General features: G+C 61.3%; 56 protein-coding genes, 1 tRNA gene and 1 riboswitch (1 of these 58 only partly in view). Of the genes, 30 read left to right on the top strand and 27 right to left on the bottom strand.

What is annotated here, in order from left to right:
* The 3 genes from GRI69_RS13825 to GRI69_RS13815 all read right to left on the bottom strand — a co-directional run.
* Positions 1 to 411: the 5' portion of a DUF3429 domain-containing protein gene (locus tag GRI69_RS13825; RefSeq protein WP_160728862.1), read on the bottom strand. It extends 42 nt beyond the left edge of the window; only the first 411 of its 453 coding nucleotides appear in the window; the start codon lies at positions 409 to 411; its stop codon lies beyond the left edge, outside the window.
* 109 nt (positions 412 to 520) lie between these two features.
* Positions 521 to 949, bottom strand: a complete 429-nt coding sequence (locus GRI69_RS13820; RefSeq protein ID WP_160728861.1) for a COG3650 family protein — start codon at positions 947 to 949, stop codon at positions 521 to 523.
* A gap of 232 nt (positions 950 to 1,181) precedes the next feature.
* The gene (locus tag GRI69_RS13815; RefSeq protein WP_160728860.1) at positions 1,182 to 2,084 is read right to left on the bottom strand and encodes a hypothetical protein; all 903 of its coding nucleotides are present in this window, start codon (positions 2,082 to 2,084) and stop codon (positions 1,182 to 1,184) included.
* Positions 2,085 to 2,285: 201 nt separating this feature from the next.
* Between GRI69_RS13815 and GRI69_RS13810 the strand changes: the two genes are divergently transcribed.
* Positions 2,286 to 2,870, top strand: coding sequence for a hypothetical protein (locus tag GRI69_RS13810; RefSeq protein WP_160728859.1), 585 nt, complete (start codon positions 2,286 to 2,288; stop codon positions 2,868 to 2,870).
* 110 nt (positions 2,871 to 2,980) lie between these two features.
* Here GRI69_RS13810 and GRI69_RS13805 read toward each other — a convergent pair whose 3' ends face one another.
* The 3 genes from GRI69_RS13805 to GRI69_RS13795 form a co-directional block, all read right to left on the bottom strand.
* Positions 2,981 to 3,562 carry a fasciclin domain-containing protein gene (locus GRI69_RS13805; RefSeq protein WP_160728858.1) on the bottom strand — a complete coding sequence of 194 codons (582 nt, stop codon included), beginning with the start codon at positions 3,560 to 3,562 and terminating at the stop codon, positions 2,981 to 2,983.
* A 306-nt stretch (positions 3,563 to 3,868) separates the two neighbouring features.
* Entirely contained in the window at positions 3,869 to 4,213 is a 345-nt protein-coding gene (locus GRI69_RS13800) for an HPF/RaiA family ribosome-associated protein (protein WP_160728857.1), read from the bottom strand.
* 122 nt (positions 4,214 to 4,335) lie between these two features.
* The gene (locus GRI69_RS13795; protein WP_160728856.1) at positions 4,336 to 4,722 is read right to left on the bottom strand and encodes a DUF6491 family protein; all 387 of its coding nucleotides are present in this window, start codon (positions 4,720 to 4,722) and stop codon (positions 4,336 to 4,338) included.
* 86 nt (positions 4,723 to 4,808) lie between these two features.
* Between GRI69_RS13795 and GRI69_RS16300 the strand changes: the two genes are divergently transcribed.
* Together GRI69_RS16300 and GRI69_RS13790 are read left to right on the top strand one after the other, a co-directional pair.
* Positions 4,809 to 4,943 carry a hypothetical protein gene (locus GRI69_RS16300; protein WP_272916481.1) on the top strand — a complete coding sequence of 45 codons (135 nt, stop codon included), beginning with the start codon at positions 4,809 to 4,811 and terminating at the stop codon, positions 4,941 to 4,943.
* Positions 4,944 to 4,987: 44 nt separating this feature from the next.
* Positions 4,988 to 5,476, top strand: a complete 489-nt coding sequence (locus GRI69_RS13790) for a YaiI/YqxD family protein (RefSeq protein WP_160728855.1) — start codon at positions 4,988 to 4,990, stop codon at positions 5,474 to 5,476.
* A gap of 7 nt (positions 5,477 to 5,483) precedes the next feature.
* Here the strand turns inward: GRI69_RS13790 and GRI69_RS15895 are convergent, their stop codons facing one another.
* A complete protein-coding gene (locus GRI69_RS15895) occupies positions 5,484 to 5,639 on the bottom strand; it encodes a hypothetical protein (protein WP_337191076.1) in 156 nt (51 codons plus the stop codon).
* Positions 5,640 to 5,662: 23 nt separating this feature from the next.
* Positions 5,663 to 5,866 carry a dodecin family protein gene (locus GRI69_RS13785; RefSeq protein WP_160728854.1) on the bottom strand — a complete coding sequence of 68 codons (204 nt, stop codon included), beginning with the start codon at positions 5,864 to 5,866 and terminating at the stop codon, positions 5,663 to 5,665.
* Between the two features lie 152 nt (positions 5,867 to 6,018).
* Between GRI69_RS13785 and GRI69_RS13780 the strand changes: the two genes are divergently transcribed.
* Complete coding sequence (locus tag GRI69_RS13780) at positions 6,019 to 6,495, top strand: hypothetical protein (protein ID WP_160728853.1); 477 nt, start codon at positions 6,019 to 6,021, stop codon at positions 6,493 to 6,495.
* A 36-nt stretch (positions 6,496 to 6,531) separates the two neighbouring features.
* Here the strand turns inward: GRI69_RS13780 and GRI69_RS13775 are convergent, their stop codons facing one another.
* The gene (locus GRI69_RS13775) at positions 6,532 to 6,954 is read right to left on the bottom strand and encodes a YbaY family lipoprotein (RefSeq protein WP_160728852.1); all 423 of its coding nucleotides are present in this window, start codon (positions 6,952 to 6,954) and stop codon (positions 6,532 to 6,534) included.
* 109 nt (positions 6,955 to 7,063) lie between these two features.
* Between GRI69_RS13775 and GRI69_RS13770 the strand changes: the two genes are divergently transcribed.
* Positions 7,064 to 7,507, top strand: a complete 444-nt coding sequence (locus GRI69_RS13770; protein ID WP_160728851.1) for a PRC-barrel domain containing protein — start codon at positions 7,064 to 7,066, stop codon at positions 7,505 to 7,507.
* An 84-nt stretch (positions 7,508 to 7,591) separates the two neighbouring features.
* On the opposite strand, the gene GRI69_RS13765 is transcribed toward GRI69_RS13770, so the two are convergent.
* The gene (locus tag GRI69_RS13765; RefSeq protein ID WP_160728850.1) at positions 7,592 to 8,215 is read right to left on the bottom strand and encodes a cation diffusion facilitator family transporter; all 624 of its coding nucleotides are present in this window, start codon (positions 8,213 to 8,215) and stop codon (positions 7,592 to 7,594) included.
* 79 nt (positions 8,216 to 8,294) lie between these two features.
* Between GRI69_RS13765 and GRI69_RS13760 the strand changes: the two genes are divergently transcribed.
* On the top strand, positions 8,295 to 8,672 hold the full coding sequence (locus GRI69_RS13760; RefSeq protein ID WP_160728849.1) for a hypothetical protein: 378 nt from the start codon (positions 8,295 to 8,297) through the stop codon (positions 8,670 to 8,672).
* On the opposite strand, the gene GRI69_RS13755 is transcribed toward GRI69_RS13760, so the two are convergent.
* The 5 genes from GRI69_RS13755 to GRI69_RS13735 all read right to left on the bottom strand — a co-directional run bounded on the left by GRI69_RS13755 (position 8,571) and on the right by GRI69_RS13735 (position 12,376).
* Positions 8,571 to 8,963: a DUF4304 domain-containing protein gene (locus tag GRI69_RS13755; RefSeq protein WP_160728848.1), complete on the bottom strand. Its 393-nt coding sequence runs from the start codon at positions 8,961 to 8,963 to the stop codon at positions 8,571 to 8,573. The two genes, GRI69_RS13760 and GRI69_RS13755, sit on opposite strands and share 102 nt — an antisense overlap.
* Before the next feature lie 26 nt (positions 8,964 to 8,989).
* A complete protein-coding gene (locus GRI69_RS13750; RefSeq protein ID WP_160728847.1) occupies positions 8,990 to 9,199 on the bottom strand; it encodes a DUF4287 domain-containing protein in 210 nt (69 codons plus the stop codon).
* Positions 9,192 to 11,108 carry a phosphomethylpyrimidine synthase ThiC gene (gene thiC / locus GRI69_RS13745; protein WP_160728846.1) on the bottom strand — a complete coding sequence of 639 codons (1,917 nt, stop codon included), beginning with the start codon at positions 11,106 to 11,108 and terminating at the stop codon, positions 9,192 to 9,194. The genes GRI69_RS13750 and thiC overlap by 8 nt, the downstream gene beginning before the upstream one ends.
* Before the next feature lie 30 nt (positions 11,109 to 11,138).
* Positions 11,139 to 11,537 carry a hypothetical protein gene (locus tag GRI69_RS13740; RefSeq protein ID WP_160728845.1) on the bottom strand — a complete coding sequence of 133 codons (399 nt, stop codon included), beginning with the start codon at positions 11,535 to 11,537 and terminating at the stop codon, positions 11,139 to 11,141.
* Between the two features lie 35 nt (positions 11,538 to 11,572).
* A riboswitch (TPP riboswitch) is annotated at positions 11,573 to 11,677 on the bottom strand.
* Positions 11,678 to 11,758: 81 nt separating this feature from the next.
* Positions 11,759 to 12,376 (bottom strand): TetR/AcrR family transcriptional regulator, encoded by a 618-nt coding sequence (locus tag GRI69_RS13735; protein ID WP_160728844.1) that lies wholly within the window; start codon positions 12,374 to 12,376, stop codon positions 11,759 to 11,761.
* Positions 12,377 to 13,103: 727 nt separating this feature from the next.
* Here GRI69_RS13735 and GRI69_RS13730 point away from each other — a divergent pair.
* The 5 genes from GRI69_RS13730 (at position 13,104) to GRI69_RS13710 (ending at position 22,473) form a co-directional block, all read left to right on the top strand.
* The gene (locus tag GRI69_RS13730; RefSeq protein ID WP_237453126.1) at positions 13,104 to 14,072 is read left to right on the top strand and encodes a hypothetical protein; all 969 of its coding nucleotides are present in this window, start codon (positions 13,104 to 13,106) and stop codon (positions 14,070 to 14,072) included.
* A gap of 31 nt (positions 14,073 to 14,103) precedes the next feature.
* Positions 14,104 to 14,574 carry a DUF11 domain-containing protein gene (locus tag GRI69_RS13725; RefSeq protein WP_160728842.1) on the top strand — a complete coding sequence of 157 codons (471 nt, stop codon included), beginning with the start codon at positions 14,104 to 14,106 and terminating at the stop codon, positions 14,572 to 14,574.
* 71 nt (positions 14,575 to 14,645) lie between these two features.
* Entirely contained in the window at positions 14,646 to 15,683 is a 1,038-nt protein-coding gene (locus tag GRI69_RS13720; protein WP_160728841.1) for a DUF11 domain-containing protein, read from the top strand.
* Positions 15,684 to 15,745: 62 nt separating this feature from the next.
* Positions 15,746 to 20,737 (top strand): hypothetical protein, encoded by a 4,992-nt coding sequence (locus GRI69_RS13715; protein WP_337191075.1) that lies wholly within the window; start codon positions 15,746 to 15,748, stop codon positions 20,735 to 20,737.
* 5 nt (positions 20,738 to 20,742) lie between these two features.
* A complete protein-coding gene (locus GRI69_RS13710) occupies positions 20,743 to 22,473 on the top strand; it encodes a DUF11 domain-containing protein (protein WP_160728839.1) in 1,731 nt (576 codons plus the stop codon).
* A gap of 132 nt (positions 22,474 to 22,605) precedes the next feature.
* On the opposite strand, the gene GRI69_RS13705 is transcribed toward GRI69_RS13710, so the two are convergent.
* On the bottom strand, positions 22,606 to 23,016 hold the full coding sequence (locus GRI69_RS13705; RefSeq protein WP_237453125.1) for a hypothetical protein: 411 nt from the start codon (positions 23,014 to 23,016) through the stop codon (positions 22,606 to 22,608).
* A gap of 224 nt (positions 23,017 to 23,240) precedes the next feature.
* Here GRI69_RS13705 and GRI69_RS13700 point away from each other — a divergent pair, with 224 nt between their 5' ends.
* A complete protein-coding gene (locus GRI69_RS13700; protein ID WP_160728837.1) occupies positions 23,241 to 23,444 on the top strand; it encodes a hypothetical protein in 204 nt (67 codons plus the stop codon).
* A 10-nt stretch (positions 23,445 to 23,454) separates the two neighbouring features.
* Here the strand turns inward: GRI69_RS13700 and GRI69_RS13695 are convergent.
* Positions 23,455 to 23,528, bottom strand: a tRNA-Gln gene (locus GRI69_RS13695).
* Between the two features lie 178 nt (positions 23,529 to 23,706).
* Between GRI69_RS13695 and GRI69_RS13690 the strand changes: the two genes are divergently transcribed.
* A complete protein-coding gene (locus GRI69_RS13690; RefSeq protein ID WP_160728913.1) occupies positions 23,707 to 24,921 on the top strand; it encodes a Ppx/GppA phosphatase family protein in 1,215 nt (404 codons plus the stop codon).
* 1 nt (position 24,922) lies between these two features.
* Positions 24,923 to 25,585: an RlmE family RNA methyltransferase gene (locus GRI69_RS13685; RefSeq protein ID WP_160728836.1), complete on the top strand. Its 663-nt coding sequence runs from the start codon at positions 24,923 to 24,925 to the stop codon at positions 25,583 to 25,585.
* Positions 25,586 to 25,631: 46 nt separating this feature from the next.
* Here the strand turns inward: GRI69_RS13685 and GRI69_RS13680 are convergent, their stop codons facing one another.
* On the bottom strand, positions 25,632 to 26,336 hold the full coding sequence (locus tag GRI69_RS13680) for a c-type cytochrome (RefSeq protein WP_160728835.1): 705 nt from the start codon (positions 26,334 to 26,336) through the stop codon (positions 25,632 to 25,634).
* Positions 26,337 to 26,482: 146 nt separating this feature from the next.
* On the opposite strand from GRI69_RS13680, the gene GRI69_RS13675 reads away from it, so the two are divergent.
* The 3 genes from GRI69_RS13675 to GRI69_RS13665 all read left to right on the top strand — a co-directional run bounded on the left by GRI69_RS13675 (position 26,483) and on the right by GRI69_RS13665 (position 29,988).
* Complete coding sequence (locus tag GRI69_RS13675; protein ID WP_160728834.1) at positions 26,483 to 27,376, top strand: prephenate dehydratase; 894 nt, start codon at positions 26,483 to 26,485, stop codon at positions 27,374 to 27,376.
* 118 nt (positions 27,377 to 27,494) lie between these two features.
* Positions 27,495 to 28,598, top strand: coding sequence for an OmpA family protein (locus GRI69_RS13670; protein ID WP_160728833.1), 1,104 nt, complete (start codon positions 27,495 to 27,497; stop codon positions 28,596 to 28,598).
* A gap of 286 nt (positions 28,599 to 28,884) precedes the next feature.
* The gene (locus GRI69_RS13665) at positions 28,885 to 29,988 is read left to right on the top strand and encodes an OmpA family protein (RefSeq protein ID WP_160728832.1); all 1,104 of its coding nucleotides are present in this window, start codon (positions 28,885 to 28,887) and stop codon (positions 29,986 to 29,988) included.
* A gap of 144 nt (positions 29,989 to 30,132) precedes the next feature.
* Here the strand turns inward: GRI69_RS13665 and GRI69_RS13660 are convergent, their stop codons facing one another.
* A complete protein-coding gene (locus GRI69_RS13660) occupies positions 30,133 to 31,137 on the bottom strand; it encodes an isoaspartyl peptidase/L-asparaginase family protein (RefSeq protein WP_160728831.1) in 1,005 nt (334 codons plus the stop codon).
* A gap of 112 nt (positions 31,138 to 31,249) precedes the next feature.
* Between GRI69_RS13660 and GRI69_RS13655 the strand changes: the two genes are divergently transcribed.
* The 3 genes from GRI69_RS13655 to GRI69_RS13645 all read left to right on the top strand — a co-directional run bounded on the left by GRI69_RS13655 (position 31,250) and on the right by GRI69_RS13645 (position 35,461).
* Positions 31,250 to 32,500 (top strand): mechanosensitive ion channel, encoded by a 1,251-nt coding sequence (locus GRI69_RS13655; RefSeq protein ID WP_160728830.1) that lies wholly within the window; start codon positions 31,250 to 31,252, stop codon positions 32,498 to 32,500.
* 113 nt (positions 32,501 to 32,613) lie between these two features.
* A complete protein-coding gene (locus tag GRI69_RS13650; protein WP_160728829.1) occupies positions 32,614 to 33,576 on the top strand; it encodes an SDR family NAD(P)-dependent oxidoreductase in 963 nt (320 codons plus the stop codon).
* A 106-nt stretch (positions 33,577 to 33,682) separates the two neighbouring features.
* Positions 33,683 to 35,461 (top strand): DUF885 domain-containing protein, encoded by a 1,779-nt coding sequence (locus GRI69_RS13645; RefSeq protein WP_160728828.1) that lies wholly within the window; start codon positions 33,683 to 33,685, stop codon positions 35,459 to 35,461.
* Positions 35,462 to 35,464: 3 nt separating this feature from the next.
* On the opposite strand, the gene GRI69_RS13640 is transcribed toward GRI69_RS13645, so the two are convergent.
* Together GRI69_RS13640 and GRI69_RS13635 are read right to left on the bottom strand one after the other, a co-directional pair.
* Positions 35,465 to 36,478 (bottom strand): zinc transporter ZntB, encoded by a 1,014-nt coding sequence (locus tag GRI69_RS13640; protein WP_160728827.1) that lies wholly within the window; start codon positions 36,476 to 36,478, stop codon positions 35,465 to 35,467.
* A gap of 81 nt (positions 36,479 to 36,559) precedes the next feature.
* Entirely contained in the window at positions 36,560 to 37,849 is a 1,290-nt protein-coding gene (locus GRI69_RS13635) for an MFS transporter (protein WP_160728826.1), read from the bottom strand.
* Positions 37,850 to 37,997: 148 nt separating this feature from the next.
* Here GRI69_RS13635 and ispG point away from each other — a divergent pair, with 148 nt between their 5' ends.
* The 4 genes from ispG to GRI69_RS13615 all read left to right on the top strand — a co-directional run bounded on the left by ispG (position 37,998) and on the right by GRI69_RS13615 (position 41,294).
* Positions 37,998 to 39,140 carry a flavodoxin-dependent (E)-4-hydroxy-3-methylbut-2-enyl-diphosphate synthase gene (ispG, locus tag GRI69_RS13630; RefSeq protein WP_160728825.1) on the top strand — a complete coding sequence of 381 codons (1,143 nt, stop codon included), beginning with the start codon at positions 37,998 to 38,000 and terminating at the stop codon, positions 39,138 to 39,140.
* Between the two features lie 33 nt (positions 39,141 to 39,173).
* A complete protein-coding gene (locus tag GRI69_RS13625) occupies positions 39,174 to 40,085 on the top strand; it encodes a histone deacetylase family protein (RefSeq protein WP_160728824.1) in 912 nt (303 codons plus the stop codon).
* 4 nt (positions 40,086 to 40,089) lie between these two features.
* A complete protein-coding gene (locus GRI69_RS13620) occupies positions 40,090 to 40,797 on the top strand; it encodes a murein L,D-transpeptidase catalytic domain-containing protein (protein WP_160728823.1) in 708 nt (235 codons plus the stop codon).
* A gap of 152 nt (positions 40,798 to 40,949) precedes the next feature.
* A complete protein-coding gene (locus GRI69_RS13615; RefSeq protein ID WP_160728822.1) occupies positions 40,950 to 41,294 on the top strand; it encodes a hypothetical protein in 345 nt (114 codons plus the stop codon).
* On the opposite strand, the gene GRI69_RS13610 is transcribed toward GRI69_RS13615, so the two are convergent.
* Positions 41,287 to 42,693, bottom strand: a complete 1,407-nt coding sequence (locus GRI69_RS13610) for a L,D-transpeptidase family protein (RefSeq protein WP_160728821.1) — start codon at positions 42,691 to 42,693, stop codon at positions 41,287 to 41,289. The two genes, GRI69_RS13615 and GRI69_RS13610, sit on opposite strands and share 8 nt — an antisense overlap.
* Before the next feature lie 146 nt (positions 42,694 to 42,839).
* Here GRI69_RS13610 and GRI69_RS13605 point away from each other — a divergent pair, with 146 nt between their 5' ends.
* Entirely contained in the window at positions 42,840 to 43,727 is an 888-nt protein-coding gene (locus tag GRI69_RS13605; RefSeq protein WP_160728820.1) for a DMT family transporter, read from the top strand.
* On the opposite strand, the gene GRI69_RS13600 is transcribed toward GRI69_RS13605, so the two are convergent.
* Positions 43,724 to 43,894, bottom strand: coding sequence for an MFS transporter (locus GRI69_RS13600; protein WP_160728819.1), 171 nt, complete (start codon positions 43,892 to 43,894; stop codon positions 43,724 to 43,726). The two genes, GRI69_RS13605 and GRI69_RS13600, sit on opposite strands and share 4 nt — an antisense overlap.
* A gap of 229 nt (positions 43,895 to 44,123) precedes the next feature.
* Between GRI69_RS13600 and acnA the strand changes: the two genes are divergently transcribed.
* Both acnA and GRI69_RS13590 read left to right on the top strand, forming a co-directional pair.
* The gene (gene acnA / locus GRI69_RS13595; protein ID WP_160728818.1) at positions 44,124 to 46,799 is read left to right on the top strand and encodes an aconitate hydratase AcnA; all 2,676 of its coding nucleotides are present in this window, start codon (positions 44,124 to 44,126) and stop codon (positions 46,797 to 46,799) included.
* On the top strand, positions 46,799 to 47,215 hold the full coding sequence (locus tag GRI69_RS13590) for a rhodanese-like domain-containing protein (RefSeq protein WP_160728817.1): 417 nt from the start codon (positions 46,799 to 46,801) through the stop codon (positions 47,213 to 47,215). The genes acnA and GRI69_RS13590 overlap by 1 nt, the downstream gene beginning before the upstream one ends.
* On the opposite strand, the gene ruvB is transcribed toward GRI69_RS13590, so the two are convergent.
* From ruvB to ruvA, 3 genes are read right to left on the bottom strand one after another with little or no spacing between them, the layout of a single operon-like run.
* Positions 47,216 to 48,241 (bottom strand): Holliday junction branch migration DNA helicase RuvB, encoded by a 1,026-nt coding sequence (gene ruvB / locus GRI69_RS13585; protein WP_160728816.1) that lies wholly within the window; start codon positions 48,239 to 48,241, stop codon positions 47,216 to 47,218. It abuts the gene before it with no gap.
* A 30-nt stretch (positions 48,242 to 48,271) separates the two neighbouring features.
* On the bottom strand, positions 48,272 to 48,670 hold the full coding sequence (locus GRI69_RS13580) for a GFA family protein (protein ID WP_160728815.1): 399 nt from the start codon (positions 48,668 to 48,670) through the stop codon (positions 48,272 to 48,274).
* On the bottom strand, positions 48,667 to 49,269 hold the full coding sequence (gene ruvA / locus GRI69_RS13575; protein ID WP_160728814.1) for a Holliday junction branch migration protein RuvA: 603 nt from the start codon (positions 49,267 to 49,269) through the stop codon (positions 48,667 to 48,669). Before ruvA ends, GRI69_RS13580 begins: the two co-directional genes overlap by 4 nt.
* A 411-nt stretch (positions 49,270 to 49,680) precedes the next feature.
* Between ruvA and aroC the strand changes: the two genes are divergently transcribed.
* The 3 genes from aroC to GRI69_RS13560 all read left to right on the top strand — a co-directional run bounded on the left by aroC (position 49,681) and on the right by GRI69_RS13560 (position 54,428).
* Positions 49,681 to 50,748 carry a chorismate synthase gene (gene aroC, locus GRI69_RS13570; RefSeq protein ID WP_160728813.1) on the top strand — a complete coding sequence of 356 codons (1,068 nt, stop codon included), beginning with the start codon at positions 49,681 to 49,683 and terminating at the stop codon, positions 50,746 to 50,748.
* A 752-nt stretch (positions 50,749 to 51,500) separates the two neighbouring features.
* Positions 51,501 to 51,836 (top strand): immunity 53 family protein, encoded by a 336-nt coding sequence (locus GRI69_RS13565; protein WP_160728812.1) that lies wholly within the window; start codon positions 51,501 to 51,503, stop codon positions 51,834 to 51,836.
* Positions 51,837 to 52,223: 387 nt separating this feature from the next.
* Positions 52,224 to 54,428, top strand: coding sequence for a fused MFS/spermidine synthase (locus GRI69_RS13560; RefSeq protein ID WP_160728811.1), 2,205 nt, complete (start codon positions 52,224 to 52,226; stop codon positions 54,426 to 54,428).
* Positions 54,429 to 54,882: 454 nt separating this feature from the next.
* On the opposite strand, the gene GRI69_RS13555 is transcribed toward GRI69_RS13560, so the two are convergent.
* Positions 54,883 to 55,680, bottom strand: a 798-nt coding sequence (locus tag GRI69_RS13555) for an IS110 family RNA-guided transposase (RefSeq protein WP_160726291.1), incomplete at its 5' end; no start/stop codon positions are given.

The raw sequence follows: 55,680 nt of genomic DNA, 5'->3' as shown, positions 1-55,680 counted from the left end.
CGAGAGAGGCGCGCGCAATTTCATCCACCAGCGCGGACCGAGCGATCCGATCCGAGAATCGACGCCCAGCGCGATCAGGAGCCCCGAACCGAGCATTATGAGGACAGGTTCTAGTGGCAGCACGTCGCCAGCCCATGCGCCGAGACAGCCAAATGCGACCAGACTTGGAACAACTGCTGCGATCCAGAGCCACGCCAGTCCGCCGCGCCGTTCAGCCGCCGGTGCGCCCGCAGCGATCCCCCACCATGCTCCTCCCAGAAAGGTAAAGATCAATCCGGCATAGATGGCGGCAATGGCGGATGCGGTGCTCTTCCATTCATCCGGTCCGAACATAACCGCCGCCAAACAGGCGAACTGCGGCAACAGGCCTACAAATCCTAACCAGCGGGGCCAGTAGGGAATGTGACTCATTTACCGCGCACCAGCCATCAGGTGAGACTCTTATGGCGACCGGGAAATGGATCGCACGGAAATATAGTGCCACTTTGCCGGTTCGGGAACGCCACGGCCGCACCCGCCATCATGGGCTTTCCGGACCGGTGAAAGGTTGGCGGTCGGTCCAGGCGCAACCATTGCGTTGCTCTTCGCCGATCTTGAGCGTGGCCGTGAACGGATAGCTCCGGTCGCTCATCCCGTCGGAACAGTCTCCTGGCGTAACCATGAGGTCAAAATTTCCGCCGTCAATCTGCCCGGTAAAGGCCAGTCCGTTGTTTCCTGCGAACCGCTCGACCTCGAACATTGTCCCATCCTGATTTTCCGGAGTCGAGTACTGCGCTTTCGAGCCCGTGATCTCGCCGCCCCAGAACGGCTCCGTTCCGGTCAGATAGATGGTCTCTTCCGAGGCGATGCCGTCAAATGCCTGTGCAGGCGCGCCGGTGGCAGTATCCTCGCCCGGTTGGCAGGCGCCCAGCAGGAGCGCGGGCGCCAGTCGGATAATGGAGCGTTTCATCGTTTGCTTCCCAAGTGATCGCCGCGAAAAGACAGTTAGTGCCGGGCAGTTCCCGGCTTCACGGATTGATAGACGGTTCGTCTCTTGCCGCGCATGTTAGTATATCGCAGAAAGAATAATCCGTTCCGCGCCCTACTGTCTATCTTTTGCCGATCGGCAGGAAATGAACAACGGTTTCTGGCGTTCCTGCCAAGCTGATGGAGCCCCGAAGCGCCCCGATCGCCACCTCGCGTCAGCCGCGCCCGAAAATCCGTGCCAGCAGCCCTTTCTTCTTGGGCTCTTCCTCCTGCACCGTCTCCGAAATCCGGCGGCGAAGATTGGTGCCGGTGGGAGGCTCCTTGACTTCCTCGACTTCGCGGCGGGTGATCATGCTCTCCGGAAGCATTTCCGCCATCTGCGGCCCTTCGACCTGCTTCGGAGCTGCCGTACGGTCGCCGTCCACCAGTCCATGCACAGCCACTGCGTCAGGTCTCATGTCGACCATGCCAGCAATAACCGGCACATGGTTAGGCAACGGTTTATCCTTGCAGATGCGCTCCACAGCGCGGTGGAATAGAAGCGCGCGCCACCAGCAGGCGAGGACATATTCCACGTACCGCCGGGGCGCGTGATCGGGCGCATCGTCCCTGAAGAAGTGCCTTTCCTTATGATGGACGAGCGCAGTGTTGATCGCATCGAGTCCCTCGCATTCGAGGAACACTTCGATATCCTCGTCATAGCCTGCCCATGCAGGGCCTTCCTCCGCGGCGGTCTGTTCCACCAAGGCACCCCTGGTGGCGTGGCTGAAGGCGAATGGTTCGTCAGTGTAGAGGCCCAGCATCATATAGGGGTGATGCACCTGACCCTTCTCGAAGGCGCGATCCGTTTCGTTCGCGATGGCCAGCGTGACACCGGTGATCCGGTCTCCCTCGTGGAGTTCGATCGCTTCGCACAGCTCGTCCCATCCAGTGATTTTTACGCGGTCGGGCTCGTCGATCAGGCATCTCGTAGCCAGTTCGGTATCGAGCGCGGCAAGCTGCGCCGCGAGGTATTCCTGTGCTTCATCCAGTTGTCCGGCATTAAAGTGTTCATGCATCACGGCAGTCCATGCTGCCTCGCCTTCTTGCGCGGCGAACTGGCTTTGTAATTCGTGCATCTTGCCCCTGGTGCGTTAGTCCCGGTCTGGCCGGGAATTATGGCGCGCATTCCTCACCATCCCATTAACTGTTCCCTCCCTCACTTTTGTTGTGGCGATCGGCGACGGATCTGCCCGGAGGCGATGGCGGCACGCCCCCGAGGGAACTGGGCAGCCGAAATGTGCGTTGCCTTTTCAAAACGATCCTTGCGGAGACAGATGATGAAGTTCGCTCCCCAAATCCTGAGCGCAGTGGCAGTTGTGGCAATCGCAGGAGCAGTAAGCGGCGCGACCATCGGCGACAGTCCGGTCCTCAAAGAGGGACACGGTGATACCCTGCCTGAGGCACCGATCATTAACGCGTCCAACGATGCCTTGCGCCATACCACTCGCCCCCCAGACCATTACCCACTGAAAACACCGGAAGGCACTATCGAAGTGGCGGAACTCGCTTTGCACGGCCGGCTGCACGATCGTGGCGGCAATATGTGGTGGGACGATCGCAGCGACCAATCCGTGGATATGAACGCAGGCTATGATTTTTACGAGACAGCCAGCCCCGAAAGGATTGCGCGCGAAGAGGCTTTGCTGGCTTACACCGGAGGGCGCGCGGATGGGCACTCTCGCCCAGTCGAAGAGATCCACGATCCGGTCTTGCAGCGCGTTACCCGCGCTGAAGCTCCCATGGTCTTGGCCGAGCCAGCCGAACTCGAAGTCGCAGAAAGCTCCGATCGAACTGCCGCAGAACCGAGGATCGGCAATTCCAAGACGGTCAATGTAGCAGCCGCACTTGCCCGACGTAACTGAAGCCTAATCCGCCCTCTTGCCCTAGTTTGGAGCTACTGACCTCAATGCCGACGAAAACGAAAAAGGCGGCCCCGCAAAGGGCCGCCTTTTCCTGTTTTTTCCGTATTAATTCAGGACGGCATCAGGACTGTGTCGATTACGTGAATCACGCCATTCGAAGCGTCGACATCGGTCGCGGTTACGGTCGCGGTATTGCCTGCAGCATCGGTCAGGACGACATTGCCACCTTCCATGGTTGCGGTAAGTGTAGCACCGTTGACAGTGGTCAGCTCGTAGCCTTCCTCACCAGCACCTTCGATGGCCTCAGTCAGGGCCTGCGCCATCGTTTCACCTTCCACCACGTGGTAGGTCAGGATGTTGGTCAAATCTTCGCGACCTTCTTCACTCATCAGCTGCTCGAGCCTCGCCTGGTCAACCGCTTCGAAGGCGGCGTTCGTCGGCGCGAAGACGGTGTAGGGGCCTTCACCCGAGAGCGTTTCGCCCAGCTCGGCAGTAGTCACGGCGCTCACCAGCGTCGAGAAATCGGGGTTGTCCTGAGCCACTTCGACGATGGTGCCGGCTTCGGCAGTCTCATTCGCCATTTGGTCGTTCATGGCGGCAGTATCTTCTGTGGTCGGCTCTGCGGTTTCTTCTGCGCAGGCGGCGATCGCCAGCGAGGCGGCAGAGGCGAGTACAATGCTCAACTTGTTCATATCGTATCGTTCCTTGGGAATGGATAAGCCGGAATAGGCGATATCGCGAGAGTGACGCTCTCGGCAATGTTCCGATAAAGGCGAGAATGTGGCGGTTGGGGCAGACACGGCTTTTGCGCATTGATATTGCCCGACGCGCGCGCCGGTGCTTTATCTTGCCACAGCATCTTGGGCGATCCCAGGAATGACCGCCATGGTAGTGGGGTTGCTCTTCGACCGAAAAAACGGGGTCCGCGACTACGATCAGCAGGATGTCTTCGCGCTGCCCAACACTTCCGCTGAACCGCCGGGCCGGATCCCAATCCCCTAGAGAATCTTTTCGGGGCGAGGATCGTGCGCGTGGCGCTGCTCCTTGCCGAAAGTACGCTCCAGGCGCTGCGCCAATGTATTGACCGCCTTCCTCGCTGCGTCGTCCACTTTCGAGTCGTGTTCGGTCACGCTGATGGGTTTGCCTGAACGTGGGCGCGCTTCGATGGTGCAAGCCTTGTCGTCGCCTCCACCCTTGGCGCCGTTTTCGTCGCGCACATGGATCTCGACCCGTGTCAGTCGATCCTCGAAGCGCGCAAGCTTGCTGCGCACGTTCGCTTCGATACGCTCGGCAACATTTTCCGTACCCATGACGCTGCTGTCGGAATTGAACTGGACCTGCATGGCGGGCTTCTCCTTGTTTTACGCCTTTCCCTATCAACGGGGCGCTGAGAATTAGGTTTCCCCTTTCCGGCTCGGAAATCGCGTCGCCGACATTTCCAACCGGAGGAGCATCGGCCGGCGGATCAGTCGGCCACCTTGCCCAGGACCCGGGCGGTGCATCGCGTCGTCACTCCGCTGGCACTGCTGGGGACGAACACGGTTGCAGTGTCGCCCGTGCACAGATTGCCGGTGAAGCGGGAATCGATGGCGATGCGGAAAGTCCAGTCGAGATCCGGGCACGGACCCCATGTTTCGAGCAGGAAGCGTTCGCTGGCACCGGTCCTGACGTAGAGCCGGTCGCCGTCCGGCCCGTCCGGCGCCTTGGAATAGCCGTTGATCTGGCTCGAAGAGAAGCACGCACGCTCACTGGAGAGGACCGGCGCGGGTTCGGCAGGTTCGCCATCGGCCTGGACGCAGGACATGCAGGCCAGTGCGGCGGCGGGGGCGAGGAACTTGAACGGTTGGGTCATGGTGTTTCTTCCGCGAATTGATGCAGGCGTTCGCCCGAAAGGGCGTATGGACCGCGCGGGGCATTCCGCCCTTACTGGAACCTAACATGGCCAAGGGTCAACAACGCAAGAGCCGCGAAGCACGCAAGCCGAAGGCCGACAAGGGGCCCAAGCAGAACGCCTCCAACCCCAGCCTCAAGCCCGGCGCGATCCGCGGTCTGGAGAACATGAAGAACAGCTAAGTCCAAAGCTGGAGCGCGCCGCGAAGGCGCGCTAGGTGTGGGCCATGACCGATGCCCACAGCTCTGCCGCCGGCCCCGCCACGATACTGGTCGATGCCGACGCCTGCCCGGTGAAGGAAGAGATCTACCGCGTCGCCGCACGCTTCGGGGCGCAGGTGCGCGTGGTCAGCAACTCCCTCTTCCGCGTGCCGGTGAACGAGCAGGTGCAGCGGGTGGTCGTGTCCGACGGTTTCGACGCTGCGGATGACTGGATCGCCGCGGCCGCTGGGCCGCGCACCGTGGTCGTGACCGCGGACATACTGCTGGCCGAACGGTGCCTGAAAGCGGGCGCGCGGGTGCTGGCCCACAACGGCAAGCCGTTCGACGCGGCGAGCATCGGGAGCGCCGTCGCAACGCGCGCCATCATGGAAGACCTGCGCGCCGGGATGGACGGCCCGCTGGGAGCAAGCGGGGGCGGCCCGCTGCCCTTCTCCAAGACCGACAGGTCCCGCTTCCTGCAAGCGCTCGACCGGGTGCTGACTGCCTTGCGCTGAGCGCAGGTCATCCCACTTTTTTTGCCTTGTGCGCGGCAATCGCCTCGTCGATCTCGGCGATCCGGCGGCGTTCGGGCGTATCCTTGGGCAGGCCCTTAAGGCGCGCTGTCGCCCAGAGCTGGCGCCGTTCGGATTCGAGGTTCTTCAAGTAGAGATCGGCCACGGCCCGTGTTCCTTCCGCTTCGCTCAGTCGTTGACCACGAAGGTGATCTTGAGCGTGCAGCGCCATTCGGTGATCTCGCCGTTCGAGACCTGCGCCTTGGTATCCTTGACCCACACGCCTTCGATCCCGCTGATGGTCTTGGAGGCGCGCTTCACGCCCTGGCGGACGGCGTCCTCGATGCTTTCGGTCGAGGAGGAAATGACTTCGGTGACTTTGGCAACGGACATGATGCTCTCCATGGGTTGGGGTGTGCCTGTCCAACCAAGCTCCGGCGCGGGCCAATGTTCCGCCGGAGCCTCCGATCAGCTCCTTCCCGTCGCAGAGGCGGCGAAGACATGGACCGGGTGTTACACCGTCCAGGCGCAAAAGTTGTCGGCTTGTGGCGATCGGCGTCGGCTTGCGGGCGGCGCGGGTCGGTATGGCGCATGTCGGTGTCAGCTCGCGCCCCGCCAGTGCCTGTTTGCCCGCCAGAAGTGTCAGCTTGAGACGCCCCGGCGCGCAGGTAGTCGAGCGTCTCCAGCCCCGGCCCTTCCCACGGCGAACGCTGCGCTTCCAGCCGCGCCCTGCTCGCCGCCGCTCGGGCGCGCAGGCCGGTACGGCGTGCACCCTCAAACGCTTCGCGAAAGGCGGGCCCGTCCAGCCGGGCGCGCAGGGAATAGGCCGCCTGCCGGCTCATCCCCACTGCCCTCGCCGCTTCCGCCACCCGCCCGTATTGTTCGAGCGCGCGCAGGAAGGTCTGCACCTTGGGCACGGTCCAGCGATAATCGGCATTGCCCTGACGCGCTCGCCTGCGCGGGCTGGTGGGAGCGGAAGGGGCGGAAGGCTGGTCGTGTTCGTCGGTCATCCGGCAGGATGAGCCACGGCTGCACGCCTGTAGGAAAGCGTTTTCGCCTCAGCCCGGCGTGAGGACCATCACCAGCGTGCCCAGATCGATGCCGGCTTCCCCTGCTACCGGCGTCACGGGGGTATGGGTGTCGGTGATCCACATCAGGCGGCCATCTGCATCCTCTATCCGCACACGTGCGGAGGTGCTGACCGCGCCTTTCAGCGCCGCGCGGGGAACCTCCACGGCAAAGGGCAGCGGTACCTGACTCCCCTCGGCGGGATAGCTTTCCTCCGCCAGGACCGGGGCCGGGGCACCAGCGCGCGACACGTCCTCGATCCGGACGGTCATCACCGCTTCGGGCGGCAGCGCAATGCGTTCGCGGTAGGTCGCTTCCCCAGTGACGGTGACCATGTCCTGAGCGGCAGGGGTGGTGGCACAGGCGGTCAGGGCGAAGGCCAGCGTGGCGGCGAGCGGGGCAATTAGTTTCATGGCAGGTAAACTCTGCCGGGCACCACCGCGTTCCCGTCCATCCGTTCATTTCGGAACGGCGGCCTGCCGCACGCATTGAACGGATGAACGAACACGAAAAGGACCCTTCATGCACCATCCCAAGACCGCCTTTGCCAGCCTTGCTGCCGCCTGCGCCCTGATCGCCGCCTGCGGCGAAACCCCGGCCGAGCAGGAAGCCGACCGCGCGGAGGCACAGGTGGAAAGGGAAGCCGATCAGAGCGCCTATGCCGCCAGCAACGAAGTGGCCGCGCTGGGCATGACCGAGGCGAAGCTGCTCGACGCGGATCTGGTCACCGCCGACGGGACCGACCTGGGCGATATCGAGGCGGTCCGCCGCAATGCGGCTGGCATGGTGACCGGGCTGGTCATCGAACTGGAAGACACCGATCCCGATCGCTGGGTCGAAGTGCCGACGGAAGGGCTCATCGCCCGCGCCGATAGCGACGACATGGACGTGCAGACAGGCATGAGTGCAGAGGAATTGTCCGCCCTGCCCGACGCGGAAATGGGCGCGATGAACGCCCCGGTCTGATCGTCACCAGAGCACAAGCAGGCCCGCCCCGGTTATTGCCGCGGCGGGCCTTACTTTGTCGGGACAAGGACCGTTCACCTGCCCTCACGCGGCGCGAAGCTGCGGTGCGGCGTCGGCGATCACGCGCAGGGCGCTGCGCAGGAAGATGAGCGCCATCAGTACGCCGATCACGATGTCGGGCCATGGCGAGGCGAGCCACCACACCAGCCCCGCGGCCACCAGCACACCGCAATTGTTGATCACATCGTTGCGCGAACATTCGAAAGTGCTCGCCATGTTCACGTCCTGATGGCGGAAGCGGGTAAGCAGCCGCAGGCAGACGAGGTTCGCCGCCAGCGCAAGCGCACCGAACACCAGCATCAGCGTGGCGGACGGCGGCACCCCGCTCTGGATCTTGAGCACGACATTGACCGCGATCCCGATGCCGAGGCCAAGGATGACCACGCCCTTGAGCATCGCCGCCCCGGCCTTCCACCGGTCGCTGCGCGCCAGCGCGTAAAGGCTGACCGCATAGACGATGGCATCGCCCAGCATGTCTGACGCATCCGCCATCAGCGCGGCGGACCCGGCAATGATCCCCGCCCCGAATTCGAGCACGAACATCACCGCATTGATCGCCAGCACGAGCACGAGCACGCGCCGCTGATCGGCCTGGCGCGCGAGCTTTTCCAGTTCGGTGGACTTGGAGGAACAGCAGTCTGCGGACATGGGGGCTATGTGGAACGGTGGTGAAGCTGCCGCAAGGTTGATTTACGCTTTGCCAATCAGATCAGGACAGGATCCGACGATGGATCTCAACGAACATTACCGCCACTGGATGCATTTGCGCCGGCCCGATGTTCCCGCGTTCATGAGTGCAGCGGACCTGCCGATGGATGTGCAGTTCGCGCATGTCGGGCGCGACAAGGCATCGCATCGCGGGATCGGATTGCGAACCGGACTGCGAGAATTGGCAGCGGGCGCGCCGAACCAGGATTATCTCGAGGAAATCGGCTCGCTCGAAAAGCTTGAATATCTCGATCTCGGCTGGCCGGTGACCGCTGCGCTCGTTCGCGTCAAGCGCTCACCCTCCAAGCACCGCCACCGTATCCACAAACGCCCACACCTCCGCCTGGTCAAGCGCCCCACAAACCTCCCGCGCAACCTCGTCCGCATCGTGCCCTGAAAACACAAACCAGTGGTCGCCATAATTCACGCGCAGTTCGCTGCCGAGGCGGTGGCGTTCTTTCAGGTAGCGGTTTTGTGCCTTCGCGGCGGGGATGTGTTTGCCGTGGAAATCGAACCCGCCCGCAGCCACGCGGCCCAGTTCCACCACGAAGGCCCCTCCGTCAGAGCGAAACTGGAAGGAGAGCAGGTCCACCGCCTCTCCGCGCGGGCGGTGGAAGTGGGGCATGGAGCCCTTGAAGCCCATCGCGCGCAGGTGGGGCACGACGATTGTCTTGATCGCCGTGTCCATATCCTCCCGCGAGCTTTCTCCGTCGCCTATTTCGCGTCCTCCGCCAGCGTGGCTGCCACCAGCGCATTGGCGTGACCGTGGCCGATGCCGTGTTCCTCCTTGAGAAACGCGACCAGTTCCATGTGCTTCGCCGGCTGGCGTGCGCGGATCATGGCCTGCCATTCGGCAATGGGCTTCCCGTATTTCCCCTCGATCGTCGGAAAATAGGACGCCGGGCCCTTCACCTTGTCAGTCATGCTCGCGGTCCCCCTGCCCGATATAGAGTTCACGTCCGGTTTCGTTGTAGACGCGGCTCATTTCCTCCATCCCCTCGCGCGCTTCCTCGGCCTCTTCGGCACTCGTCTCGCGCTTAATGTTTTCGCTGGCGAGATAGCTGTCCGAATTCTGCTTCGCGGCGAATTCGCGCACTTCCTGCGTGATCTTCATGCTGCAGAACTTCGGTCCGCACATGGAGCAGAAGTGGGCGGTCTTGGCGCCTTCCGCAGGCAGGGTCTGGTCGTGGTATTGCTCGGCCGTATCGGGGTCGAGGCTGAGGTTGAACTGGTCGCGCCAGCGGAATTCGAAGCGCGCCTTGCTCAGCGCATCGTCGCGGACCTTGGCGGCAGGGTGGCCCTTGGCGAGGTCGGCGGCGTGGGCGGCGAGCTTGTAGGTCACCACGCCCACCTTCACATCGTCCCGATCGGGCAGGCCGAGGTGCTCCTTGGGCGTGACGTAGCAGAGCATCGCGGTGCCGTACCAGCCGATCTGCGCCGCGCCGATGCCGCTGGTGATATGGTCGTAACCCGGCGCGATATCGGTGACGAGGGGGCCGAGGGTGTAGAAGGGCGCTTCGCCGCAGGCCTCCAGCTGCTTGTCCATGTTCTCCTTGATCTTGTGCATCGGCACATGGCCGGGGCCTTCGATCATCACCTGCACGTCCTGCTCCCAGGCGCGCTTGGTCAGTTCGCCCAGCGTGTAGAGTTCGGCGAACTGGGCTTCGTCATTCGCGTCCGCGATGGAGCCGGGGCGCAGGCCGTCGCCCAGCGAATAGGCGATGTCGTAGGCCTTCATGATCTCGGTGATCTCGTCGAAACGCTCGTAGAGAAAGCTCTCCTTGTGATGGCTGAGGCACCATTTCGCCATGATCGAGCCGCCCCGGCTGACGATGCCGGTGACGCGCTTGGCGGTCATCGGGACATAGGGCAGGCGCACGCCGGCGTGGATGGTGAAATAGTCGACGCCCTGTTCGGCCTGTTCGATCAGCGTGTCGCGGAAGATTTCCCACGTCAGATCCTCGGCCACGCCGCCGACCTTTTCGAGCGCCTGGTAGATCGGCACGGTGCCGATGGGGACGGGGCTGTTGCGGATGATCCATTCGCGCGTGTCGTGGATGTTGCGGCCGGTGGATAGGTCCATGACGGTGTCCGCGCCCCAGCGGATCGACCAGACCATTTTGTCGACCTCGTTCGCCACGTCGCTGGCGACGGCGGAGTTGCCGATATTCGCGTTGATCTTGACCAGGAAATTGCGCCCGATCGCCATGGGTTCGGTTTCGGGGTGGTTGATGTTGTTGGGAATGATCGCGCGGCCGCGGGCCACCTCGTCACGAACGAATTCGGGGGTGACGTAATCGGGCAGCGATGCTCCCCAGGGCTGGCCGTCATTGCGGGCTTCGAGCCGAACAGCTTCCTCGCGCAGCATCTCGCGGCCCAGATTCTCGCGCTCGGCGACATATTCCATCTCGGGCGTGATGATGCCGCGGCGGGCGTAGTGCATCTGGCTGACATTGGCGCCCGGCTTTGCGCGCAGCACGCGTCTGTGGACGTTGGGGAAGGCCGGAACCCCGCCCGACCGGTCCGGGCCGAGCTGGCCGTTGTCTTCGGGCTTCACTTCGCGCGCGTCGTATTCCTCGACATCGCCGCGGGCGAGGATCCACTCGCGGCGCTTCTGTTCGAGGCCCTTGCGGATATCGATGACCGCGTCGGGATCGGTATAGGGGCCCGAGGTGTCGTAAACCCGCACGCTGGGCTCGCCGCCCTCGAGATCGATCTCGCGCATGGCGACGCGCACGCCGCTGCCGCTCTTCGCGCCGACCTGGACCTTGCGGCTGCCGCGGATCGGGCCGGTGGTGACGCCGATGTCGAATGTGCTGTTGATGTCGGCCATGAAACGGACCTTTCTTCGATGCAGATGAAACTAGAGACGGAACAGGGCGGTGGCGATAAGGAACGCGCCGAGGATCAGCGAGAACCAGGCCCATAGCTGGTTGGCCTTGCCCATCAAGCGGCGGGCGAAGCGCATGATGCCATCGCCGAATGCAAGGATCAGCGCGCCCTCGATCGCCATCCAGCCGCCGAGGATGGTGATAAGGATTGCGAGCCAGTCATCCGGCTGCCACGGCGATACGAGATAGATCGCACCGCCCAGCCCGATGCAGACGATGCCGGTTAGAAAGCGCAACGCGGTGTTACGTTCGTAATCCTCAAGCATTGCGGTCCACCCGCCCGGGTGGCGCAACTCCCCGATTCCGGCCGCAAGGGCGTAGAGGCCCATGAAAAGGGCGATCCATGCAGGAATGTCGATACCTTCGGCCATATGTAATCTCTCCACGAGGCGGGAGAGCGGACTTCACGCGGTGGCCGCCCACTCCCTCCGCCGATGCTAATCGGTTCAGGTTCGACGGGTCGGCGGACTTCAACCGCCCTCTCAGCCTCATGGCTCCCCGGGGATGACAAGCGTGTAGGCGTTTGGAGGAGACGCGTCCAGCGGGTCGGTAAGGACCAAGGTCGCAATGGCACCGAGCCTCGATGGAGAACCTAAGCCTCTCGCTGGCGGTCCCGCAGGCTCTTGAGGCCGGCGCTTACGAATTCTGCCAAATCATCTCCCAGTTCCTCAATGTCTCCCGCGAGTCTCCCTTGGCGGTGAGCGCGGGAAAGCAGATCGGTTGGTCCAAGCATGGCCGCCTGATAGAATGCAGGGGGGAGGCGCGGCAGGGCCCCGCTACGGAAATACTCGGCGGCCCAAGCAATCACAGGAGACTCCTCTTCCGATGCCACCGTCAGCCACAGATCGACATTGCGGCGCAACCACTCGCTGTCTGAGAATTCAGCGATAAGCCGGCCGAACGAACCGGGATTTTTCGCCTGGTAATGCAACGCCGCCCGCGTACCGGCGGCGAATGCATCGCAGGGGTCGCCATCATATTGCATGATCGCATTTCGGATAACGCCCAGATAAGCGGCGCGCTCTGCAGCGAAGAGTTCGCGAACAATACCTTCCTTCGAACCAAAATGATGAAAGATACTACCATTTGATACGCCGGAACGCTCACAAATCTCCTTCAGCGAGACTTGCTCGTGGCCATGTTCGACAATTAAGTCCCTTGCCGCCTCAAGGACTTTCTCGCGTGTCCTGCGGCTTCGTTCCTGTGCCATCGGTGCCGAATACACGTAGTGCGACTGAAATCACTCTAGAATGTGGTTCTAATTTGCAATGGCCTGTCTAGTCTTCTGGGTCAGGGATTGGAAATTGAATGGCCGCAGCTCTTCTTCGGCTGCGCCAAGGTCAGAATGGGTCGAATAGACATTTGCAGTAAGCGTGGGGACTTGGTCCACGGAGTCTAAGGTATGGTTGAAATGCGCGTGGGCCAATTGTTGCCGCTCTAAATGTGACGCCTCCCCAGATTGTTCACCAATGTAGGCAGGCTTCGCGAGCTAGAAGAAGGCTAGTGGCAGGAACATGCGTGCTCGTGTGTTTGTCTCTGAGTAGCAAGAAAAGGCGAGAGGTTCCCGTGATGCCTTGGCAAGTTTGAAACGTCAGCCTCATCTGCTAACTTGCTGCCAGACAGATCAGTCTCGTTGGAGTCTGCAAGTAGGAGGGACTATTTCTTCTACATAAGCTTTAGGTCTCTACCACCAAGAGGTGCCCTGCTTTTCTCGAACTTCTGGCTCAGGCATCAGATACGGCGCTCCGCCTCAACTAAAGTAAAAGTTAACCAATCAAACTAACGGTAACTTGGTCCCTTCGTGTCAAAGATGCCTTATGCATTAGGCGGAAACCGGCCGGAAGAGTGAACGATCCGTTAATTTCAACCCACGGAAATTTACGTATTTGCTAATCGTTTGATAACCTTTTTCGTCCACTAAGGCCCCCATGGAACACATGGGTCTCAAGTTCGCCGCCAGTCCGCTGGTCCTCGCAACCTTTCTCGTGGCATCGCCAGCGATGGCCGACGGCGTGCCTGCAGGCACGCTTATCGAGAATACCGCTACCGCTGAATTCTCTGATGCGGACGGCACGCCGCAGACGGTAGATTCAAATACTGTCACCGTGCAGGTCGACGAGCTTCTTGATGTTACTGCAGCCTGGCAGGACGGCAGCGCGGTTGCGATCGGCAACGCCTCTGCTGTGCTCACCTTCGAGATTACTAATACCGGCAATGGTCCCGAAGCCTTTAACTTAACCGCTGACGCTGCAGTGACGGGAAATGATTTCGACGTAACGGTTGATGGGCTTGCCTACGATACCAACGGCAACGGCATCTATGATGACGGTGTTGACGTGGTTCTGGGTGCGGGCGCGCCTACTCCTTCTCTCGACGCAGATGCCGCACTCACGGTGTTTGTATTGGTCAACTCGCCCGCAGGTGTCACCGATGGCGATAGCAGCGCAGTCAAGCTTGTCGCTCAGGCCGTGACCGGCGCAGGCGCGCCCGGTACAAGCTTTGCGGGCCAAGGGGTCAACGGAAGCAACGCAGTCGTTGGCACAACAAGCGCTGATGCAGACGTCGATGGCTCACTAATCGCACGCCTCGCGGCTCTGAGTCTGATCAAGACAGCAAGCGTTATCGATCCGTTCGGAGGATCCGAAGCCGTTCCCGATGCAACGATTACCTTCACTATCGTGGCCAATGTCGGCGGTAGCGGCTCAATCACTGATCTTAACGTGACGGACGCCATCCCCGCGGGCACGACGTACAAACCTGCCACGCTCACGCTCGATGGAGCGCCTCTAACAGATGCATCTGACGCGGACGCGGGGGAGGCGAATAATTCTGGTATCACGGTTGATGTCGGCTCGGCCGCGGCCGGTGCCAGCTACACCGTTACTTTCGACGTCACGATCGACTGAGATCGCACGACTGAACCTCGAGGAAAATCACATGTTCTCTAACCTCATAAAAACATCCGTGCTCTCCGTTGCCGCCCTCGTCGCAAGCGTTCCGGCAACGGCAAAGGACACCGTCGTCCTGAGCGGGATAGTGCAACTCGAACGGGTTGTGACCGAGGATGGCAAAGCGCAAAAGGTTCTCGCCGCCCCCGAAGGCGTTGTGCCAGGTGATAGACTGCTGTTCACCACGAGCTACGAGAATTCGGGCGGCGAACCCGTAGAAAACTTCGTGGTCACCAATCCGCTGCCTACGGCAATTCGACTCGCTGAGGCTGATGCAGCTTTTCAAGTTTCTGTCGATGGAGGCGCCACCTTCGGCGACCTTGGCGCCATTAAGATTGAGGATGCTGAAGCAGGAGCCCGCGCAGCTGAAGCGCGCGATGTCACTCACATTCGCTGGACGCTAGAACGCCTTGATCCAGGGGCGAAAGGCACTCTCAATTATTACGGGATCGTTCGCTGAAGAGCTGAACGTAGCCGCCTAAGGCTGCGGGCGGGGTAACGCGCAGCTGCAATAGCAGGGGATTCAATACCATGAAACGCACCAGCAAGCTGCTGGGTGCGGTGAGCGCCTTACCGCTCATTGCTCTCGGCGCTAGTCCAGCCTTTGCGGAAGGCACGAACGCCGGCCAGACAATTCAGAATAGCGTATCGGTGAGCTATTCGGTCGGCGGGGTCAGTCAAAACGACGAAACGGCAACGGATGAATTCGTTGTCGACCGCAAGGTCAACGTCACTGTGGCCGAATCCGGCGGGGAGCAGACAATTGTCTCACCTGGCGCGGTTTCGCGGATCACGACCTTTTCCGTGACCAACCTCTCGAATGATACACTAGACTTCGCACTTACCGCTGCACAGCAGGCTGGCGGCGCTGGTGGCATCACGGGAACCGATAATTTCGACACAAGCAACGTCACGATCCTCATAGATCGGAACGGGGACGGCACCTTTGTCGAGGCAACTTTCATAGACGAACTGGCCGCTGACGCCTCAGTAAGCGTCCAAATTAGGTCAGATATCCCACTCGGTAGGGCAACCGGCGACGTGGCGACCGTAGTACTCACGGCCCAGGCTCATGCTGGCGGTTCCTCAGGCTCCCAGGGAGCACTTCTAGAAAATTCGGATACCAACACTGTCAATGCTGTCGACACCGTACTTGCAGATGCGGAGGGCCTCACTGACGGAGAGTATGATGGCGCCTTCTCTGCTGCAGACGACTACGTCGTTTCGGCGGCAGCGTTAAGCGTCGCAAAAACAAGTACTGTCCTTAGCGATCCGGTAAGCGGCACTGCTAATCCCAAGGCCATTCCGGGCGCCGTAATCGAATACTGCATCGCTGTTTCGAACGCAGCGGGTAGTGCGACAGCGAGCGGTGTTACCGTCACGGACAGTCTGCCGACAGGCATCTCCTATTTCGATACCGCCACAGTAGTTCGCATGAATGGTCCGACCTGCGACCTCGATGATGCGACCACGGACGGTTTATATAACGCAGGAACGATAACGGGCTCGCTCGAGGACATTGCAGCGGGCACTACGCGTACTGTGATTTTCCAGGCGACGATCGACTAGTCGCTGAATGCGCCATGGTATTGGGCCGGAATCTCAGCGATTTATCAGCAGCATTCCTCGGGGTGCTACTGCTTTTCGTCGCGATTCCGGCCTATGCCCAAGATGCGCCTGTATCTCAGACTATTACAAACATTGCTGAAGCGCAGTGGCGAGCCAGCGGTGTAATCGAGACCGCCCGTTCGAATGAGGTCCGCATTGCGGTTGCCTCGGCTCAGGCCGCCATCGGAACTTATCTGCCAGATATAGCCGGCAGCACGACGCTCCAATTCTCGCCGTCACTGTGCGGCTCAAGTACTTTGACACCATCCACCTCTGTAGGTGCTGCAGCACCTTCGAGCTATTCGGTTTCGCCGGCGACCTCGATACGCATCGGACAGACACTTTTCTTCGATGTCTCTGCTCCTGCGGCGAACCTGTCTCCTTCCTCCCGCGACTCCATCGAAGTCGTCCTGACTACTCCCTCGGGAGATGAGGAAAGACTGACCGTTTTCGAAACTTCTGAAAATTCTGGTGAATTTGCCGGAAGTATTCAAACCGCGTCAATCCCTCCGCAGCCAATTGCGGGCGACTGCATTCTCAGTCTGCACTCGGGGGAGAACATCAGTGTAACCTATCACGATTCACGGGCCGCCCTCGTCGTCACCGCCATCGTCAACGTTTTAAACAAAACTTCCGGTTTCGTTTTCGACAGCCAGAATGGGCAGATCATCGACGGCGCGCGCCTAACCTTGGTTAATGCCGCATCAGGACTTCCTGCAGAAGTTTTTGCCGAAGATGGCGTGACCTACTGGCCCTCAAGTGTCACGAGTGGGCAGCCCGTCACGGATGGTGCCGGGCGCACTTATGAGATGCTGCCCGGAGAGTATCGCTTCCCCATAGTCGCTAGCGGGTCTTTTCTGGTCGAAGTCAGTCCGCCCTCACCATATTCCGGTCCATCGACCGTTTCAGAAAAAGAGCTGGTGGCTTTTACCCGCCCCACAGGCGGCGTTTTTGTTATTACCGAAGCCTCGTATCAGAGCCAATTCTCAGTCACTTCATCGGCTATACCCCAGTTCGATATACCGCTTGACCGGCCGCTTGTGAACGTAAGTCTCGATAAGAGCGTGTCGCGCCAGATCGCGTTACCTGGAGACGTCGTCTTCTACAGCATCACGGTCAGCAATCCCGATGTAATGGGGTCCAAGCGGAATGTGGTCATAACTGACACTCCATCCGAATGGCTCCGCCTCCGACCGGATAGCATCAGGGTCGACGGCGAGCGCGCCGAAGAGCGCGTCAGCATTGCCGAAGATGGAAAGACGCTCAAAGTACGTTTCGACGAAATTGCAGCTGGCGCAGGCCACCGCATTACCTATGCAATGGCAGTTCGCGCAGATGCTCCCGAAGGCTTTGCTGTCAATCGCGCAAGTGCAAGCGACGGTCGCGGCGCGGCGGTCGTTGCCAGTGCCAACCTTCGTATCAGCAAGGAAACTATCGGCAACAAGATGGTAGTAATGGGCCGGATCACTTCCGGCTCCTGCAACAGAGAAGGACGCCGTGGCATAGCGGGTGTCCGGGTCATGCTGGAGGACGGAAGTTTTGCGGTAACCGATGCGGAAGGTCGATACCATTTCGAAGGGATTGCTCCCGGAACGCACGTGGTGCAGGCGCAGGACCAGACCCTTCCAATATCAGGTCAGTTCGTGCTCTGCGCTCGTTCGACTGCGAACGGCGGCTCGGCAAATTCCCGCTTCGTAAGAGGCCAAGGTGGCAGCCTTGTCGTCGCAGACTTCCATGCAGAACTGCCGTATGGTTGGAATGATAGAGCCGATGATCAGGACGACGAAGTACTCGGTGATGCCGAAGCTTCAGGTGCCGAGATCGCTTGGGCAACGGTTGGCGACGGTCCAGCCGGTTTCATTTTTCCCGCCGTGGATCATAATCCTAGAGCTCCCGCAGTTCGGGTTGCCGTGCGACACGAAATCGGCGAGCAGGTAGAACTTCGCGCGAACAATGAGCTTGTCGATCCACTGAGCTTCGATGGCGTTACGAAAGCTTCCGATGGTTCCTATGCGATAAGCGTGTGGCGCGGCATTCCGCTAAAATCAGAGCGAACGCGGCTCATTGCCGACGTGTCGAACGCGAACGGTTCCTCTTCAAACCAATTTGAGCGGATCGTCCACTTTTCAGGTGCTCCATCGAACGTGAGCCTTGTTGCCGACCAGTCGCGCCTAGTGGCCGACGGAACCACAAAGTCCGTTGTTGCCGTTCGGATTACGGACCGGAAGGGACAGCCAGTGCGCAGCGGCGTATCCGGCGCGGTTGAGATCAATGCCCCCTACGAGAGTGCTGAGGCTCTTGAGGCAATGCAATTGCGCCAGCTTGGCGGTCTTTCCGGAGCAAAGCCTACTTGGACGATCCGAGGGGATGACGGCGTTGCCTTGATAGAACTTTCCCCCACTCTTGTGAGCGGCCAGCTCGATTTGGATTTCACTTTCACCGACGGCAAGATCACCCGCCGCGAAAAAATCGAAGCTTGGGTTGTACCTGGTGACACGGATTGGACCTTGGTCGGCCTCGCGGAAGCGTCGCTTGGCGCGCGCACCATCGCTGACAACATGGAGGTGAACGGGTCCTTTGACAGCGATCTCGGTCAAGAAGGACGGGTTGCATTCTATGCTAAGGGCAAGGTTCTCGGAAAATTCCTGCTCACCGCCGCATATGATAGCGCGAAACAGAAGGACGAGCAGCGTTTCCAAGGAAGCATTGATCCCGATGCTTATTACACTGTTTTCGCGGACGGATCGGCGCGTCGCTTCGACGCAGCCAGTCGTGAGAAGCTCTACCTTCGCGTAGAAACAAGCACTTTCTATGCGATCTACGGGGATTTTCGCACCGGGTTCAACCAGACAAACCTTGCGCGTTACGACCGGGCTGCGACTGGTGTGAAAGCCGAAGGACGTTTTGGTGCCTTACACGTACAGGGCTTTGCTGCGGATATCGAAACCCGTTTTCGGCGCGACGAAATCCAGGGAAATGGTCTCACTGGTCCCTATCGCCTTTCAAGCCGCGCAATCGTACCGAACTCCGAGACCGTGGCTCTCGAAATACGAGACCGTTTCCGCTCGGAAATCATCGTTGAACGCCGGGAATTGACGCGCTTTATCGATTACGATTTGGACCTCCTGTCCGGCACAATCCGCTTCAAAGAGCCCGTCCTGAGTCGAGATTTCGATCTGAATCCGCAATTCATCGTCATCGATTACGAGACACAGGATCCGCGTAGCACCGGCCAACTGAATGCTGGTGTCCGGAGTGATGTTCTGGTTGCGGACGGTGATCTACGTCTGGGCAGCACTTTCGTCACTGACGAAGGCGATGGCGCGCGGACCGAAATGCTCGCAGTGGATGTGAAGGCGCGGCTCGGTAGTTCGACCGAACTACGTTCCGAGGCGGCTGCCAGTGTTAAGAACGGCGTAGTTTCTGCGGCGTGGCAGGTCGAAGCAGAACATCACACCGGTGATCTGGACGTCATCGCCTTTGCGCGTACGGTCGAACCTGACTTCGGTGTGGGGCAACAAAACGGCGCCGAGCAGGGACGCCGAAAGATGGGAGTCGATGCACGGTATTCGATTTCCGAGACTCTCGGAGTCACTGGCAGTGCATGGCACGATAGCAGCCTGACCGATGATGCTCGCCGTAACGCCATTCAGATTCAGGCGGGCTATCGCGAGCAGTCGACGAGCCTGCGCCTGGGTCTGGCACATTTTGACGATCGTTATCGCGATGGAACGAGTGGGTCCTCCACGGTTCTCGAAGGTGGTGCCAGTCATCGGCTCCTAGACAATCGCCTGGAGATCAATGCTAGCACCAGCATCGCACTTTCAGCGACGGAATCAATTGACCTGCCTACCCGGCACCGGGTTGGTGCCAGGTACTCTGTGGCGAAAGACGTCCGCCTCATCGGCACCTACGAGGTTGCCGAAGGGAAAGCCATCGACGCCGAGACGCTGCAGGGCGGCGTTGAAGTGAGCCCTTGGGCCGGAGCTCGTGCAACAGGCATGCTCGGCCAGCAATCGATTTCGGAATTGGGAGCGCGAAGCTATGCGGCCTTTGGCCTCGCTCAAAGCTTTACCTTGTCGAGCCACCTGACACTCGACGGAACAATCGACGTAAATCGTCAGCTCGGCGGTGTCGACCAGAGCAAGGTCATCAACCCGCAGCACCCTGTTTCCAGTGGGGGGCATCTGGGTCAGGATGGGCAGCTCTTTGAGGACTTTGCCGCAATCACGCTTGGAGCTAGCTGGCGCAAAGACCGCTGGGCTGCGAACGCTCGGGGCGAACACCGGGACGGTGAACAATCGGACCGCACTGGCCTGACGTTCGGCGCTATTCGCCAGCTGGGCGAAGGCAGCGTTCTAGGTTCGGGATTCACCTGGACCCGGGCGGAGAGCAATACGGGGTCGGAATCGGAGATCTTTGACGGAAGCATCGCTGCAGCATATCGCCCTGAGAGTTCTGATTTCGGCTTTCTCGCGAAACTCGAATATCGCAGCGATAGCGTGACTGGGGCGATTGATGGGGAAACAGGACCCTCAGGTCGTAGCGCGCTCATCGTCAATGGAGAGGCCAAGTCGCGTCGTCTGATCGGGAGTGTTTCTACCAATTGGTCTCCTAGTCGCAACGATATTGAAGAAGGTCGTTCGATGAACCGCAGCGAGTTTGGTCTCTTTGTTGGTGGGCGCTACAATTTTGATGCGATTGAGAGTCTTTCGATTGAAGGTTTCTCTCTCCTTGCTGGGGTCGACGCACGGATTGGAATTGGCGAGAGATTCGAGATCGGTGGTCTTGCAACAGTCCGCAGTAACCTTACCGACGGCTACACCAGCTTCTCGTTCGGACCGGAGTTGGGTTTCTCTCCCAAAAATGATGTCCTCCTCACTGTAGGATATAACTTGCGGGGCTTTCGTGATGAGGACTTTTCTGCCGCCCGAAATACCGACGAAGGACTCTACACCAGCATCCGCATGAAGTTCGATGCTGACACCTTTTCCTTTCTTGGTATTGGAAGGTGAACGTGTTGAACTTGCCCATCTTCTTTCTGTCGGCTCTCCGCGGATTTTTGGCCCTGCTCGTGATGGGGCTTTTTGCGACAGCTGCGTCAGCCAGCCTTTCGTTCGAATTGCGCTCAGGCAACAGCAGCACCAACCTCCAGAAGCTGACTGCGGATTCCAACAATTGTCCTGCAGAAGGGCCTACAGCTGCTTACGTTGGCGGGATCGTTCGCAACACTTCTACAAGCAGAACAACGAATGCCACCGTCACGCTCGGGGGTTTGAACTCGAATGTGTACTTGGCTGGCGGGCAGCCAGCGACCCAGTATATCGGAGCATTGGATCCGGGCGAGAGTATCGCAGTTTATTGGTTTACTGGTTACGGCTGCAGCTTTGGTGCGGGTGCCAACGCAACAGTTACAATGAGCTCTAGCGCCGGAACTCAGCTCTCGAATTTTAGCCTCGTTATCGCCAACTCGATCAGTGCCAATGCTGGCGGGCAATTGATCGGGTCGTCCTTGGGGTCGGGCGCTGTGGTTGGGCAGACTGTATACTTTGACGCCAAATACGATTTTGGCGGTTCCGATCGCGGGGACGAGTTCCTTCTTCAACCCAGTGCGCTCCAATCTTTTGACGCAGAGTGCTTTCAAATGGTTGGATCGGAAGTGAGATCATCCAACGTCGCTGGCGCGCCTGCCGGTATGTCCAACAGGATCTACGTTATTCAGACAGCCAAGCAGCCCGGAAATGGCTACCATATCACCGTACGATATTACTTCACGTATCAGTGCGCAGGCAGATCTACGACGGCGAAACCATATGCGGTTCAAACTAGCGGAACTCAGCTGAAATACACCGGCACCAATGATGCAAGCGTTGTTTCGATCAGCTTTCCAGGTGCGACAAATCCCTTCCAAATATCAAAAACTATCGATCAGGAGATAGGGATCGTCGGGGCGATAGGAAATCTTACCTACACGGTCACAATCTCCAACCCGTCAGTCCACGACGCAATAGTGGATCGGATAGTCGACACCCTTCCCTCAGGGATGAGCTTTGTTGCCATAACCAGCTCCAGCGAAGTCCAAACTTCAAATTCCAGTCAAATCCCTGTTGCCGGAAGCACCGGCACGTTAGAATTCATCGGTAAAAAGGGGAGCTCATACTTCGTCCGAGCCGGCGGATCAGTCACACTCCGATATACTGTTTCACGACCTCCAAATGCTGGAAGCTTCACAAATTCTGCTCGTGGTGTGTTCGGATTAGCATCCACACCGATTGCACAAGCGACATACTCGCAAAGTCCGGTCCAGCCGATAACCGCCACAAAGGTTAGTTCCGTATTTAGCGACCCCAAGAATGGAACCACACGCCCATTCCCAATACCTGGCGCCATCGTTGAGTACACGATTGGAGTTTCCAACCCGAACGCAGTCGCTCTGGATGCGAACTCTGTGATTGTGTCAGATAGTGGTCCGCCACAAGCTGCACTTTGCTTGGTCGAAATGGGATCGACGGGTCCGATCGCCTTCGTGGACGGTTCACCGACCTCCGGACTAGCATTCTCCTATACAGGTCTGTCGTCAGCTACTGATGACCTTGAGTTCTCCTCCGATGGAGGCGTGACCTGGGACTACGTGCCAACGCTTGACGCGGCGGGCTGCGACAGTGGAATCACAAACTTCCGCTTGAAACCTTCAGGTGCATTCGCGCCCTCCTCAACTTTTACGGTGAAGGCTCGGTATCTCATAGAATAAGAACCGCTTTTCGAACTTTCGAGAAGATTGACGCTAACATTTTGGTGCAGCGGTCGCCGTCGGACTATCGTCCAAATAGATCGGCACCCCCATCCACGCTCAGCGGGGTGTGGGTGCCGATCTGGTGACGGTTCACGACCGGTTTTCGTGCCATCGGCTTAGAAAGAAGAATCCGGCTGGCGCGCCTTTACCTTCGTCGAACTTCTCCAAGGTTTGCCGCAACGACGGCGAAATGAAGGTCTTCGAGAACTGGAAGTCTCCTAGCCCGGGGTTCACCTTGGCGCCGTTGGCGAGCGTGTGCCCAATGTGAGGCACCAGCTGCCGGCGAAACTCGTCTTCGTCCCGGGCAAGACCGGCCGCGAAATAGACCGTGTGGCCCTGCCCCGTCGCGAGGTCGCTCACTTGCCCAAGGTAAATACGCCTCGGAGCGTTTGATCGAACCTCGCTGACCTCCCATGGGTAGGGAGGCAGCTCGAAGGGGTTCTCCCCCTCCCCGTATAGCTCGACCTCCCCGCTTTCCAGCATCTGGCGCGCGAGGTCCACGGAGGCTTACACCTTTTCGACTTCGTTCGGTCCTTTGCGGGCCAAATAGCTCGCCAGGAATTCAGAGGGCTTGGCGTTCTCTTCTTCGCTCATGCTGCAGCTTTCCAGTTCTTCTTGTGAACCTGCCACACAGCGACGGCGGCTTCATAGCCCCGATCGCTGCAAAGGGTCGTGCACGCCCCGCCAAATCCGTTGATGTTGAGCTTCCTCGACAGGATCGCACAGTGAACGTGGTTCCCTTGCCCCGCGAGGCCGGTCGTACCGGGGATGTGCGCAATCAGGATGACTGCAAAGCTCTGCGCAAAATGGGCACGCGCGAAGCTGCGAACCCGCTCGAAGCCTACGTGCCAGGCTTCGGAAAAATTCCGCAGAGCCTGTTGGGACTTAAAACCCGTGGTGTGTTAAGCGACAAATTCCTGATTTTCTGAGGAAAATCAGTGGATGCCCCGTGAGGATTCGAACCTCAATTGACGGAGTCAGAGTCCGTAGTCTTACCATTAGACGACGGGGCATCAGCCATACGGCAGGTACGAGAATCGTCTCGCCTCCGCAGGAGAGGCCGCGCATCTAGTTTCGCGGGGGCGCGAGGTCAACCCTTCCGCTTGCCCCAAAGGGTTCCTCCCGCTAGCATCGCTGTCAGGTCCCCGCGCGAAGCAGTTTCGTGCGGGAGGAATAATGAAAGATACCCCCATGGCGGAACACTCTCCGCCGGACATGAACAGGGGCCACGGTAAGACAAGGGGCGGCACGTCCGGCAAGGTAGCCGATTTCCGCTACAAGCGCCCCTCCCGGCCCGAAAAACGCTCCAAGCACAACGGAGCGAAAGCTCGCGATGCGACGCCACGCGATGAAAACGGCGCAGAAGCCCCCGCAGATGCCTCCGCGCAATTTCTGCGCGGTCGCAGGCAGGCCTATGCCGCGCTCGATCTGGGCACCAACAACTGCCGGCTGCTGATTGCGCGGCCTTCGGGCGAGAATTTCACCGTAATCGATGCGTTCAGCCGCGTGGTCCGGCTCGGCGAAGGTCTGGCGGCTAGCGGGCGCCTGTCAGACGATGCGATGGAGCGAACGCTCGCCGCACTTCATGTCTGTGCCGAAAAGCTGCGCCGCCGCCACGTCCATCTGGCCCGCTCCGTCGCCACCGAAGCATGCCGCCGCGCGTCCAATGGTGCGGAATTCATCGAGCGTGTGCGCGAGGAAACGGGCATTGTGCTCGATATCATTTCGGCGCAGGAAGAGGCACGGCTGGCGGTGCTCGGCTGCCATATCCTGCTCGAGGATGGCGATGGCCCGGCCGTCATCTTCGATATCGGTGGCGGATCGACCGAATTGGTACTGGTCGAGCCGAGCGGCGCCGTGCCGCGCATCATCGACTGGATGAGCGTGCCCTGGGGGGTCGTTTCGCTGACCGACACCGTAACGGGATCGGACGAGAGCGAAGACCTGCGCGTCGATCGCTACCGCCGGATGCGCCGGACCGTGCACGACAGTTTCAAGCCCTTCGCCGAACGCATCCACGAATTTACCAAGGGCCCGCACCCGATCCGCCTCCTCGGCACCAGCGGGACGGTGACGACACTGGCCAGCCTGCACCTGGAATTGCCGCAATACGATCGGCAGGCGGTCGATGGGCTGATCCTGCCTTCGCAGGCCATGCGCGACATTTCGCTCAAGCTTTCGCACATGAGCGGGCATGACCGGCGGCAGCTGCCCTGCATTGGCGACGACCGGGCCAACCTCGTGGTGGCGGGCTGCGCGATCCTCGAAAGCATTCTCGACATCTGGCCATCAGCGACTTTGGGCGTGGCCGACCGCGGCATTCGGGAGGGCATCCTGCGCAGCCTGATGGCGGCCGATGCGACAGGGGAGCAGAGCCGCGCGGCCCTCCAACGAATGAAAGAGTAGAATGTCTAGATCGGGCAAGGACAAGGATACACGCGTTCGTACAGCCAAGAAGCGCTCGGAATCTTCGACCCGCTGGCTCCAGCGTCAGCTGAACGACCCTTATGTCAAACAGGCCAAGGCCGACGGCTATCGCAGCCGCGCCGCCTACAAGCTTATCGAGATGAACGAAAAGTTCGGCCTGCTGAAGGGCGCCAGCCGCATCGTCGATCTGGGCATTGCGCCGGGCGGCTGGTCGCAGGTGGCGCGCAAGCTTGTGCCCAAGGCGCAGGTCGTCGGCATCGACCTGCTGGAGACCGAACCAATCGAAGGCGTCACGATCTTCCAGATGGATTTCATGGACGACGAGGCACCGCGCGCGCTTGAGGAAGCGCTGGGCGGGAAGTCTGACCTGGTGATGAGCGACATGGCCGCCAATACCGTCGGCCACAAGCAGACCGACCATTTGCGGACGATGGGACTGGTCGAGGCCGCCGCATGGTTCGCGATCGAGAACCTGGACAAGGGCGGCACCTTTCTCGCCAAGGTGCTGGCGGGAGGGACCGACAAGGACCTGCTCGACCTGCTAAAAAAGCACTTCAAAACGGTCAAACATGCCAAGCCGCCCGCCAGCCGCAAGGGATCGAGCGAATGGTATGTCATCGCGCAAGGTTTCAAGGGCGGCTGACAGCGCCGCACGAGGCGGGGCTTCTCATTGAATTGTCAGGTCGGGCTTAGTCGACCTTGGTAGCGCCCTCATTGTCGGTCGCTGCATTGTCGGCAGGCACCGGCTGGTCGGCACCCATGCCAGCAGCGGCTTCAGCGGGATCAGCTGCCACGCCTTCGACGGCGCCAGGACCCGCGCCAGGAGCATCGCCAGCAATGGTTTCTTCGGGCTCGGCTGCTGCCGGTTCCGGCTTGGCCGGAGCGCCGCCCATCGAGGCGAGATATTCCATGACGTTAGCGCGGTCTTCCGGCTTCGAAAGGCCGGCGAAGCTCATCTTGGTGCCGCTGGCGAAGCCGCGCGGGCTTTCCAGCCAGGCATCCATGTTTTCCCAAGTCCATTCGCCGCCCTTTTCGGACAGCGCGGAAGAGTAGGCAAAGCCTGCATGGCCTGCGATAGCCTTGCCCATCGTGCCGTAGAGGTTCGGGCCGATACCGTTGGCGCCACCCTGCTCAATGGTGTGACAGGCGCTGCACTTGGCGAAGACCTGTTCGCCAGCAGCCGCATCGGCCGACGCGAGGAGCGTGCCGAGGTCCGGGCCAGCATCTTCGCCGCCCTCTTCCTCTTCGCCCTCGACGAAATAGCCCCATTCGCCGTCTTCGAATTCTTCCTGGCTGTCGGCATGGAAATACATGCCCGAAGCGATCGATGCGCCGAGCGCGACGATGCCGGAGAAGAGAACCCAGCCGGAAGCGGTGTTAAAACGATCGTCCATTGCGTGAAAGCCTGCGAGAATCCGTGGTGGTCTGGTGGTTGCGCGCCGCTCTAGTGCCGAGCGCGCCGTCGCGCAAGTGCCTCGGCAGGCCGGCTGGCGGCAATAGCGCTTGCGGCTGGGGAAATGCACCGATAGCAGCCCTTTGCATGCGCACCTTTGCCAAGCCCGCCATCGAGATGGTCGATACCATGCGGCAGACCGCTGCGACCGATCCCGAGCGCGCCATCGCCTTCGGCGGCGCGCCTGGTTCGAACTCGCATCAGGCGGCGATGCAGTTCGATCCGGAGTGCCTGCCGCTGCCCTATCTCGGCTTCGAGGATGCGCTCGATGCGGTGAAACGGGGCCGGGCCGGATGCGCGATGATCCCGATCGAGAACAGCCAGCACGGGCGCGTTTCGGATATCCACTTCCTTCTTCCCGACAGCGGGCTGTCCATCGTGGCCGAACATTTCATGCGCATCACCCATGCGCTGATGGCCACCGGGCCGGGTCCTTTCGAGGCGGCGTACAGCCATCCGCAGGCGCTCGGCCAGTCGCGCGAATACCTCCAGAAGCGCGGAATCGTGGCCCTGGCGCATGCCGATACGGCGGGTGCAGCCGCCTATGTGGCGGAAATGCAGGACCCGAAATACTGCGCCCTCGCCCCGCCGATGGCCGCAGAACTCTACGGGCTCGACATCATCGAGGAGGCGGTCGAGGACGCGCACGACAACACGACGCGTTTCGTGGTACTTGCCAATGAAGCGCTTCATCATGCTGCTTTCGATACTGTTCAGGCGATGACGACGCTCATTTTCGAGGTGAAGAACATCCCGGCCGCCCTCTACAAGGCGCTCGGCTGTTTTGCGACCAATGGCGTCAACATGACCAAGCTGGAAAGCTACCAGAAGGGGGCGAGCTTCGCCGCCACGCGCTTCTATGCCGACATCGAGGGTGCGCCCGGCGAACCGCGTGTCGATACCGCGCTGGAGGAACTGGAATTCCAGACCAACGGCGTGCGCCTGTTGGGCAGCTATGCGCAGGCGAGGAAGCGCGGGTGAAGGAATAAGCCGCCACCCTTTCCTTGCAGTCTTGTGACAATCGGCGTCGAAGCAGCGGACAATTGTCATATGTCTCTGCAATCAATGGTTTTCCCGAACTACATAACAGGGGATCACCATGAGGAAGATTGCGATTGGTCTGGCGCTTTGCTCGACCGCTCTCGCATCGCCCGCACTAGCGCGCGATAACGCAGTTTACGTTGAAGCGGGCTTTGGCCCCTCGCTCGTCCAGGATTTCGAGATCGAGCCTGTCGATCCCGCGAGGCTCGGCGGTGCCGAGCTCGAAGAAGATCACGGTTTCGATGGCGGCGTTGCCATCGGATACGACTACGGCAGCTTCCGCATCGAGATCGAGGGGAGCTACCGCGAATTCGATCACGACCGGCTTTCCTTCGCCTCCGGCCCCGTCTTCGAAGGGCCGCTGGGAAAATCGACGACCGCCAGCGTCATGGGCAACGCCTTGCTTGACCTCGGCGATGACGACGGCCTGCAATTCTTCGTCGGCGCGGGTGCGGGGTCGGTTTACGTCGACCAGGCAGTCGCGGTGACTCCGGACGGCCTGGAGCAGAACCTTTTCAATGGCGACGAATGGGAATTCGCGTGGCAGGCACTTGCGGGCGTCCGCGCCCCGTTGACCGACAATCTCGACGTCGGCTTGCGCTACCGGTTCTTCAACGTGCCGGATTACCGGATCGGCGGATCCTTCGGCACGCCTTACATCGACACGGACTGGTCCTCGCATTCCATCCTGGGAACGGTGACCCTGAACTTCGGGGAAAGGGAAGAGGTCCTCCCTCCGCCGCCTCCTCCTCCTCCACCACCAGCGCCTCCGCCGCCCGCGCCACCTCCTCCGCCTCCGCCGGCTCCGGTTTGCCAGCAGGGACCATACATCGTCTTCTTCAACTGGGACGAATCGGACATCACGCCGGAAGCAGCGACCATCCTCGACAACGCGGTCTCGGCGTACACCGACTGCGGCACGGCTTCGGTCATGCTCGCCGGTCACACCGACACCTCGGGTTCGGCGCAGTACAACATCGGCCTCGCCGAGCGTCGTAACGCCTCGGTCCGTGCCTACCTCACCGGTCGCGGTGTCCCGGGTGGAAGCATCAGCAGCGAAGCTTTCGGCGAAACGCAGCTTCGCGTTCCGACCGCCGACGGCGTCCGCGAACTCCAAAACCGCCGGGTGGAAGTCACCTACGGTCCGGGTTCGGGCATGTAACCAGGTTCGGCCTGCGGGCTGGAACACCGAGAAGGGGCCGGAGAAATTCGGTCCCTTTTTTCGTTGGGGCTAATTGCAGCTGGCCTGCGAATCATTCCATGCGCACAGATGGTCTTACCCACTCGGGCAGTGTGCTCTATTTGCAACTACTTCCAATTGCTTGAACAAATTCAGCACTCGCCGCGAACCTTTCTACATTTGGGGAGTCGTCCTTGCAGCAGCTTCGATGACGCGAAGCCGCATTCGAAAAATCGAAGCCGCCCACGCCAAAGAATTGGGGACGCTCATGCATAAGATAGCTATCGGTCTGGCACTCTGCTCGACCGCACTCTCATCAGCCGCGCTTGCGCGCGACAATCAGACCTATGTCGAACTGGGCTTTGGCCCGGCCATCGCAAACGATTTCGACATCCGCACCGCCAATGACGCTGAAAGCGACATTGCCGTGATCGACCCGGACTATGGGTTCGACGGCCAGATCGTTGCAGGTCACGACTGGGGTGCATTCCGCATCGAAGTCGAAGGCAGCTACCGTGAATTCGGTCACGATACGCTGACACTGGCGTCCAGCGATCGCACCTTTGAAGGCCCATTGGGCAAATCAAGCGTGCTCAGCATCATGGGTAATGCCCTGCTCGACTTCGGTCCGGACGACGGAATCCAGGGTTTTGTCGGCGCCGGCGCCGGTCCGGCCCGCGTCCACCATGACCTGGCTCTCGGCAACAACGAAGTATTCAGCGGCAGCGACTGGGAGTTCGCCTGGCAGGCACTCGCAGGTGTTCGCGCCCCGCTGACCGACACGATCGATGTCGGCCTGCGCTATCGCTACTTCAATGCGCCGGAATATCAGATCAGCGCGGACGATGGCAATTTCGACGTCGGCGCAATCCGCACCGACTGGTCGTCGCACTCGATCCTCGGCACGCTGACCTTTAACTTCGGCGGTTCGCCGGCACCGGTCGCCGCACCTCCGCCCCCGCCCCCGCCGCCGCCTCCGCCGCCCCCGACGACCCCGCCGCCGCCTCCGCCGGCTCCGGTCTGCCAGCAGGGCCCGTACATCGTTTTCTTCAACTGGGACGAATCGGCTATCACGCCGGAAGCGGCGACCATCCTCGACAACGCGGTTTCGGCTTACGCCAATTGCGGCACGGCTTCGGTCATGCTCGCTGGCCACACCGACACCTCGGGTTCGGCGCAGTACAACATCGGCCTCGCCGAGCGTCGTAACTCGTCGGTTCGTGACTACCTTACCGGTCGCGGTGTCCCCGGTGGACGCATCAGCAGCGAAGCCTTCGGCGAAACGCAGCTTCGCGTTCCGACCGCCGACGGCGTCCGCGAACTCCAGAACCGCCGGGTGGAAGTCACCTACGGTCCGGGTTCGGGCATGTAATCAGGTTCAGTCTGCGGACTGGAACACCGAGAAGGGGCCGGAGCGATCCGGTCCCTTTTTTCGTGCAAGCTGTCTGTCTGCCCTACCGCTGCGCTGTTTGAAGGTGATTGTCCGCCCTAACGCTTCGCTGCTTTAGAGCGGAGGCTACTCATCCCCGTAGATCGCGACTTCGTTCATGCCCTCGCTGGTCGCGCGGCCGCGATACATGCCGGATGTGTTGAAGCTGTAGATCGCATCGCCGCTGTTCGAGACGACGATCACGCCGCCATCGCCGCCGAGCGCCTTTACATCGGCCATCACCGCATCGCTGGCCGCCTGTGCGCTATCCCCGGCCAGTTCCATGCGCGCACAGATGGCCTTGGCCACACCGACACGGATGAAATATTCGCCCCAGCCGGTCGCCGAGACGGCGCAGCTGCGGTTGTCGGCATAGGTGCCCGCCCCGATCACCGGCGCGTCCCCGATGCGGTTCCAGCGCTTGCCGGTCATACCGCCGGTCGACGTGCCCGCGGCGAGGTTGCCGTTCCGGTCCAGCGCCACTGCCCCCACCGTCCCGAACTTGGCATCGACATCGAGCGCAGAAAGCTCCTTCGCCTTCATCCGTTCGAGCGCTTCGCGGCGGAAATCGGTGCCGAACCACTCGGCCGGGACGGTCTCAAGGCCCTGTTCCTTGGCGAAGGTTTCCGCGCCCTTCCCCGCCAGCATGACATGCGGGCTGTCAGTCATCACCTTGCGGGCGAGCAGGATCGGATGGCGGATGTTGGTGACGCCCGCCACCGCGCCCGCATCGCGATCGCGCCCGTCCATGATCGATGCGTCGAGTTCGTGTCCGCCTTCCCAGGTGAACACCGCGCCGCGCCCGGCGTTGAACCGGGGATCGTCTTCCAGCAGCAGGATCACCGCTTCGACTGCATCCAGCGCTTCGCCGCCTTCTGCCAGCACCTTCGCCCCGGCATCGAGCGCCGCCTGCAGGGAAGTGCGATAGGCGGCATCGTCTTCCGCGCTCATGTTCTCGCGTGCGATGGTTCCAGCCCCGCCATGGATAGCGAGCGACCATCCCCCTTCAGCATCCTGCGCCGAAACGGTGGAGGCAATACCGGTAAGCGCAAGGGCGATACCGGCGGCGATTTGGGTGAAAAATCCTCTCATTCCGCCGGGATAGCACGGCCACTTATCCACTCAACACATTAAAGGGTTTTGGAAAAATCCGCCATTGATGTTAGCTCCGGCCACATGGAAACCCAAAGGGGAGAGAGGTTTCATGCGTATCGGTAATTATCGCTTCGACGAATACGTCGCGATGCAGGTGATCGAGAAGATCGGTCTCGCACTCGTCGTACTACTCATCACATGGGCGGCGGCAAAGGCCGCGAAATGGGCCTTCGCCAAGCTCGTCGACAATATTTCCTTCTTCCAGCGAGGGACCGGCGCCGGCACTTCGCTGGGTGAATCGCTGGGCAAGATCGTCAGCCTGCTAATATGGCTTTTCGGCCTGCTGGTGATACTGACCGTACTCGGCCTCGGCTCGGTCGCCGGACCGGTGGACAGCCTGCTCGAAAATATCGTCGAATACATTCCGCGCATCGTCGCCGCGGGACTGATCTTCTTCATCGGAATGATGGTGGCACGGATCGTCCGCGACATCGTGCAGACCGTTTTGCAAACCGTCGATTTCGACAAATGGGCGAATCGCGGCGGTGTCGACAGCGTTACGGGTAACACCGCGATCAGCCGGACCATCGCCACGATCGTCTATGCGATCATCGTCATCTTCGTCGCGATCATGGCGCTCGACGTCCTGGACATCGAAAGCATCTCGGGCCCGGCATCGGAAATGCTGCGAATGATCTTTGCGGCGATCCCGAACATTATCGGGGCGGCGATCCTGCTAGGCATCGGCTATCTGATCAGCCGCTTTGTCGTTCAGATCCTCAAGGAAGTGCTGCCCGGCCTCGGCGTCGATCAGGCACTGGCGGAAAGCGGGATGATGGCCGATGGCACTCGCGCCTCCAGCATCATCGCACGCGTGGTGCAGGTGGCGATCATCCTGTTCTTCGCCATTGCGGCAACGCGACTGCTGGGCTTTCCGGAACTGACCCGCATCCTCGACCAGGTGCTCGAGCTTGGCGGCAGGGTCGTCTTCGGCGCAGTGGTGATTGCCTTCGGCTTCTTCCTTGGCAATTTGCTAGCTCGCCTGATCGCGGGTGACGGGGAGAACGCCACGGCGGCGACCATCGTACGCTGGGCAACGATCATCCTGTTCGTCTTTATGGGCCTGCAGTTCACCGGAATCGGAGGCATGATCCCGGCCAATGCGCTGACGATCCTGATCGCCGGCGTGGCGGTGGCAGGCGCTCTCGCCTTCGGACTTGGCGGACGTGAATGGGCGGCGCGCAAGCTGGAGGAAATGGACAGCGACCTTGGCGGAAGCTCCGCTCCGGCGGCGCCGAAGCCTAAGCGCCGCAAGGCCGCCGCACCGACGAGCAACGATCCGCTGCCTCCCGGCGCGTGATCGCAGATTAGCAGAACCCCAGGAGAGAGGGGCTGACTGGGGCGCGGGATTAAGTTCTCGCGCCTCACTTTCTTTGTGCTACGCCCCTCCCCGTAACCGGGAGAGTTTCATCAATGAGTGAATTCGGTTTTTCGAGCACTGCGGACGAAGTCCTGGCGGACAAAGAACTGGCCGGACGCACCGCCCTGATCACAGGCGGCTATTCCGGCCTGGGACGCGAAACCGCGCGGGCGATGGCGGCGAAGGGTGCGCATGTCATCCTGTCGGGCCGCGATGCGACCAAGCTGGCCGCCGCCGCCGATTCCATCGCCGAGGAAACCGGCGCTTCGGTCGATACGCTGGTTTGTGACCTCGCTTCGCTGAAGAGCATCCGGGAGGCAGCCGAACGCGCATTGACGCGCTTCGACAAGATCGATCTCTTGATCAACAACGCGGGCGTCATGGCCTGTGACGAGGCGAAGACCGCCGACGGTTTCGAGATGCAGTTCGGCACCAACCACCTGGGCCATTTCCTGCTGACGAACCTGCTGATGCCGCTCGTCGAGAAGGGCGAGAGCCCGCGCATCGTCAACCTGTCGAGCCGGGGTCACCACATCGCGCCCGTCGACTTCGACGATCCGAATTTTGAAAACCGCGCCTATGAAAAGTGGGTGAGTTACGGCCAGTCCAAGACGGCAAATGTGCTGTTTGCCGTGGGGCTGGAGCAGCGCCTCGCCGACCGGGGCATCCATGCCTATGCGCTGCATCCGGGCGGCATCCATACCAATCTCGGCCGCCACATGAGCGAAGAGGACATGCAGAACCTCATCGAGCGCATTCGAAAGACGGCGGAGGAGCGGGGCGAGGAGCCGCAGCCATTCAAGACCATCCCGCAAGGCGCTGCCACGACCTGCTGGGTCGCCACAGCCGAAGAACTCGAAGGCACGGGCGGCCTCTATTGCGAAGATTGCCATGTCGCCAGCGAGGATAACGAAAGCGCTTCGGGCGGTGTGCGCAGCTACGCCGTCGACCGGGCAAACGCGGAGCGCCTATGGGCGTTGAGCGAGGAAATGGTGGGCCAGGAATTCGCCTATTGAGCCGGACGCTCGTCCAGTCGCGGCTGCGCTTCGTCGGGCCGCGTATTGATATCCGGCGCGGGCTGCCGCAGGCCTGCTTTCATATTCGAACGGAGGGGAAATACCCATGAAGACTTTCGCAGCCGCCATCGCGCTCGCCACTGCCGCCGCATGGCCCGCGGCCCCCTTGTACGCGCAGGAGGCCGAAGCTCCGGCCACGCCGGACTGGATCGAGACGAGCAATGCCTACACCCAGAAGCTGATCGACTTCGAAGCGGGCTTCTATCCCGAAGGCGCCAGCCAAGCGGGATATGAACAATATGACGGACTGACCTTCGACCTCTCCGCCGACAGCACCGAGCGTTATGTGGCCGGCGCCCGCGAATTGCGCGCAGAATTCGCCGCAGCAATGGCGACCGAGACGAACCCCTATGTAAAGCAGGACCTCGCGATCCTGATCGACAGTATCGACCGGTCGATACTCTCCTCCGAGCTGAACGAGCGCATGATGCTCGAATGGGCGGAACTGCCGCAGAGCATCTTCTATTCGATCGGGGCGATGCTGTCGGACCAGACGGCGGAGAACCGCCGTGCATCGGCCGTCCAGCTGCTGCGCCGCTACACCGGGGTTCCCGACGGGTTCGAGCCCTATACCGAGCTCGCCAAGGCGCGGTTCGAGGAAAGCCGGGGCGACGACAAGATCGGCCCCTACCGCGTCGAAGTGGAGGAATCGATCGGCAAGATCCCGACCTTTGCCGCCGGTATCCGCGAACTGTTCGAGAAGTACGACATCGACGGCGCGGAGGAAGCGCTGGACGCGATGGACGCGCAGTTCGCCGACTATGGCGAATGGACGCAGGAGGTCGTGCTGCCTGCCGCGCGCGACGAGGCCCGGCTGCCCGAAGAACTCTATGCGCTCAACCTGCGCAATGTCGGCATCGACATGGATCCGCGCGAGGCCATGAGCCGGGCCCGCCGCGGCTTCTATGAAATCCGCGCGCAGATGGAAGCGCTCGCCCCGCAGATCGCGGAGAAGAACGGCTGGGAGGAAACCGACATGGCCTCGGTCATGGCGCGCCTCAAGCAGCAGACCATCCCGAACGACGAAATCGAGGAATTCTACCGCGGCGTGAACCGCGAGCTGGAAGCGAAGATTCGCGCAAACGACATCGTCTCGCTGCCCGATACCGAGCTGCAGATGCGCGTCGCCTCGCAGGCCGAAAGCGCTGCCCAGCCCGCCCCGCACATGCGCCCGCCGCGCCTGATCGGGAACACTGGCGAACAGGGCACCTTCGTCCTGACCGTGGGCAATCCCACCGCCAGCGCGGACGACGTCTATGACGATTTCAACCACCCTGCAGCCAGCTGGACGCTGAGCGCCCACGAAGCGCGCCCGGGCCACGAAATGCAGTTCGCCGCGCTGGTCGAACAGGGTGTGTCGCTCGCGCGGATGCTCTACGCCTTCAACAGCGTGAACGTCGAAGGCTGGGCGCTTTATGCCGAAGCCGAGATGCTTCCGCACGAGCCGATCGAAGGGCAGTTCATCGCCCAGCAGTTCCGCCTGCTGCGTGCCGCCCGCGCCTTCCTCGACCCGGCGCTCAACCTCGGGCTGATGACCCGCGAAGAGGCCGAGCGCGTATTGCGCGAGGACGCCCTGTTCTCACCCGGCATGACCAAGCAGGAGTTGGACCGTTACCAGTTCCGCATGCCCGGACAGGCGGGGTCGTATTATTATGGCTATCGCAAGCTGATCGACCTGCGCGTGGAAACCGAACTTGCGCTGGGCGAGGACTTCGAAGAGAAGGCCTTCAACGACTTCCTGCTGAGCCAGGGGATCATCCCGCTCGAACTGATCGCCAAGGCGGTGCGCGAAGAATTCATTCCCGCGCAGCGCAGCGGCGGCTGATAGCTAGAGCCACCTCAAGCGCCTGAACACCACGATCAGCGCCACGAACAGGAACGCGCAGAGCGAAGCCACCGTCCAGAAGGCATCGGGATCATCCATCCCCGGCATCCCGCCGACATTGATGCCGAGCAGCCCGGTGAGGAAACTCAGCGGCAGGAATATCCCCGCCACGATGGTGAGCATATAGGTCGCATGCTCGCTGCTGGCGAGGCTGCGAGCACGCAGTTCATCCTGCAGCACCACCGCGCTTTCCTTGCTGATGTCGATATCGTCGAGATAGCGGCGCAGGCGGGCGATGCTTTCGGCGATCTCGCGCCGGTCGTGTTCCTCGAACCAGTAGGGCGCATCGCGGCTGATCTGCTCCAGCGCTTCGTGCTGCGGAGCCATGTGACGCTTGAGGCTGAGACAATTGCGCCGAATGGTGGAAATCCGGCGCAGCATCGCTTCGGCGTGTTTGTCGGGGTCGGTATCCTCGAGTTCGTCGAGCACGGAATTCATGTCGATGATCGACTGGCTCATGCGGGCGATCATCAGTTCGGCGAGCAAGGTGATCGTGGCGCCGGCATCGGGCGGCCCGGCTCCGCGGTCGAGCATCGCCACCACCTCGCGCGGCGTCTGCAGCGGATGACGCCGCAGCGTGATCAGGCGCCGTCCGTCGCACCACAGCTGCATCGAGATCATGTCTTCGGGTTCGGCCCCTGGGTTGAAGTTGATCCCCCGCAGCGTGCCGACCAGTGTCTCGCCCTCCGCAAAGGCGCGCGGCCGTGTCTGGTCACTGGTGAGCAATTCGGCGGTAGGCTCGGGCACACCGATTTCGCCCTCGAGCCATTCCTGCACACCGGGCCGATTGCGGCACAGGTGCAGCCACAGCACTTCCGCCGGCGCGGCCGGCTGCCAGCTCATCGCCTCTTCCCACTCGATGGGCCGGGCCCCGCCCTGCCCGTCGAGCACGCGCCCGAATAGCAGGGCGCTGTCGGTCATGATATCGTCAGTCGCTTCGTTTGGAGATACCTTCATCGTGACACGATGGCGCATCCGCGTGGCACGGGGAAGAGGGGAAAGGCGGCACCGCCCGCAATCACTCGGTTCGGGGCTGAGCTAAGCTGCAGCCGCTAGCGGTTCCGCCGTCTCGCGCGCGTTTCGCGGCAGGTTGAGCATGGCGACGAAGCCCATTGCGATCAGGAACGCCACCAAGAGGGCGATAAGCGGACCGGTAGAACCGCCGAGCCCCTCCCAGAACGCGTAGGAGAAACCCGCGAAGCTGATTCCCTGATTGGTAACCGCCATATAGATAGAAAACTGCGTTGCCCCGGTCCGGGGATCGCAAAACATCATGGTGATCGCAGCCTGCGGAGCGCTGGCGACATAGTAGATTACCGTCCAACCGACCACGAGCGCCATGATCACGGCGTTCCGCGTCCAATAGGATTCCAGCAACAGGAATGCGAACAGCGCGGCGGAAAACAGGCCGATGGTGACGATCTGGCAGCGCTTTGCCCCCATCTTCATGGTCAAATATCCGCCCAGAACGATTGCCGACACGGCTGCCAGGAGTTGCGCGACGCCATTGGCCGCGCCGAGTTCAGCCTCGTTCCAACCGACATAATTGGCGGCGATCAACGGTGTCGCCACGGTCATCGTGCCATAAGCCATTCCCTTCAAGAACAGCGGCACCAGCCACAGCACGGAATCCTTACGGAACATATGCGCGAAAGCTTCCCTGATCATCGGCCACCAGCCCCCCGGCTGATTGGCGATGCTGAGGGGATGGGCCTCCCCCGGCGTCCAGGGCAGTCGCCGCTCGCCCGTGCGTTCGCGCATCCAGATCAGATAGGCGGTGACCAGCGCCATCGTTGCCGCGCAGGCCACATATGCCGTACCTACGCCGTAGAAATAGATGATCGTCCCCGTCAGGGCCGCGGAAATCGCGATGCCCAGCGCCTGGCCGCCGGACATCAGCCCTCCGGTGAAACCTCGCTCGCTATGTTCGGCAATATCGACCGCGAGTGCATCTGCGGCGACATCCTGGAACACCACGGCGGTACTGACAATCGCGGCGATCAGCCCCAGCAGAATGTGGTCTCGCGGTCCCGGTTCGATCAGCGCGCAGGCCAGAAGCGCGCCGACCATCGTAACCTGCGCTCCAATCAGCCAGGCGCGCCTGCGCCCCATGGGGAGGAAGGCATAACGATCCATCAGCGCCCCGTTGACGAACTTCAGGCTCCAGGGGATGCCCGCCATGCCGATGACATATCCAATCTCCGCCCCGGTCGCCCCATTGGCGGCCATCCATGCGGGAATCGCGAATTCGAGCAGGCCTATGGGAATGCCCTGCGCGACATATAGCAAAAGGATGGTCAGCAGGCGGCAGGCGCGACTGTCGGTCATGCAGGGATCTTGGAGCAAAGCGCAGGCCCCTCTCTTGAAACGCAAAGCGTAGAGTGGACCCTGACGCGATTGTTCGACAATTGGCCCGTCCTGTCAATTGGCAGACCTGTCATTGCCCCTTCATCATTGGGCCTCTATATCGCAGGACATGTCCTCGATACGTCCCTGGCGCACCATAGAGCGCCGTCAGTCCCGCCAGATCATGGTCGGCGATGTCCCCGTGGGGGGCGATGCGCCAATCAGCGTGCAGACCATGACCAACACGCCGACCGAGGACGTGGGCGCGACCATCGACCAGATCCGCCGGTGTGAGGACGTGGGCGCGGACATCATCCGCGTATCCTGCCCGACCGAGGAATCGACGGCGCATTTCGACGAAATCACCAAGGCCGCCAATGTCCCGATCGTTGCGGACATCCATTTCCACTACAAGCGGGCTCTCGAAGCGGCCGACAAGGGCGCGGCCTGCCTGCGGATCAACCCGGGCAATATCGGCTCGTCCGAGCGCGTCGCCGAAGTGGTGCGCGCGGCGAAGGCCAATGGCTGCGCGATCCGTATCGGCGTCAATGCAGGCAGCCTCGAGAAGGACCTGCTGGAAAAATATGGCGAGCCCTGCCCCGAGGCGCTGATCGAAAGCGCGCTCGACCATATCAAGCTGCTGCAGGATCACGACTTCCACGAATACAAGGTGGCGGTGAAGGCCAGCGACGTGTTCCTTGCGGTCGCCGCCTATCACGGGCTCGCGGACGCGGTCGATTGCCCGCTGCATCTCGGCATTACCGAGGCCGGCGGTCTCATCGGCGGCACGGTCAAGAGTTCGGTCGGCATCGGCAGCCTGCTGTGGGCCGGCATCGGCGACACGATCCGCGTCAGCCTTTCTGCAGAGCCCGAACAGGAAGTGAAAGTCGGCTTCGAAATGCTGAAGGCGCTGGGCTTGCGCACACGCGGAGTCCGCGTGGTGTCCTGTCCCAGCTGCTCACGTCAGGGCTTCGACGTGATCCGCACGGTCGAAGCGCTCGAAAAGCGGCTCGAACACATCAAGACGCCGATGAGCCTTTCGGTCCTCGGCTGCGTGGTCAACGGCCCCGGCGAAGCGCGCGAAACCGACATCGGGCTGACCGGTGGCGGTTCAGGCAAGCACATGGTCTATCTCTCCGGCGTGAAGAACCACCATATCGAGAGCGACGACATGCTCGACCATATCGTGAAACTGGTCGAGGAAAAGGCTGCCGCCATCGAGGCGGGAGAGGCAATCGCATTCGATCCGCATGCGCGGGAAGCCGCGGAATAAGCCCTGCTCCACGTCGTCCATCACGCCGATTACATGGCCCCCGCCCCGACGCGCGGGACCTTCCGGTTCGACAATTACATGGCGGTGATGGTGGCCCTTCGCGAAAGCGGCTATCCGATCACCGAACACGCCCCGCCGCCCATGCCGCGCCGCTGGCTGGAGGGGGTGCATTGTCCCGACTATGTCGAGGCGGTCTTCACCGCCAGCGTCCCGAGAGAGAAGGAACGGCGGATCGGTTTTCCGGTAACGCCGCATATCGCGCAGCGCGTGGCACATACCAATGGCGGGACCTGGCTCGCCGCGCAGCTGGCCATGCGGCATGGCTATGCGGCCAATTCCGCCGCCGGGAGCCATCACGCGCTCTATGATACCGGCGCGGGCTATTGCGTGTTCAACGACCTTGCCGTCTGCGCCAATCGCCTGATCGCGGAAGATGACGCGCGCCGGGTGCTGATCGTCGACCTCGACGTGCATCAGGGCGACGGCACGGCCAGCCTGACTGCGGGGCGTGACGACATCTTCACCCTCTCGCTCCACGCCGAAAAGAACTTCCCCGTTCGCAAGGCGCGCTCCAGCCTCGACGTGCCGCTGCCCGACGGCGTGGACGATGACGGCTATCTCGAAACGCTGGACCGGCACCTTCCCGGCGTCGTCGACGAGTTTTCTCCCGATCTCGTGCTCTTCCAGGCAGGAGTGGACGTGCATGGGAAAGACAGGCTCGGACGATTGGCGCTGACCGATGCAGGAATCGCGCGGCGGGATGCCTACGTCATTGGCGCAATCCGGGAGCGGGGGTTGCCCGTGGCCAGCGCCCTGGGCGGCGGGTATGGCGAAGATCCGCGCGAAGTGGCGGACCGGCACGCGTTTTCCATGCTCACCTGCGCGCGAACCAATGCGGAATTTGATCGTTCAGCTTCCGATAGTCTTCACCTTGCTATAGAGTGACAGCATGAACCGCCGCGATCTTCTCAAGGGCACACTTGCCGCGGGAGCCGCCACCAGTCTGGCGGGCCGCGCTTTCGCCCAGCCAAACCCTACCGCCAGCCGTGACACCCAGCTTTTCGCTCTCGCCCGCGAGCAACTGGCCCGTGTGGGCGACGGGATCTGGAAGAAGGACATCGTCGGCATCGCCGATTTCGCGCTGCATTCCTCGCAGCGCCGCTTCCATTTCGTCGATCTGGTGAACGAACGGATCGAAAGCTACCACGTCAGCCACGGCACGGGCTCGGACAGCGAGCATGACGGCTGGCTCAAACGCTATTCCAACATCGAAGGCAGCGAGGCGACCAGCCGCGGCGCCTATATGACGCGCAGCTGGTACACGGGCCGCTACGGCACTTCGATCCGCCTCGACGGCCTCGATCCGACGAACTCCAATGCCCTGCCGCGGGCCATCGTAATGCATCAAGCCGATTACGCTAAGCCAGAGCATGTGCAGGAATGGGGCCGGCTTGGTCGGTCCAACGGCTGTTTTGCGCTTGGACCGGAGCAGTTCGACAATGTCCTGCTGAAGCTGAGCGGCGGCCGCCTGCTGTTCGCCGACAGTATCGGCCTGGCCGCAGACGGCAGCCGTCTGACCCCGCCCATCGCGCAGACTGAACTGCTGCGCAACGAATATGGCGGGACCTTCGAACGGACCAATCCGGGCGTTTTCTGACTATCTGATGGAGCGCACTGATGGAGCGCAGGAACAGGCTTCGTGAAGTCGGCGACCTTTTATGATCGGCGACGTTACACGGGCTTTTGGTTGGCGCCCTGTGCTTCTCTGGCATTACGGCTCTGGGAAATTTGGAGGGCGGATCTCCAACAATGCCCGATTACCTGGTCGGATTGGTAAGCGTCTTCATCATGTCCGCAGCAGTAGCCGGACCTGTCGTGCTTCTAGCCACCGCCCTGTTCGGAACGCCTGCTGCAGTCATGGTGAACCGCTATCGCTTGGGTCGCTGGCAATCGCATGCAATCATACTGGCCTTCGCCGCCCTGCCGATCCTGCTGCTTTTCTGGTCAGCTGGTGGTTTGGACGACTTTGAATGGTCCGGTCTCGCGACATGGCTATATATTTGCGGAAGCTTTGCCTTGCCGAGCGCGATATCCCTTTGGCGCGGCCTTATGAAGAAGCGCCACGAGGACGCTTCCTCACCAGACATCAACTGATCTGCATGTCGTCGATGATCTCGACGGCTTCCTCGCTCGTTTCGCGGGCACGGTCGGAAACGCGGGGAGCGTCGAGCGCCGCGAGCACCGGCGCATCGCGGTCGTAGAGGTCCTTGAAGGTCCTCATCTCGCCATTCACGTCGGTCCCCATCGTGAAATAGGTGATGTAGACCGGCCACTGCTTCTTCATCTCGTAGCGGGTATATTCGCCGCTCGTGGTGATCTCCGACACTTCCTGCTGGATCGCCGGGATATCCTCGCGGCTGGAGGCATTGCCCAGCATCGACATGGTCATCGCCAGTTCGCGCGCGCCCTGCACACGGATGCAGCCGTGGCTCAGCGCGCGGTTGTCTTGGTTGAACAGGTGGCGGCTGGGCGTGTCGTGCAGGAAGATCGCATGCTCGTTCGGCATGTCGAGCTTCATCAGGCCGAGCGAATTGTTCGGGCCGGGCTGCTGGACCACGGTGACCCAGCCATTGGCGCCCTTGGTCGCCTTGTACCCGGCACTGCGGGCCCAGCTGGGATTATTGAGGACTTTCGCGCCCAGACCTTCGCCCTTCACGATCGACTGCGGCACTGTCCATGTCGGGTTGTAGATGACGGCCTCGACCATTTCGGCCAGCTGCGGGGTCGCGGTTCGTCCGGGCTTGCCGACGACGGTGCGATAGCTCTTGATGATCTTGCCGTTGACCGTCAGCCGCAGCATGTATTCCGGCACGTTGGTGACGAGATACTGCTTGCCGAGGTCCTGCGGCAGCCAGCGCCAGCGGTCCATGTTCGCGCGGATCAGCTTGATGCGCGCCGGATCGGTCGCGGTCGCGAGTTCTTTGCGCATGGCCGAATAATCAGGATGAACCGGGTTGAGAGAAGCGAACGTCCCGGTGATATCGCCGCTCGCCAGCGCATCTTCAAGCAGCTTCCAGGTCGGCATGCGGTCGGCGTCCGGATCGACGACGAACCACTGGCGGCGCGAATCCATCGGCGTACGCCCGTCGCGCAAGTCCTCGACCATCCAGACGAATATTTCGCTGGCCAGCCTGTTGAGTTCTTCGCCCTCGCCTGCGGCAATGGCCGCCTTCAACTCGGACGCGCGATAATCCGACGGATTGAGGCCTTCCGCCTTCATGCCGGGGATGTAAGCAAGCAGGTCTTCGGCTTGAGAAATGGTCCAAACGCCTTCGAGCGAGGGCACTTCCTGCACCACTTCGCCGCTTTGCATGCGGATATCGCCGAACGCTTCGTCAACCGACTGGGCTGCTTTCGGCTGGGCAGCGGGCGCGGCCTGCTGAGCACCGACCTGCGGGAGGATGCTTTCGGGCGCGGCGTCCTGCGCGCCTGCCGAAGTGGCAAGGATGGCCGCAGTAATCGCGGTACCGGTGATGATCTTCAAATGCTTCATATTGGCCCACCAGAGTTGCCGGGAACGGGTAAAGCCCCGTTTGTTCGGCGCTATCTACTATAAACTTTCCAACACAATTGGCGATCCCGGCTTACCCACTGCTGAACCGGGTGACGCATTCGCCGGAGCATCCTATGGCAAGGGTAATGAGCGCCAGCGACCCACCGATCAAGCCGATCCTGGCGGCCCTTGCGGGGATCGCGCTCTATTCTGCGATGGATGCGGTGATGAAAAGCGCCAGCATCGCGATTGGCGCCTACAGCGCCTATCTCCTGCGCTGCGCCATCGGCTTTGCCATCATCGCCCCCATCTGGTGGTGGCGGGGCGGCAAGCTGCCGGTGCGGGCAGTGTGGCGGGTTCATCTGATTCGCGGGGTGGTGGTCGCCTTCATGGGCTGGACCTTTTTCGCCTCACTCGTACATCTGCCACTCGCAGAGGCGATTGCGATCAGCTTCGTCGCGCCCCTGATCGCGCTCTATCTCTCCGCCATCCTGCTCGGCGAGCAGATCGAACGGAGGGCGGTCATGGCGGCGCTGCTGGGACTTGCTGGCGTAATCGTGATCGTTGGCGACCGCCTCGGACGCCAGACCATGACCGACGATGCCGCCACGGGGCTCGCGCTGATTGGAGTTTCGGCCATTCTCTATGCCTGGAACCTCGTGCTTCAGCGGCAGCAGGCGCTGGTCGCCGGTCCGACAGAGGTCAGCACCTTCCAGAACGGGGTGGTGACGCTGGTTTTGCTGGCTGGCGCGCCTTTCCTCCTCAAGTGGCCCGACACCCGCGCATGGCTGGAAATAGGCGCAGGAGCGTTGCTGGCGGTGGGCGCTGCGCTGTTCTTTGCATGGGCCTATGCCCGCGCGCAGGCGCAACAACTCGTTCCGATAGAATATACCGGCTTTCTCTGGGCCTCGCTCTTCGGCTGGCTCTATTTCGGGGAAGGGGTTGGCGGCGCGACCATCATCGGTGCGCTGCTGATCGTCGCAGGGTGCTGGATCGCCACCCGCAGGCGGCGACCCGAGCAGACCGCGCTTTAACGTTCGGCGCTTGCTACCGCGGCGGGCCCAGCTTCACTGGCTTGAGCTTCTTGGCCGGCAAAGGTGAAGGCTGCGGTAAACATACCGGCCACACCAAGGGCAGCAGTAACTACGGCGAGACGAAGGGTTCGGCGCGACTTGTCCGTCGCGTCCAGCAGGACACTCATGGTTTCAACTCCTCATTGGGCCGCGCGCTATCGCCATTATCGACCGTGCGCTGCGTTTGCCCGAATTTTGCCCTAATAAGCAATAAGCAACCGTTCCGGTTCCCGATCAAGCGTGTCCGGCGGGCGGCGACCCTTGATTTTTTGGCCATCACAGCGCACAGGCGCGGCACATTTGGCCGCCCTGCCCATTGGTGGTGTGACGGCTCCAGACAGAAAGGATTTCTCCCGCATGACCCAGGTCGGCCAGGACACGCTCGGAACACGCTCCACTCTCACAGTCAACGGCGAGGAATATGCCTATTATTCCTTCGACAAGGCGGCCGAGAAAATCGGAGACGTTTCCAGGCTTCCCTTCAGCCTGAAGGTCCTGCTGGAAAACATGCTGCGCTTCGAGGATGGCGGCTTCACTGTTTCCACCGACGACGCGCAGGCGATTGCCGACTGGCAGAAGGACCCCAAGACCGGCAAGGAAATCCAGTACCGCCCGGCGCGCGTGCTGCTGCAGGATTTCACCGGCGTACCTTGCGTGGTCGACCTTGCTGCCATGCGCGATGCCATCGGCAAGCTCGGCGGGGATACTTCCAAGATCAATCCGCAGGTTCCAGTGAACCTGGTAATCGACCACTCGGTCATGGTCGACGAATTCGGCCATCCCAAGGCGTTCGACATGAATGTCGAGCTCGAATACGCCCGCAATGCCGAGCGTTACGACTTCCTCAAGTGGGGTTCGAAGAGCTTCCGCAACTTCTCCGCCGTGCCCCCGGGCACCGGCATCTGCCACCAGGTGAACCTGGAATACATCGGCAAGGGCGTTTGGAGCAGCGAAGACGATAACGGCCAGCTGACCGCCTATCCAGACACCTGCGTCGGCACCGATAGCCACACCACCATGATCAACGGCCTTGGCGTGCTGGGATGGGGCGTTGGCGGCATCGAAGCGGAAGCCGCCATGCTCGGCCAGCCGATCTCAATGCTGATACCCGAAGTGGTCGGCTTCAAGCTGACCGGCGCAATGGCCGAAGGCGTGACCGCGACCGACCTCGTGCTGACCTGTGTGCAGATGCTGCGCGAAGTCGGCGTTGTCGGCCGCTTCGTCGAATTCTACGGCGAGGGCGTTGCCAACCTTACGCTCGCCGATCGTGCAACGATCGCCAACATGGCGCCCGAATACGGCGCGACCTGCGGTTTCTTCGGTATCGACGACAAAACGCTCGACTACATGCGCCTGACCGGCCGCGACGAGGAAACCATTGCGCTGGTCGAAGCCTATTCGAAAGAACAGGGCATGTGGTTCACGCCGGAGAACGAGCCGGTGTTCACCAAGACGCTCGATCTCGACCTGTCGAAGGTCGTCCCCAGCCTTGCCGGCCCCAAGCGCCCGCAGGACCGTGTCGCGCTTCCCGAAGTGGATGAGCTGTTCAACACCGATCTCAAGTCGATCTACAAGAAGGATGCACCGGTCCGCGTCGCGGTCGAAGGCAAGGACCACGACGTCGGTGACGGCGACGTGGTTATCGCCGCGATCACGAGCTGCACCAACACCTCCAACCCCGACGTGCTGATCGCCGCGGGTCTCGTCGCCAAAAAGGCGCATGAGAAAGGCCTGCTACCGAAGCCCTGGGTCAAGACCAGCCTGGCACCGGGATCGCAGGTGGTTACCGACTATCTCGTGAAATCGGGCCTGCAGACCGATCTCGATGCCATGGGCTTCGACCTCGTCGGCTACGGCTGCACCACGTGCATCGGCAATTCGGGTCCGCTCGCCCCGCCGATCAGCAAGGCGATCAACGGCAACGATATCGTCGCCGCCAGCGTTCTTTCGGGCAACCGCAATTTCGAAGGCCGCGTCTCGCCCGACGTGCGTGCCAACTTCCTCGCCTCGCCGCCGCTGGTGGTCGCCTATTCGATCCTCGGCACGGTGACAAAGGACATCACCGAGACGCCGCTGGGGCAGGACCAGGACGGCAAGGACGTGATGCTGGCCGATGTCTGGCCGACGAATGACGAAATTGCGCAGCACCGCGCCGCCAATATCGACCGCGAAATGTTCACCCGCCGCTATGCCGACGTCTACAAGGGCGACGAGCACTGGCAGGCGATCAAGGTCGAAGCCAGCGACACCTATCGCTGGAACCCGACCAGCACCTATGTTGCCAGCCCGCCGTTCTTCGAGGGAATGAGCATGGAACCCGCACCGGTGACCGATATCACCGATGCAAAGCCGCTCGCCATTCTCGGCGATTCGACGACCACCGATCACATCAGTCCGGCGGGTTCGATCAAGGAAGACAGCCCGGCGGGTGAATACCTCAAGAGCCACCAGGTCTCGAAGTCGGACTTCAACTCCTACGGCTCGCGCCGCGGCAACCACGAAGTGATGATGCGCGGCACCTTTGCCAACATCCGCATCAAGAACGAAATGGTCCCCGGCGTCGAAGGAGGCGAAACGCTCTACAAGGGCGAACAGATGCCGATCTACGACGCGGCGATGAAGCACAAGGAAGACGGCACGCCGCTGGTGGTGATCGCCGGCAAGGAATACGGCACCGGCTCCAGCCGCGACTGGGCAGCGAAGGGCACCATCCTTCTCGGTGTGCGCGCCGTGATCGTCGAAAGCTACGAGCGTATCCACCGTTCCAACCTGATCGGCATGGGCGTGCTGCCATTGCAGTTCAAGGAAGGCGACACCCGCCAGAGCCTCGGCCTTGGCGCGAACGACACGTTTACGATCAAGGGCCTTGGCGACCTCACACCCGGCCAGGACGTGGAAGTCGAAGTGACGCATGAAGACGGCTCGAAGGCCAGCTTCACCGCGCTCTGCCGCATCGATACGGCGAACGAGATGGAATATTACCGCAACGGCGGCATCCTCCATTACGTGCTGCGCAAGCTGGCTGCGGCCTGATGCTGCGAGGGGCACTGCTCCTGCTTTCGGCGGCATGCCTCGCCGCCTGCGGGAACGCGGCTCCCTATCCTGATACCGAGACCCCCGGCCCGCGTGCGGCCGGGGTGCTCACCATCGAACCACAGGCCCTCGCGACCCGGCTGGAAGCCGGTGAAGCGATCCAGTTGATCGATGTCCGCACCCGCGAGGAGTTTGCCGAAGGCCACATCGCGGGCGCGATCAACATCCCGGTCGACGAGTTCGATCCGGCCGCTCTTCCCGACGCGGAAGGGCGGGACCGCATCCTTTATTGCCGCTCCGACCGCCGTTCCGGCATCGCCGCAGAGCGCCTGGCCGAGGCGACCGGTTCCACGGCCGTGCACATGGAAGGCGGCATTCTCGCCTGGAAAGCCGCCGAACTGCCCACCCGGCAATAGCTATTTGTCGAACATGTCCGTCTGCGGCTTGCTTGGCGGCGCGATCCCCAGGTGCTCCCACCCGCCGTCGTTGAGCATGCGGCCGCGCGCCGTGCGGGCGATCAGGCCGAGCTGGATCAGGTAAGGCTCGATCACCTCTTCCACCGTATCGCGGGGTTCCGAGAGGCCCGCGGCGAGCGTCTCCACGCCCACGGGTCCACCCTTGTAGGTGGTGGCGATCATGGTGAGATAGCGCCGGTCCATCGCATCGAGGCCCAGCCGATCGACCTCGAGCCGGGTCAGCGCCTCGTCGGCGACCCGCGTGGTAACGGTCGGCTCGCCCAGAACGCTGGCGAAGTCGCGCACGCGCCGCATCAGGCGGCCCGCGACACGCGGGGTTCCGCGCGAGCGGCGGGCGATCTCGCGCGCGCCGCCCTCGTCGATCCCCATGCCCAGCAGACCCGCCCCGCGGGTGACGACCCTGAGCAGTTCGTCCTCGGTGTAGAAATTGAGCCGCACCGGGATGCCGAACCGGTCGCGCAAGGGCGTGGTGAGAAGACCCTGCCGCGTGGTGGCGCCGACCAGAGTGAAGGGCGGCAGGTCGATCCGCACGCTGCGCGCCGATGGCCCCTCGCCGATGATGATGTCGAGCGCGCGGTCCTCCATCGCCGGATAGAGCACCTCCTCGACCACCGGATTGAGCCGGTGGATCTCGTCGATGAAGAGCACGTCGTTGGGTTCGAGATTGGTCAGCAGCGCGGCAAGGTCGCCTGCTTTGGCGATAACCGGCCCGCTGGTGGCGCGGAAGCCGACGCCCAGTTCCTTGGACACGATCTGCGCCAGCGTGGTCTTGCCGAGGCCGGGCGGGCCAAAAAACAACACGTGGTCCATCGCCTCGCCGCGCCCCTTGGCGGCCTCGATAAACACGCGAAGGTTCTCGCGCGCTGCCTTCTGCCCGACGAACTCGGCGAGCGACTTCGGCCGCAGCGCCGCATCCGGGTCTTCCGGCTGCCGGTCAGGTGAATGGAGAGGGACGGGTTCGGTCACGCTGCCACCTTACCGTTATGCCGAACTTGGTCAGTCAAAACGTTCGATCCCCTCGCCCACGATCTTCACCCAGCCATGCCTGCGCTCTTCGTAAACCACATAGTCGGGTTGCGGAAAGGATGGATCGGCAAAACCGCCGATGGCGACGGCCACCAGCTGCGGTTCGGCCTGCGCGACATAATAGACGTTCGAGCCGCAGGTCGGGCAGAAATGGAAGGTCGCCACCCCGCCCTCGTCGCCTGCGCGGCTCCAGGTCCTGCTTTCGCCCGACAGCTCCACTTCCTCCGCACGAAAGCGTGCCTGCGCGGCGAAGGACGAGCCGCTACGCTTCTGGCAATCGAGGCAGTGGCATACCGAAATAAGCACCGGCTCGCCCGCGCAAGTCGCGCTGAGTTGGCCGCACATGCAGGTGGCGGTGCGTGTCGTCATCCCGCGGCCTTCTTCAGCGCCACCCGGATAAGCTCGCCCTCACTCGCGCCTTCACCCAGTTCGCCTTGCGCTGCCGCCACAGCGCGCGCGGCCACGGCGGGCTTGAAGCCGAGGTTTTCGAGCGCGCTCACCGCATCGGCGCTTGCACCGCCCGCCGGAAGCGCGGCAGCCGCCATTCCCGGGCCCGATGCGGGCAATGCGCCGGCCTTGTCCTTCAATTCGTTGACGATCCGCCCGGCCAGCTTCGGGCCTACCCCCTGCGCGCGCGCTACCGTGGCGGCATCGCCCCGGGCGCAGGCCTGCTGCACCTCGCCGGTCGACAGCGCCGATAGGATCGCCAGCGCGACCTTGCTGCCCACGCCCTGCACCTGCGTGAGGAGGCGGAACCAGTCACGCTCCGCCGCCTCGGCAAAACCGAGCAGCCGCATGTCGTTCTCGGATACCTGCAGGTCGGTATAGACGGTGCAGGCCTCACCCTTCTCGCCCAGCGCGGCGAGCGTCTTCGACGAACAATGGACGAGATAGCCGACGCCCGAGACGTCGATCACCGCCCAGTCGGCGCCGGTTTCGTCGAGCAGGCCCTTGAGCTTGGCAATCATAAGTCTCTTCCTGCGCTACGCTCTGCTGCCTGAGCGGGTTTTTTTCTGCGCTACCGCTCCGCTGGTTGAGCGGGTTTCTTTCTGCGCTACCGCTCCGCTGCTTGAGCGCGTTTTGTTCTTGCCTATCAGGACCGCACTTGGAAAGGGGGGCACCCGCGCCATCCCCCAAAGTTCACTCAAAGTTCACCCGAAAAACGCATCGCCAGTGCCGTACGCATTCGGGCTGGGGAATGTGTATGCGAGGCGGCCACGCGGCCGGTGCTACGCGGCGCCTGTCCGTGACACAACAGCGCGGATGTAGGAAAGTATCGTCTGCTTTCCGCCCGGCATCCGGAGCGCCTTTGCGTGAACCAAAAAATCCTACGCCCTCCACATTGGACAGCGCCCGCAAGTTGAGCCAAACCGCAGCCCATGAGCTGGAATACATTCGGAAGGGCTTTGCGGTTTACCACCTGGGGCGAGAGCCACGGCCCGGCCATCGGCGCGGTGGTCGACGGGTGCCCGCCCGGAATTGCGCTGGCGGAATCCGACATCCAGCCCTTCCTCGATGCGCGCAAGCCGGGGCAGAACAAGTTCACCACCCAGCGCAAGGAGCCGGACGAGGTCCGCATCCTGTCAGGCGTGTTCGAAGGAAAGACGACGGGCACTCCCATCAGCCTGCTGATCGAGAACACCGATCAGCGGTCGAAGGATTATTCGGAGATCGCGAACACCTATCGCCCCGGCCATGCCGACTATGCCTATGACGCGAAATACGGCTTCCGCGACTATCGCGGCGGCGGGAGATCGAGCGCGAGGGAGACCGCGATGCGGGTTGCGGCAGGCGCGATCGGCAGGCTGGTCATTCCGGAGGTAAGCATCCTCGCCTATGTCGCGGAGATCGGCGGCCACCGGATCGACCCGGCCAATTTCGACCGCGAGGAGATTGCGCGCAATCCCTTCTGGTGTCCCGATGCGGAGGCGGCGAAGCGGTGGGAAGCGCTGGTCGACGATGCGAGGCTGGCGGGATCATCGCTCGGCGCGGTGGTCGAATGCGTGGCGGAAGGTGTCCCCGCAGGCTGGGGCGCGCCGATCTACGCCAAGCTCGACAGCGATCTTGCGGCCGGCATGATGAGCATCAACGCGGTCAAGGGCGTGGAGATCGGCGACGGTTTCGACGCCGCGCGCCTGAGCGGCGAGCAGAATGCCGATGCCATGTCACCGGGAGCGGACGGCCCCGAATTCGCGGCCAATCACGCGGGCGGCATCGCGGGCGGCATCTCGACCGGCCAGCCGGTGGTCTGCCGCGTGGCCTTCAAGCCGACCAGTTCGATCCTGACCCCGGTTGCCAGTATCGACCGGCAGGGCGAGGCGACCGAAGTCCGCACCAAGGGCCGCCACGACCCCTGCGTCGGCATCCGCGGAACGCCGGTAGTCGAGGCGATGATGGCGCTGGTGCTGGCGGATCACAAGCTGCTGCATAGGGCACAGTGCGGCTAGCGGACTGTCTGCTAACGACGACATTGCGGAAAAATGCTCGTTATGTACCTTAAGTAAATGCTGGATAGCCTCTTTGACTGGATCTTCGAGACTTTGCCGTTGAAAGTGCAATGGGCACTCCTCGGAATCGCCCTAGTGCTTGTCGCATCCATTGCCGCGATTGTTTATTTCGGTTGAATGGCCGCTTCCCACCCCACTGGTGAATGAATTTCTCGGCATGAGGGGTGCCTAGAGCGGACTGTCCGCTTGCGACGCCATTGCGGTCGTTGAATTACAAGGGCATACCGCAGCTATGGGACTAGCATGTATCGCTCGCGCCACCTTCGCGATTGCAGCCACTTTGACGGTTTGCTCCACTCCAGCAATGGCTGAGCAACTCCGATTTACTGGTCGGACTACGGCTAACCTTGATCTTATCAAGGACACACTTCGCCAGATCCAGCTTATAGGCCAAGCGCGAAACGATTGTGGTGTAATCTCCGCAGTCGAGGCGGCTGTCCACCCGGAGGACTTTCTGCCAGGCGAAGCCTATAGAGTGGGAAAAGAACAAGTTACCTACGAGACATGGTCAACCACCATGTGTGACACCGAGGTGAAGTTTCTGATCTCGTTCTGGCCAGCATCGGAAGGTGGAACGATGTTTGCGGTGGGTTACCCATATCCCGCTGACGCCCCAAATCGGTGAACTGGAGTCGCAGGCGGAGAGCGAACGACCCGATTGCGGACGCTCGCAAGTTGGGCGACAAACAGTCATGACTGAAGATAATCTTGAATGGCTGACGAACTGGTATGTTCGTGAATGCAATAACGACTGGGAGCATTCCTACGGGATCAAGATCGAAACCTTGGACAATCCGGGGTGGACTGTAGAAATCGATCTGCGCGAGACGGTTTTAGAAGGACGATGGTTCGAGTCCATGCACGGTGAAGTAGCTAGCGACTTGGACGAATGGCGTGAGCGGGGAAGCTGGTGGATTGCCTCGGCAGATGGCGTGCGCTTCAAAGCGGCGTGTGGTCCGACCGACGTTTCGGCAGTTATGGGGGTCTTCAGAGAATGGGCAGAAGGCTACAGGTCTGAGGTCAGCTAACCACCCCTAACCGGTCGTTCGCGGTTCTCGAAGATCACGCCAAAAACAGACCAGCCGCTATCTGATATTCTGCGCTGAAACCGGACATTCCGCTTACGACCCGATTGCGGACTCCGCTAACATTGTGGGCGAGACCGATTGTGAACCAAGCACCTGTCGTAAAATTCCGCAAGTTCGTCCGCCAACAAATCGTTCGCAGGACGGATAAGATCGATCGCATCCTCCCAAGACAGGCATCCCGGATATTGATGCATCGCTTGGTTCAATGCGCCGAATTATATAGCCAAGCATGCATTAACCCGAAAGTATTGAGTTTTACCATAGCAACGCTGCAGGAAGACCTATGGTCTAGGTATGGCTACACTGCGATCAACAGGAGCATCGTATTTGAATTCCTCACGCCGCGCTCTATTTGTATCCGCAATTTTTGCGGGAAGCTTCTTGCTGTTTCTAGTACAGCCGATGGTGGCTCGATTGGTTCTCCCGAGGCTTGGCGGCGCGCCAAACGTTTGGAACAGTGCCATGCTCGTCTATCAAGCGCTGCTGCTCGGCGGCTATGCCTATGCTCATGCGATCAGGCGATTGCCGGTGCGCCTTCAAATAGGCTTGCAACTAGCTCTTTTGGTCATGGCTGGGTTGACGTTGCCGATAACTCTTGTGGACATACCCAGTTTTGGCGCGGGGCTAGAAGTGTTTTGGGTGCCTGCATTTATTTTAGCAAGTATTGGCCCGGTGTTTTTTCTCGTTTCCGCGCAGGCCCCTCTGGTTCAGCGTTGGTATGGCGCTGACCCTGACGCCGGAGACCCCTATCCGTTGTATGCGGCATCAAACCTTGGAAGTTTTAGTGGCTTGCTTAGCTACCCCCTTATTATCGAACCATTATTGACCCTTGAAACCCAAGCGATGGTTTGGTCAGTCGGCTATGCAGTGTTGCTGGTTCTTGTATCACTTTTGGCTTGGGCACGGTGGCATGCGCAAGACTTGCCGGCATCAACACAACTTGGCGAGAATCTTGCGCCTGTGCCGCCGGGCAAATTACTGATTTGGGTCGCTTTAGCTGCTGTGCCTTCGGGCATGATGCTTTCCACCACGACCCACCTCACTACTGATATTTTTGCAATGCCGTTGCTATGGGTTATCCCCCTTGGCCTCTACCTTCTTAGCTATGTGCCCGGGTTCGCGGAAAATCGGCAACTCGCCCGGTTTTTTACCACGATTGCACCTGCAATTTTGCTGGTGGTCGGCGGGATGGCGATGATTCCGCAATCGGGTGACGGGCTGGTTGTCGCGCTGGCTTCGGTCGGAATGCTTTTTGTAGTCTCTGTGGCCCTGCATGCTAAACTGTTCGACCTGCGCCCTCCGCCCGGACAATTGACTCTTTTTTATCTCGCAATGTCAGTTGGTGGAGTGGTTGGCGGCCTGTTTTCCGCTCTTATTGCTCCGGCTCTGTTCGATTGGGTGTGGGAGCACCCGATCCTGGTCTTCGCCGCAGCGCTGCTACTACCGTTAGGTCAATCGCCCCCTTGGAAGGAGAGGTTGGTCCAGAGCAAGAAACTACGGCTTTTTGTCGTCTTCGGTACCGCTGTAATCCTTAGCGCGCTTAGCCTTCTGGCATTTTGGGCCAATCTCTACGACAACTCCATGCTCGCACTCGCCGGAGTTCTGGCGATGGCGGCAATTGCGATGTTTGTGAAACTCAGCCGCTTTGAGTTCCTTATGTTCTTAGTATTGCTCATGACGGCGCTCGGCATTGTCGGCCATTTAGATGCATATTCCAAGGGGGATCGCACTCGCAGCTATTTTGGCATCTACAACGTTCGAGATGACGAGACCGTCGGACAGAGGGTACTCATTCATGGAACAACCATGCATGGGCGACAGTTTCTCGATCCTAAAAAACGACTTGAGCCAACTGCCTATTACGGCCGCAGTTCGGGTGTTGGCATGGTACTTGATAGAACGGTTGATCTCTACGGTGAACGTTCCAGCGTCGGCGTAGTCGGCCTAGGGGTAGGGACTGTCGCTTGTTACCGCAGGCCGGAGCAAACTTATCGGTTCTACGAGATTGATCCTGAAGTACTAAACTACTCCTCTACGGGGAGATTTTCCTTCCTGTCGCGTTGTGCGCCGGAAAGCGAAATTGTGATCGGCGATGCACGTATCGCGCTGGAGGAGGAACCGGCGAACCAATACGATGTTCTCGTCGTCGATGCATTTTCTTCCGATGCGATCCCACTGCATCTTTTGACGGTCGAGGCGATCGGCGTTTACCTGAACACATTAAAATTCGATGGTGCGTTGCTCGTACACATTTCAAACCGTTTTCTGGAGCTACAGCCGGTCCTTTCCGCTGCGGCGCTGGAGTGTGGGTGCGCAGCGGCGATCCGCGAGGACATGGTCGGGCGGGCAAATGGCCAGGTCGCATCGGATTGGGTGCTGATAACGCGGGATCAACCTACGCAAGACCGCATACTCAGTGCCACTGGTATAGGAGAATGGGGCGAGCTGGAGCCGCCATTGGAAAAACCTTGGAGCGATAACTACGCTTCGATACTGCCTCTGATTCGATGGGCGCATATAATTGGCATTTGAAAAGAGCCTTCGCGCGGTCGGGTCTTTTCGCGAGTGCGTATCTAAACGAGGGGTGCGGTAGTGAATGCTTTCGGGACGAATACTCGTGTGCGTGAAGCTTTATTAAACCGAGGGCGTCTGCTTTCAGAATTTGCAGAGAAAGGCGGCCATTCTAGTGACGACCCGAAGATAGCCAAGGATGTCCGCTTTCCATCTGTGGACGCCCCGCAGGATGCAAGCGGTATTTTGAGAGGTTTGGCACGTAGTCGGATGCTGCCATCTGTCCGGCCTCCTGGTGCAGCTTTTCGTGCTGCGGGCCCGTATGGGAGTTCGCGGACCGGAACCACATCACCCTCAGCGTACTGATGAAGCACGGTGGAAAGCCCTGGTTCTTCCGGTCCCGTCTCGCCGACTGTTTTGCCATACTCTCCTTCGTCCGCCTACGTCCTTCCGGCGACCTCTGGTCCGGCCCGGCTTACGCCGCGACCGAGACCGGAGCCCTGTAATCCTCGTTCTTCGTCAGCACTGCCCAGACGATGCGCGCGGTCTTGTTCGCGAGCGCCACCGTCACCAGCATGCGCGGCTTGCGCGCCATCATCTGTTCCAGCCACGATCCCGCGGGTGCGCCGCGCCTGCTTGCCTGGAGCACGACCGCGCTGCTGCCGATGATCAGCAGCCGCCGCAGCGTTCGCTCGCCCATCTTCGAGATCGCGCCGAGCCTCTGCTTGCCGCCGGTCGAGTGCTGGCGCGGTGTAAGCCCGACCCATGCGGCAAAGTCGCGGCCCTTGGCAAAGGTGCCGGGCGGAGGTGCAAGTGCGGTGATCGCGGTTGCCGTGATCGGTCCGATGCCCGGGATCGTCATCAGCCGCCGCGCGGTCTCGTCTTCGCGGGCACGCCGGGCGATCTCCCGGTCAAGTTCGGCAATGCGCTCGCTGAGCACTGCCATCTGATCGAGCATTATCTCCAGTACCGGCCGTGCGCTCTCGGGAACCGCGTCGGGATCCTCAAGCAGTGCGGCCAGCTTCTTCATGTGCGCCAGGCCTTGCGGCGCGATCCAGCCATGCTCGGTCATGTGACCGCGAACGGCGTTGCTGATCTGCGTGCGTTGCTTGACCAGCAGGTCGCGGGCCCGGAACACCAGCGCGGCTGCTTGCTGTGCTTCGGTCTTTACTGGCACGAACCGCATGCTCGGGCGCTGCGCCGCCTCGCAGATGGCCTCGGCATCCGCAGCATCGTTCTTCTGGCGCTTCACGAACGGCTTTACGTAAGCTGG

The organism is Qipengyuania vulgaris (assembly GCF_009827325.1).
GTDB lineage: Bacteria > Pseudomonadota > Alphaproteobacteria > Sphingomonadales > Sphingomonadaceae > Qipengyuania > Qipengyuania vulgaris.
The sequence above is the reverse complement of the archived record's forward strand: the minus strand, read 5'-3'. Positions and strand labels throughout refer to the sequence as shown.

Coding starts and splice junctions, on each gene's coding strand:
- GRI69_RS13735 (WP_160728844.1), bottom strand. CDS start 12,376: ATGGCACAGGAACGAAGCCGCAGGACACGCGAGAAAGTCCTTGAGGCG.
- GRI69_RS13670 (WP_160728833.1), top strand. CDS start 27,495: ATGAGGAAGATTGCGATTGGTCTGGCGCTTTGCTCGACCGCTCTCGCA.
- GRI69_RS13765 (WP_160728850.1), bottom strand. CDS start 8,215: ATGTCCGCAGACTGCTGTTCCTCCAAGTCCACCGAACTGGAAAAGCTC.
- GRI69_RS13800 (WP_160728857.1), bottom strand. CDS start 4,213: ATGCAGGTCCAGTTCAATTCCGACAGCAGCGTCATGGGTACGGAAAAT.
- GRI69_RS13810 (WP_160728859.1), top strand. CDS start 2,286: ATGAAGTTCGCTCCCCAAATCCTGAGCGCAGTGGCAGTTGTGGCAATC.
- GRI69_RS13675 (WP_160728834.1), top strand. CDS start 26,483: ATGCGCACCTTTGCCAAGCCCGCCATCGAGATGGTCGATACCATGCGG.
- GRI69_RS13580 (WP_160728815.1), bottom strand. CDS start 48,670: ATGACGACACGCACCGCCACCTGCATGTGCGGCCAACTCAGCGCGACT.
- GRI69_RS13820 (WP_160728861.1), bottom strand. CDS start 949: ATGAAACGCTCCATTATCCGACTGGCGCCCGCGCTCCTGCTGGGCGCC.
- GRI69_RS16300 (WP_272916481.1), top strand. CDS start 4,809: ATGGCCAAGGGTCAACAACGCAAGAGCCGCGAAGCACGCAAGCCGAAG.
- GRI69_RS13685 (WP_160728836.1), top strand. CDS start 24,923: ATGTCTAGATCGGGCAAGGACAAGGATACACGCGTTCGTACAGCCAAG.
- GRI69_RS13640 (WP_160728827.1), bottom strand. CDS start 36,478: ATGAAGGTATCTCCAAACGAAGCGACTGACGATATCATGACCGACAGC.
- GRI69_RS13720 (WP_160728841.1), top strand. CDS start 14,646: ATGAAACGCACCAGCAAGCTGCTGGGTGCGGTGAGCGCCTTACCGCTC.
- GRI69_RS13740 (WP_160728845.1), bottom strand. CDS start 11,537: ATGGCCGAAGGTATCGACATTCCTGCATGGATCGCCCTTTTCATGGGC.
- thiC (WP_160728846.1), bottom strand. CDS start 11,108: ATGGCCGACATCAACAGCACATTCGACATCGGCGTCACCACCGGCCCG.
- GRI69_RS13770 (WP_160728851.1), top strand. CDS start 7,064: ATGCACCATCCCAAGACCGCCTTTGCCAGCCTTGCTGCCGCCTGCGCC.
- GRI69_RS13635 (WP_160728826.1), bottom strand. CDS start 37,849: ATGACCGACAGTCGCGCCTGCCGCCTGCTGACCATCCTTTTGCTATAT.
- GRI69_RS13615 (WP_160728822.1), top strand. CDS start 40,950: ATGCCCGATTACCTGGTCGGATTGGTAAGCGTCTTCATCATGTCCGCA.
- GRI69_RS13565 (WP_160728812.1), top strand. CDS start 51,501: ATGACTGAAGATAATCTTGAATGGCTGACGAACTGGTATGTTCGTGAA.
- GRI69_RS13795 (WP_160728856.1), bottom strand. CDS start 4,722: ATGACCCAACCGTTCAAGTTCCTCGCCCCCGCCGCCGCACTGGCCTGC.
- GRI69_RS13730 (WP_237453126.1), top strand. CDS start 13,104: ATGGGTCTCAAGTTCGCCGCCAGTCCGCTGGTCCTCGCAACCTTTCTC.
- GRI69_RS13655 (WP_160728830.1), top strand. CDS start 31,250: ATGCGTATCGGTAATTATCGCTTCGACGAATACGTCGCGATGCAGGTG.
- GRI69_RS13645 (WP_160728828.1), top strand. CDS start 33,683: ATGAAGACTTTCGCAGCCGCCATCGCGCTCGCCACTGCCGCCGCATGG.
- acnA (WP_160728818.1), top strand. CDS start 44,124: ATGACCCAGGTCGGCCAGGACACGCTCGGAACACGCTCCACTCTCACA.
- ispG (WP_160728825.1), top strand. CDS start 37,998: ATGTCCTCGATACGTCCCTGGCGCACCATAGAGCGCCGTCAGTCCCGC.
- GRI69_RS13605 (WP_160728820.1), top strand. CDS start 42,840: ATGAGCGCCAGCGACCCACCGATCAAGCCGATCCTGGCGGCCCTTGCG.
- GRI69_RS13775 (WP_160728852.1), bottom strand. CDS start 6,954: ATGAAACTAATTGCCCCGCTCGCCGCCACGCTGGCCTTCGCCCTGACC.
- GRI69_RS13590 (WP_160728817.1), top strand. CDS start 46,799: ATGCTGCGAGGGGCACTGCTCCTGCTTTCGGCGGCATGCCTCGCCGCC.
- GRI69_RS13680 (WP_160728835.1), bottom strand. CDS start 26,336: ATGGACGATCGTTTTAACACCGCTTCCGGCTGGGTTCTCTTCTCCGGC.
- GRI69_RS13760 (WP_160728849.1), top strand. CDS start 8,295: ATGGATCTCAACGAACATTACCGCCACTGGATGCATTTGCGCCGGCCC.
- GRI69_RS13815 (WP_160728860.1), bottom strand. CDS start 2,084: ATGCACGAATTACAAAGCCAGTTCGCCGCGCAAGAAGGCGAGGCAGCA.
- GRI69_RS13755 (WP_160728848.1), bottom strand. CDS start 8,963: ATGGACACGGCGATCAAGACAATCGTCGTGCCCCACCTGCGCGCGATG.
- GRI69_RS13665 (WP_160728832.1), top strand. CDS start 28,885: ATGCATAAGATAGCTATCGGTCTGGCACTCTGCTCGACCGCACTCTCA.
- GRI69_RS13620 (WP_160728823.1), top strand. CDS start 40,090: ATGAACCGCCGCGATCTTCTCAAGGGCACACTTGCCGCGGGAGCCGCC.
- ruvA (WP_160728814.1), bottom strand. CDS start 49,269: ATGATTGCCAAGCTCAAGGGCCTGCTCGACGAAACCGGCGCCGACTGG.
- GRI69_RS13600 (WP_160728819.1), bottom strand. CDS start 43,894: ATGAGTGTCCTGCTGGACGCGACGGACAAGTCGCGCCGAACCCTTCGT.
- GRI69_RS13805 (WP_160728858.1), bottom strand. CDS start 3,562: ATGAACAAGTTGAGCATTGTACTCGCCTCTGCCGCCTCGCTGGCGATC.
- GRI69_RS13785 (WP_160728854.1), bottom strand. CDS start 5,866: ATGTCCGTTGCCAAAGTCACCGAAGTCATTTCCTCCTCGACCGAAAGC.
- GRI69_RS13750 (WP_160728847.1), bottom strand. CDS start 9,199: ATGACTGACAAGGTGAAGGGCCCGGCGTCCTATTTTCCGACGATCGAG.
- GRI69_RS13610 (WP_160728821.1), bottom strand. CDS start 42,693: ATGAAGCATTTGAAGATCATCACCGGTACCGCGATTACTGCGGCCATC.
- GRI69_RS13790 (WP_160728855.1), top strand. CDS start 4,988: ATGACCGATGCCCACAGCTCTGCCGCCGGCCCCGCCACGATACTGGTC.
- GRI69_RS13725 (WP_160728842.1), top strand. CDS start 14,104: ATGTTCTCTAACCTCATAAAAACATCCGTGCTCTCCGTTGCCGCCCTC.
- GRI69_RS13650 (WP_160728829.1), top strand. CDS start 32,614: ATGAGTGAATTCGGTTTTTCGAGCACTGCGGACGAAGTCCTGGCGGAC.
- GRI69_RS13660 (WP_160728831.1), bottom strand. CDS start 31,137: ATGAGAGGATTTTTCACCCAAATCGCCGCCGGTATCGCCCTTGCGCTT.
- GRI69_RS13625 (WP_160728824.1), top strand. CDS start 39,174: ATGGCCCCCGCCCCGACGCGCGGGACCTTCCGGTTCGACAATTACATG.
- GRI69_RS13690 (WP_160728913.1), top strand. CDS start 23,707: ATGGCGGAACACTCTCCGCCGGACATGAACAGGGGCCACGGTAAGACA.
- aroC (WP_160728813.1), top strand. CDS start 49,681: ATGAGCTGGAATACATTCGGAAGGGCTTTGCGGTTTACCACCTGGGGC.